At 51.6% G+C, this 57,671-nt stretch carries 51 protein-coding genes and 1 tRNA gene (1 of these 52 running past the window's edge); 28 read left to right on the forward strand and 24 right to left on the reverse strand.

All coding sequences use genetic code 11. The features are described from left to right. Positions 1 to 178: 178 nt before the first annotated feature. Entirely contained in the window at positions 179 to 637 is a 459-nt protein-coding gene (locus tag ACJHX7_RS21335; protein ID WP_094030377.1) for an NfeD family protein, read from the reverse strand. Next, entirely contained in the window at positions 634 to 1,551 is a 918-nt protein-coding gene (locus tag ACJHX7_RS21340; protein ID WP_000904502.1) for an SPFH domain-containing protein, read from the reverse strand. Before ACJHX7_RS21340 ends, ACJHX7_RS21335 begins: the two co-directional genes overlap by 4 nt. A gap of 145 nt (positions 1,552 to 1,696) precedes the next feature. Between ACJHX7_RS21340 and fetA the strand changes: the two genes are divergently transcribed. Together fetA and fetB are read left to right on the forward strand one after the other, a co-directional pair. Next, positions 1,697 to 2,374: an iron efflux ABC transporter ATP-binding subunit FetA gene (fetA, locus tag ACJHX7_RS21345; RefSeq protein ID WP_001298568.1), complete on the forward strand. Its 678-nt coding sequence runs from the start codon at positions 1,697 to 1,699 to the stop codon at positions 2,372 to 2,374. Beyond that, complete coding sequence (fetB, locus tag ACJHX7_RS21350) at positions 2,361 to 3,140, forward strand: iron efflux ABC transporter permease subunit FetB (RefSeq protein WP_032170848.1); 780 nt, start codon at positions 2,361 to 2,363, stop codon at positions 3,138 to 3,140. The genes fetA and fetB overlap by 14 nt, the downstream gene beginning before the upstream one ends. Before the next feature lie 62 nt (positions 3,141 to 3,202). Here the strand turns inward: fetB and cnoX are convergent, their stop codons facing one another. From cnoX to tesA, 3 genes are read right to left on the reverse strand one after another with little or no spacing between them, the layout of a single operon-like run. Next, positions 3,203 to 4,057 carry a chaperedoxin gene (gene cnoX / locus ACJHX7_RS21355; RefSeq protein WP_001295322.1) on the reverse strand — a complete coding sequence of 285 codons (855 nt, stop codon included), beginning with the start codon at positions 4,055 to 4,057 and terminating at the stop codon, positions 3,203 to 3,205. 60 nt (positions 4,058 to 4,117) lie between these two features. Continuing rightward, complete coding sequence (gene ybbO / locus ACJHX7_RS21360) at positions 4,118 to 4,927, reverse strand: NADP(+)-dependent aldehyde reductase (RefSeq protein WP_000148930.1); 810 nt, start codon at positions 4,925 to 4,927, stop codon at positions 4,118 to 4,120. Further along, a complete protein-coding gene (gene tesA / locus ACJHX7_RS21365; protein WP_001295836.1) occupies positions 4,917 to 5,540 on the reverse strand; it encodes a multifunctional acyl-CoA thioesterase I/protease I/lysophospholipase L1 in 624 nt (207 codons plus the stop codon). The genes ybbO and tesA overlap by 11 nt, the downstream gene beginning before the upstream one ends. Here tesA and ybbA point away from each other — a divergent pair. Next, positions 5,511 to 6,197: a putative ABC transporter ATP-binding protein YbbA gene (gene ybbA, locus ACJHX7_RS21370; protein WP_001110573.1), complete on the forward strand. Its 687-nt coding sequence runs from the start codon at positions 5,511 to 5,513 to the stop codon at positions 6,195 to 6,197. The genes tesA and ybbA overlap by 30 nt on opposite strands. After that, positions 6,194 to 8,608 (forward strand): putative ABC transporter permease subunit YbbP, encoded by a 2,415-nt coding sequence (ybbP, locus tag ACJHX7_RS21375; protein WP_094030378.1) that lies wholly within the window; start codon positions 6,194 to 6,196, stop codon positions 8,606 to 8,608. Before ybbA ends, ybbP begins: the two co-directional genes overlap by 4 nt. 234 nt (positions 8,609 to 8,842) lie before the next feature. Here the strand turns inward: ybbP and mnmH are convergent, their stop codons facing one another. Together mnmH and allS are read right to left on the reverse strand one after the other, a co-directional pair. After that, on the reverse strand, positions 8,843 to 9,937 hold the full coding sequence (mnmH, locus tag ACJHX7_RS21380) for a tRNA 2-selenouridine(34) synthase MnmH (protein ID WP_094030379.1): 1,095 nt from the start codon (positions 9,935 to 9,937) through the stop codon (positions 8,843 to 8,845). Between the two features lie 68 nt (positions 9,938 to 10,005). Next, positions 10,006 to 10,932 (reverse strand): HTH-type transcriptional activator AllS, encoded by a 927-nt coding sequence (allS, locus tag ACJHX7_RS21385; RefSeq protein ID WP_094030380.1) that lies wholly within the window; start codon positions 10,930 to 10,932, stop codon positions 10,006 to 10,008. A gap of 229 nt (positions 10,933 to 11,161) precedes the next feature. Between allS and allA the strand changes: the two genes are divergently transcribed. The 9 genes from allA to glxK all read left to right on the forward strand — a co-directional run bounded on the left by allA (position 11,162) and on the right by glxK (position 21,745). Further along, positions 11,162 to 11,644 (forward strand): ureidoglycolate lyase, encoded by a 483-nt coding sequence (gene allA / locus ACJHX7_RS21390; RefSeq protein WP_000776388.1) that lies wholly within the window; start codon positions 11,162 to 11,164, stop codon positions 11,642 to 11,644. Positions 11,645 to 11,721: 77 nt separating this feature from the next. After that, positions 11,722 to 12,537 (forward strand): HTH-type transcriptional repressor AllR, encoded by an 816-nt coding sequence (allR, locus tag ACJHX7_RS21395; RefSeq protein WP_000141275.1) that lies wholly within the window; start codon positions 11,722 to 11,724, stop codon positions 12,535 to 12,537. Positions 12,538 to 12,626: 89 nt separating this feature from the next. After that, complete coding sequence (gene gcl, locus ACJHX7_RS21400) at positions 12,627 to 14,408, forward strand: glyoxylate carboligase (protein WP_001313634.1); 1,782 nt, start codon at positions 12,627 to 12,629, stop codon at positions 14,406 to 14,408. Positions 14,409 to 14,420: 12 nt separating this feature from the next. Beyond that, positions 14,421 to 15,197, forward strand: coding sequence for a hydroxypyruvate isomerase (gene hyi / locus ACJHX7_RS21405; RefSeq protein ID WP_094030381.1), 777 nt, complete (start codon positions 14,421 to 14,423; stop codon positions 15,195 to 15,197). A 99-nt stretch (positions 15,198 to 15,296) separates the two neighbouring features. Beyond that, entirely contained in the window at positions 15,297 to 16,175 is an 879-nt protein-coding gene (glxR, locus tag ACJHX7_RS21410) for a 2-hydroxy-3-oxopropionate reductase (RefSeq protein ID WP_000765839.1), read from the forward strand. A gap of 169 nt (positions 16,176 to 16,344) precedes the next feature. Further along, the gene (locus ACJHX7_RS21415; RefSeq protein ID WP_000401112.1) at positions 16,345 to 17,799 is read left to right on the forward strand and encodes an allantoin transporter; all 1,455 of its coding nucleotides are present in this window, start codon (positions 16,345 to 16,347) and stop codon (positions 17,797 to 17,799) included. Positions 17,800 to 17,859: 60 nt separating this feature from the next. Beyond that, positions 17,860 to 19,218: an allantoinase AllB gene (gene allB / locus ACJHX7_RS21420; RefSeq protein ID WP_000006896.1), complete on the forward strand. Its 1,359-nt coding sequence runs from the start codon at positions 17,860 to 17,862 to the stop codon at positions 19,216 to 19,218. 58 nt (positions 19,219 to 19,276) lie between these two features. After that, positions 19,277 to 20,578, forward strand: coding sequence for a uracil/xanthine transporter (locus tag ACJHX7_RS21425; protein WP_001298336.1), 1,302 nt, complete (start codon positions 19,277 to 19,279; stop codon positions 20,576 to 20,578). A 21-nt stretch (positions 20,579 to 20,599) separates the two neighbouring features. After that, positions 20,600 to 21,745 (forward strand): glycerate 3-kinase, encoded by a 1,146-nt coding sequence (gene glxK / locus ACJHX7_RS21430; protein WP_410231693.1) that lies wholly within the window; start codon positions 20,600 to 20,602, stop codon positions 21,743 to 21,745. Between the two features lie 129 nt (positions 21,746 to 21,874). Here the strand turns inward: glxK and allE are convergent, their stop codons facing one another. From allE to allD, 3 genes are read right to left on the reverse strand one after another with little or no spacing between them, the layout of a single operon-like run. Continuing rightward, positions 21,875 to 22,660: a (S)-ureidoglycine aminohydrolase gene (gene allE / locus ACJHX7_RS21435; protein WP_000540951.1), complete on the reverse strand. Its 786-nt coding sequence runs from the start codon at positions 22,658 to 22,660 to the stop codon at positions 21,875 to 21,877. A 10-nt stretch (positions 22,661 to 22,670) separates the two neighbouring features. Next, the gene (gene allC, locus ACJHX7_RS21440) at positions 22,671 to 23,906 is read right to left on the reverse strand and encodes an allantoate deiminase (RefSeq protein WP_001361252.1); all 1,236 of its coding nucleotides are present in this window, start codon (positions 23,904 to 23,906) and stop codon (positions 22,671 to 22,673) included. Between the two features lie 21 nt (positions 23,907 to 23,927). Continuing rightward, on the reverse strand, positions 23,928 to 24,977 hold the full coding sequence (gene allD, locus ACJHX7_RS21445) for an ureidoglycolate dehydrogenase (protein ID WP_000703874.1): 1,050 nt from the start codon (positions 24,975 to 24,977) through the stop codon (positions 23,928 to 23,930). Positions 24,978 to 25,293: 316 nt separating this feature from the next. On the opposite strand from allD, the gene ACJHX7_RS21450 reads away from it, so the two are divergent. Genes ACJHX7_RS21450 through ACJHX7_RS21465 form a run of 4 tightly spaced genes read left to right on the forward strand, consistent with a single transcriptional unit; the run spans position 25,294 to position 29,946 of the window. Continuing rightward, positions 25,294 to 26,961, forward strand: coding sequence for an acyl-CoA synthetase FdrA (locus ACJHX7_RS21450; RefSeq protein ID WP_000580833.1), 1,668 nt, complete (start codon positions 25,294 to 25,296; stop codon positions 26,959 to 26,961). A 9-nt stretch (positions 26,962 to 26,970) separates the two neighbouring features. Beyond that, positions 26,971 to 28,230, forward strand: coding sequence for a DUF1116 domain-containing protein (locus tag ACJHX7_RS21455; RefSeq protein ID WP_088170208.1), 1,260 nt, complete (start codon positions 26,971 to 26,973; stop codon positions 28,228 to 28,230). Positions 28,231 to 28,240: 10 nt separating this feature from the next. Next, positions 28,241 to 29,056, forward strand: coding sequence for a DUF2877 domain-containing protein (locus ACJHX7_RS21460; protein WP_001361254.1), 816 nt, complete (start codon positions 28,241 to 28,243; stop codon positions 29,054 to 29,056). Further along, positions 29,053 to 29,946, forward strand: a complete 894-nt coding sequence (locus tag ACJHX7_RS21465; protein ID WP_000855373.1) for a carbamate kinase — start codon at positions 29,053 to 29,055, stop codon at positions 29,944 to 29,946. The genes ACJHX7_RS21460 and ACJHX7_RS21465 overlap by 4 nt, the downstream gene beginning before the upstream one ends. Before the next feature lie 119 nt (positions 29,947 to 30,065). Here ACJHX7_RS21465 and purK read toward each other — a convergent pair whose 3' ends face one another. From purK to ppiB, 4 genes are all read right to left on the reverse strand, one after another. Then, the gene (purK, locus tag ACJHX7_RS21470; protein ID WP_000815528.1) at positions 30,066 to 31,133 is read right to left on the reverse strand and encodes a 5-(carboxyamino)imidazole ribonucleotide synthase; all 1,068 of its coding nucleotides are present in this window, start codon (positions 31,131 to 31,133) and stop codon (positions 30,066 to 30,068) included. Beyond that, complete coding sequence (gene purE / locus ACJHX7_RS21475) at positions 31,130 to 31,639, reverse strand: 5-(carboxyamino)imidazole ribonucleotide mutase (protein WP_001295318.1); 510 nt, start codon at positions 31,637 to 31,639, stop codon at positions 31,130 to 31,132. The genes purK and purE overlap by 4 nt, the downstream gene beginning before the upstream one ends. 116 nt (positions 31,640 to 31,755) lie before the next feature. Beyond that, the gene (gene lpxH / locus ACJHX7_RS21480) at positions 31,756 to 32,478 is read right to left on the reverse strand and encodes a UDP-2,3-diacylglucosamine diphosphatase (RefSeq protein ID WP_000212237.1); all 723 of its coding nucleotides are present in this window, start codon (positions 32,476 to 32,478) and stop codon (positions 31,756 to 31,758) included. Positions 32,479 to 32,480: 2 nt separating this feature from the next. Further along, the gene (ppiB, locus tag ACJHX7_RS21485) at positions 32,481 to 32,975 is read right to left on the reverse strand and encodes a peptidylprolyl isomerase B (RefSeq protein WP_000256006.1); all 495 of its coding nucleotides are present in this window, start codon (positions 32,973 to 32,975) and stop codon (positions 32,481 to 32,483) included. A 173-nt stretch (positions 32,976 to 33,148) separates the two neighbouring features. Here ppiB and cysS point away from each other — a divergent pair, with 173 nt between their 5' ends. Continuing rightward, entirely contained in the window at positions 33,149 to 34,534 is a 1,386-nt protein-coding gene (cysS, locus tag ACJHX7_RS21490) for a cysteine--tRNA ligase (protein WP_094030382.1), read from the forward strand. A 35-nt stretch (positions 34,535 to 34,569) separates the two neighbouring features. Here cysS and ACJHX7_RS21495 read toward each other — a convergent pair whose 3' ends face one another. From ACJHX7_RS21495 to folD, 3 genes are all read right to left on the reverse strand, one after another. After that, a complete protein-coding gene (locus tag ACJHX7_RS21495; RefSeq protein WP_094030383.1) occupies positions 34,570 to 35,091 on the reverse strand; it encodes a metal-dependent hydrolase in 522 nt (173 codons plus the stop codon). Between the two features lie 107 nt (positions 35,092 to 35,198). After that, positions 35,199 to 35,411, reverse strand: coding sequence for a ribosome-associated protein YbcJ (gene ybcJ / locus ACJHX7_RS21500; RefSeq protein ID WP_000190288.1), 213 nt, complete (start codon positions 35,409 to 35,411; stop codon positions 35,199 to 35,201). A 1-nt stretch (position 35,412) separates the two neighbouring features. After that, complete coding sequence (gene folD, locus ACJHX7_RS21505; RefSeq protein WP_000729161.1) at positions 35,413 to 36,279, reverse strand: bifunctional methylenetetrahydrofolate dehydrogenase/methenyltetrahydrofolate cyclohydrolase FolD; 867 nt, start codon at positions 36,277 to 36,279, stop codon at positions 35,413 to 35,415. A 471-nt stretch (positions 36,280 to 36,750) separates the two neighbouring features. Here folD and fimA point away from each other — a divergent pair, with 471 nt between their 5' ends. The 5 genes from fimA to sfmF all read left to right on the forward strand — a co-directional run bounded on the left by fimA (position 36,751) and on the right by sfmF (position 42,390). After that, positions 36,751 to 37,293: a type 1 fimbrial major subunit FimA gene (fimA, locus tag ACJHX7_RS21510; protein WP_094030384.1), complete on the forward strand. Its 543-nt coding sequence runs from the start codon at positions 36,751 to 36,753 to the stop codon at positions 37,291 to 37,293. A gap of 218 nt (positions 37,294 to 37,511) precedes the next feature. Further along, a complete protein-coding gene (gene fimC / locus ACJHX7_RS21515; RefSeq protein ID WP_000988384.1) occupies positions 37,512 to 38,204 on the forward strand; it encodes a type 1 fimbria chaperone FimC in 693 nt (230 codons plus the stop codon). A 30-nt stretch (positions 38,205 to 38,234) separates the two neighbouring features. Beyond that, positions 38,235 to 40,844 carry a fimbrial biogenesis usher protein gene (locus tag ACJHX7_RS21520; protein WP_094030385.1) on the forward strand — a complete coding sequence of 870 codons (2,610 nt, stop codon included), beginning with the start codon at positions 38,235 to 38,237 and terminating at the stop codon, positions 40,842 to 40,844. Between the two features lie 12 nt (positions 40,845 to 40,856). Next, positions 40,857 to 41,864, forward strand: coding sequence for a type 1 fimbria D-mannose specific adhesin FimH (gene fimH, locus ACJHX7_RS21525; RefSeq protein WP_000691076.1), 1,008 nt, complete (start codon positions 40,857 to 40,859; stop codon positions 41,862 to 41,864). Positions 41,865 to 41,874: 10 nt separating this feature from the next. Next, a complete protein-coding gene (gene sfmF / locus ACJHX7_RS21530; protein WP_001255235.1) occupies positions 41,875 to 42,390 on the forward strand; it encodes a fimbria assembly protein in 516 nt (171 codons plus the stop codon). Between the two features lie 2 nt (positions 42,391 to 42,392). Here the strand turns inward: sfmF and fimZ are convergent, their stop codons facing one another. Then, complete coding sequence (fimZ, locus tag ACJHX7_RS21535; RefSeq protein ID WP_000805428.1) at positions 42,393 to 43,025, reverse strand: fimbria biosynthesis transcriptional regulator FimZ; 633 nt, start codon at positions 43,023 to 43,025, stop codon at positions 42,393 to 42,395. A 241-nt stretch (positions 43,026 to 43,266) separates the two neighbouring features. Here fimZ and ACJHX7_RS21540 point away from each other — a divergent pair. Then, positions 43,267 to 43,343 (forward strand) — tRNA-Arg (locus ACJHX7_RS21540). Positions 43,344 to 43,387: 44 nt separating this feature from the next. Here ACJHX7_RS21540 and envY read toward each other — a convergent pair. The 6 genes from envY to cusR all read right to left on the reverse strand — a co-directional run bounded on the left by envY (position 43,388) and on the right by cusR (position 52,684). After that, positions 43,388 to 44,149 (reverse strand): DNA-binding transcriptional regulator EnvY, encoded by a 762-nt coding sequence (envY, locus tag ACJHX7_RS21545; RefSeq protein WP_001177457.1) that lies wholly within the window; start codon positions 44,147 to 44,149, stop codon positions 43,388 to 43,390. A 182-nt stretch (positions 44,150 to 44,331) separates the two neighbouring features. Next, entirely contained in the window at positions 44,332 to 45,222 is an 891-nt protein-coding gene (locus tag ACJHX7_RS21550; protein ID WP_094030386.1) for a DUF4434 family protein, read from the reverse strand. Then, positions 45,223 to 48,195 carry a bacteriophage adsorption protein NfrA gene (gene nfrA, locus ACJHX7_RS21555; protein WP_094030387.1) on the reverse strand — a complete coding sequence of 991 codons (2,973 nt, stop codon included), beginning with the start codon at positions 48,193 to 48,195 and terminating at the stop codon, positions 45,223 to 45,225. It abuts the gene before it with no gap. Further along, positions 48,182 to 50,419, reverse strand: coding sequence for a cyclic di-3',5'-guanylate-activated glycosyltransferase NrfB (nrfB, locus tag ACJHX7_RS21560; protein WP_000383926.1), 2,238 nt, complete (start codon positions 50,417 to 50,419; stop codon positions 48,182 to 48,184). The genes nfrA and nrfB overlap by 14 nt, the downstream gene beginning before the upstream one ends. 149 nt (positions 50,420 to 50,568) lie before the next feature. Beyond that, on the reverse strand, positions 50,569 to 52,011 hold the full coding sequence (gene cusS, locus ACJHX7_RS21565) for a Cu(+)/Ag(+) sensor histidine kinase CusS (RefSeq protein ID WP_094030388.1): 1,443 nt from the start codon (positions 52,009 to 52,011) through the stop codon (positions 50,569 to 50,571). Next, on the reverse strand, positions 52,001 to 52,684 hold the full coding sequence (cusR, locus tag ACJHX7_RS21570; protein WP_000770953.1) for a copper response regulator transcription factor CusR: 684 nt from the start codon (positions 52,682 to 52,684) through the stop codon (positions 52,001 to 52,003). The genes cusS and cusR overlap by 11 nt, the downstream gene beginning before the upstream one ends. Before the next feature lie 156 nt (positions 52,685 to 52,840). Between cusR and cusC the strand changes: the two genes are divergently transcribed. The 4 genes in view from cusC to cusA are tightly spaced (at most 23 nt apart) and all read left to right on the forward strand, a layout consistent with a single transcriptional unit that may run on beyond the window. Further along, entirely contained in the window at positions 52,841 to 54,223 is a 1,383-nt protein-coding gene (gene cusC / locus ACJHX7_RS21575; protein WP_094030389.1) for a Cu(+)/Ag(+) efflux RND transporter outer membrane channel CusC, read from the forward strand. A 23-nt stretch (positions 54,224 to 54,246) separates the two neighbouring features. Further along, the gene (gene cusF / locus ACJHX7_RS21580; RefSeq protein WP_000709873.1) at positions 54,247 to 54,579 is read left to right on the forward strand and encodes a Cu(+)/Ag(+) efflux RND transporter periplasmic metallochaperone CusF; all 333 of its coding nucleotides are present in this window, start codon (positions 54,247 to 54,249) and stop codon (positions 54,577 to 54,579) included. A 15-nt stretch (positions 54,580 to 54,594) separates the two neighbouring features. Next, positions 54,595 to 55,818, forward strand: coding sequence for a Cu(+)/Ag(+) efflux RND transporter periplasmic adaptor subunit CusB (cusB, locus tag ACJHX7_RS21585; protein WP_094030390.1), 1,224 nt, complete (start codon positions 54,595 to 54,597; stop codon positions 55,816 to 55,818). An 11-nt stretch (positions 55,819 to 55,829) separates the two neighbouring features. Further along, positions 55,830 to 57,671, forward strand: partial view of a Cu(+)/Ag(+) efflux RND transporter permease subunit CusA gene (cusA, locus tag ACJHX7_RS21590; RefSeq protein ID WP_094030391.1) — the 5' portion only. The gene runs 1,302 nt beyond the window's last position; 1,842 of the gene's 3,144 nt are visible here — the first part of the coding sequence; it begins with the start codon at positions 55,830 to 55,832; its stop codon lies off the right edge, out of view.

Consider the following 57,671-nt stretch of genomic DNA (forward strand, 5'->3'; position numbering starts at 1 on the left):
GCATGACCAGCCAGGTAATGATTTACAGCGGCAAGTTTTACTTCAAATGAATGTTTCATAAACTGCACCTTCAGATGTCAGATTATGTCCAACATTTGGGGTGCAGTTCAGCAAGCGCCTTATCTGGCCTACGATTCGGGCATATTTTGTAGGCATGATAAGACGCGTCAGCGTCGCATCAGGCGATGACCGCACGGATGATCAGCGTTATCCCTTCTATCGCAATGACTTCAACATGCGTACCTGCACCGAGATCCTCGCTGGCGCTGACAGGCCATGAACTGTCGCCGACGCGCATATGACCGCGCCCGTTGACCAGCGGTGATTCCAGTACAAACCGTCTGCCGATCAATTGTTGACCGCGCTGGTTAAGATTGCTGTCACTGTGCTTTTGTCCGCGCACGCCTCGTGCCAGCCATTTCCACCACAGCCAGGCGGCGAGCAGCGTCAGGATGGCAAACATCACCCCTTGCCACTCCCAACCCAGCGGCAGCAACCAGACCACCAGACCGGTAATCACCGCTGCCACGCCGCTCCACAACAGATAACCATTGCCTCCCAACATCTCGGCTGCCAGCAGCAACCCGCCGAGACTGAGCCAGAAAATATGTGGATGAACGACCATTAACTCCATCATGGCTGAGTCCGTTTGTTGGCGCTGTCTTTCACCAGCTCAGCAATCCCGGCAATCGACCCCATCAGGCTGCTGGCCTCTAATGGCATCATCACCACTTTGCTGTTACTGGACGAACCGATCTGCTGTAACGCTTCGGTGTATTTCTGTGCGACGAAGTAGTTCACCGCCTGAATATCACCGGAGGCGATAGCTTCAGACACCATTTTGGTGGCGCGGGCTTCTGCTTCGGCGGAACGTTCACGCGCTTCAGCCTGTAAAAACGCCGACTGACGTTCGCCTTCCGCTTTCAGGATTTGCGACTGTTTTTCACCTTCGGCTTTGAGGATTTCCGCCTGACGGATCCCTTCCGCTTCAAGAATGTAAGCGCGTTTGGTACGTTCCGCTTTCATCTGCGCGTTCATTGAAGAGATAAGCTCTGCCGGTGGGCGCACGTCGCGAATTTCAATACGGGTGACTTTAATCCCCCACGGGTTGGTGGCTTCATCGACAATACGCAGCAGGCGTGAGTTGATGCTGTCGCGCTGAGAGAGCATTTCGTCAAGTTCCATTGAACCCAACACGGTACGGATGTTAGTCATGGTCAGGTTGATGATCGCCAGCTCCAGATTGCTGACTTCATAAGCCGCGCGCGGCGCGTCAATCACCTGAATAAAACAGACTGCGTCGATGGTAACGTTGGCGTTATCTTTCGAGATAACTTCCTGGGAAGGGATATCGAGCACTTGCTCCATCATATTGATCTTGCGACCAATGCGATCCATAAACGGCACCACCAGACTGAGCCCCGGCTGTAACGTTTTGGTATAGCGACCAAAACGTTCTACCGTCCATTGATAGCCCTGCGGCACGATTTTGACGCCCGCGCCGACAATGACCAGCGCGACAAAAATGAGAATCGGGATAAAGATAAGCATCGGAAAAACCTCCTGTTGTACCGTCCATAATCAGCAAAATTGCTGCTTGATTAAACAAATTATACCTGATTACTGAAAGAGAGTTCCCCCTTATTCCTGCGAAGGATAAACTGTTTTTAGTAAAAATCAGAAAAAGGGAACAGTGATGCAGGAAAATAGTCCTTTGCTTCAGCTACAAAACGTAGGATATCTGGCGGGTGATGCGAAGATTCTTAATAACATCAATTTTTCGCTGCGTGCTGGCGAATTTAAGTTAATTACCGGTCCTTCCGGTTGTGGCAAAAGTACGCTGCTAAAAATAGTTGCTTCATTGATCAGCCCAACCAGCGGAACGTTACTGTTTGAAGGTGAGGATGTCAGCACACTAAAGCCAGAAATCTACCGCCAGCAAGTGTCTTACTGCGCCCAGACGCCGACGCTGTTTGGCGATACGGTATACGATAATCTGATCTTTCCCTGGCAGATCCGTAACCAGCAGCCTGACCCAGCCATTTTTCTCGATTTTCTCGAACGCTTCGCTTTGCCGGACACCATTTTGACGAAAAATATCGCCGAGCTATCTGGGGGTGAAAAACAACGCATCTCATTGATTCGTAACCTACAATTTATGCCGAAGGTTTTATTGCTGGATGAAATCACCAGTGCGCTGGATGAAAGTAATAAACATAACGTTAATGAGATGATCCATCGTTATGTGCACGAGCAAAATATTGCCGTGCTGTGGGTGACACACGATAAAGACGAAATTAATCATGCGGATAAAGTGATTACACTGCAACCGCATGCCGGAGAAATGCAGGAAGCACGCTATGAACTCGCATAATATTACTAACGAATCATTGGCAATGGCATTAATGCTGGTGGTGGTGGCAATCTTAATTAGCCATAAAGAAAAACTGGCGCTGGAGAAAGATATTCTCTGGAGCGTCGGGCGCGCGATAATTCAGCTGATTATTGTCGGCTATGTGCTGAAGTATATTTTCAGCGTGGATGATGCCAGCCTGACATTATTGATGGTGTTATTTATCTGCTTTAATGCGGCGTGGAACGCGCAAAAACGCAGTAAATATATTGCTAAAGCTTTTATCTCATCGTTTATTGCCATTACGGTCGGGGCGGGAATTACCCTGGCGGTGCTGATTCTCTCAGGGTCGATTGAATTTATCCCGATGCAGGTGATCCCTATCGCCGGGATGATAGCCGGTAACGCCATGGTAGCGGTGGGGTTGTGTTACAACAATTTAGGGCAACGGGTCATTAGCGAACAGCAACAGATTCAGGAGAAACTGAGTCTTGGCGCGACGCCGAAACAGGCTTCAGCGATATTGATTCGCGACAGTATTCGCGCGGCTTTAATTCCGACGGTCGATTCAGCAAAAACGGTTGGCTTAGTGAGTTTACCAGGAATGATGTCCGGGCTGATATTTGCCGGGATTGATCCGGTGAAGGCGATTAAATATCAGATTATGGTGACCTTTATGCTGCTCTCAACTGCCAGCCTGTCTACCATTATTGCCTGCTATTTAACCTATCGTAAATTTTATAATTCGCGCCACCAGTTGGTGGTGACGCAATTGAAGAAGAAATGATGCAATGCCGGATGCGCAGCATCGCATCCGGCGTTGTGGTTCATGTGCCGATCAACGGAAACTCAATACAACAACGCATACAGCTGGCGGCGATACTTCGACGCCAGTGCATCACCTGTACCCAGCGCAGCGAGGATCTCCTGGAACGTTTTACGCGTCTGACCGTCTGCGGCGGTGAGATCTTTACGCAGATGCCCAAACAGTAACTCCAGCGCCTCTTCATTGCGCCCAACCTGGTGCAGTTGCAGTGCCAGTTGCGTCGCCAGTGCGGCATCTTCTGGATTCTCTGCCACCTGCTGTTGCAGCTGTTGAATTTCCGGCGTATCTGCCGCCTGCTTCAGCAGTTCGATTTGCGCCACCAGCCCCTGGTAGCGGGTGTCCTGATCCTGTAAAGGAATGGTTTTCAGCACGGCTTCAGCATCTTCAGAACGGTTCAGCGCAATCAGCGTTTCTGCCAGCAGCAGGCCGATCTCCCCGTTCTGATTCGACAACTGCCAGGCGTCTTTCAGCAATGGCAAGGCGTCGGTGTAATTGCCTTCCTGCATCAGCTGCATCGCCTGCTGCGCTTTCAGCTCTTCTTCGCGCGGCAGCACTTTATCCAGCAGGGCGCGGATCGCCTCTTCCGGTTGCGGCCCCTGGAAGCCGTCTACCGGTTGCCCGTTCTGGAACAGATACACGGTCGGAATCGCGCGCAGACCAAACTGGGCGGCAATCATCTGCTCCGCGTCGCAGTCCAGCTTCGCCAGAATAAATTGCCCGTTGTACTGCGCCGCGAGGCTTTCCAGAATTGGGGTTAACTGCAAACAGTGCTGGCTACGTTCAGACCAAAAATAGAACAGCACCGGAGTGGTCATCGACTGTTCAAGAACCTGTTGCAGGTTAGATTCGTTAATGTTGACAATATTTTCTACGGACATGGAGTCGCTCTCTGTTGTCGATATTTTCTTTGACATGGGGGCTTAAGCGCGCGCTTCAACTCACCCCTGCAATATTTTGTCCATCACGCGCCCCGGCAGCAGGCGCTTAAGCACCATTACTGCCCAGGTCACCAGCGTTACCGGATAGCGCATCTTCGGCTTCTCGCTAATAAAAGCATGGCGCACTTTGTCGACCACCGCTTCCGGTCCCAACGTAAAGCGGGCAGCGATGCCGGGATTTTCGACTGGTTTATCACTTTGCGTCTGGTTGACGTTGTCGGTGAAGCGAGTACGAATGGGACCAGGTTCGATCAGGCTGACTTTAATTCCGCTGTGGCGCAGCTCCATGCGCAGCGCATCCGACCACGCCTCCAGCGCATATTTACTGGCTGCGTAAGCGCCGCGACCCGGCGTGGAGATTAATCCCATCACCGATGAGGTCATCACAATACGCCCTTCACCGTGCGGTAACATCGCGGGTAACAGGCGCATGGTGAGCTGGTGTGCGCCGAAAAAGTTGGCAGAAAACTGCTGTTCCATCTGCGCACGGCTGATGGTGGAAAGGGGGCCATACATGCCGAATCCGGCATTGTTAAAGATCCCATACAGACAATTATCGGTCAGGGCGATCACTTCGTCGGCTGCGCGATCAACACTTTCTGGCGAATCCAGATCGATCAACACGCCGGTAAATCCCATGCTGTTCATGCGCTCAACATCATCCGCTTTCCGGCAACCTGCCAGCACATGAAAACCCTGGCGTTTTAATTCGAGCGCGCTTTCCAGGCCAATTCCACTGGAACATCCGGTAATTAAGACCGATTTTTGCATAACTTTACCTGTCAGGATCTCCGTTGCTTTATGAGTCATGATTTACTAAAGGCTGCAACTGCTTCGCCATCCAGTCGGCAATAAACGGCTGGGCGTCGCGGTTGGGATGAATACCGTCATCCTGCATCCATTGTGGTTTGAGGTAGACCTCTTCCATAAAAAAGGGCAGCAGCGGAACATCAAACTCTTTGGCGAGTTTGGGGTAAATGGCGCTAAAGGCTTCATTATAACGGCGACCATAGTTTGCAGGCAGACGTATTTGCATTAACAATGGTTCAGCGTTGGCGGCTTTGACATCCTGCAAAATCTGGCGCAGCGTTTGCTCGGTTTGTTGTGGCTGAAAACCACGCAAACCGTCATTGCCGCCCAGTTCAACCAGCACCCAACGCGGCTGATGCTGTTTCAGCAGAGCCGGAAGGCGCGCCAGCCCTTGTTGCGAGGTGTCGCCGCTGATGCTGGCATTGACTACCGACGTTTTACTCTGCCACTTATCATTCAACAAGGCAGGCCAGGCCGCGCTGGCAGACATTCGATACCCGGCGCTCAGGCTATCACCCAGAATCAATAACGTGTCCGCTGCAGCGGCACGGAAGGTTAACAGGACCAGGAACAGGAAGGGCAAATGCCAGCGGAAAACATTGTTGAAGTTCATCATCTTAAGAAGTCCGTCGGTCAGGGGGAGCATGAACTCTCCATCCTCACCGGAGTTGAGCTGGTTGTCAAACGTGGCGAGACCATCGCACTGGTGGGTGAGTCGGGATCGGGTAAGTCAACCTTGCTGGCGATCCTCGCCGGGCTGGATGACGGCAGCAGTGGCGAAGTGAGTCTGGTGGGACAACCGCTACATAATATGGACGAAGAAGCGCGGGCAAAGTTGCGCGCGAAGCACGTAGGCTTTGTTTTTCAGTCATTTATGTTAATTCCTACCCTTAACGCGCTGGAAAACGTCGAGCTTCCGGCGCTGCTGCGTGGTGAGAGTAGCGCGGAAAGTCGTAACGGGGCAAAAGCGTTGCTCGAACAGTTAGGACTGGGTAAACGTCTGGATCATCTTCCGGCACAGCTTTCCGGCGGCGAACAGCAACGAGTGGCGCTGGCGCGAGCTTTTAATGGTCGGCCTGATGTGCTGTTTGCCGACGAACCCACCGGCAATCTTGACCGCCAGACGGGCGATAAAATTGCCGACCTGCTGTTTTCCCTCAACCGTGAACATGGCACCACGTTGATTATGGTGACCCACGACCTGCAACTGGCGGCACGCTGCGACCGCTGCTTACGGCTGGTGAACGGGCAGTTGCAGGAGGAAGCATGATTGCACGTTGGTTCTGGCGCGAATGGCGCTCGCCGTCGCTATTAATTGTCTGGCTGGCGCTAAGCCTGGCGGTGGCCTGCGTGCTGGCGCTGGGCAATATCAGCGATCGCATGGAGAAGGGCTTAAGCCAGCAAAGCCGGGAGTTTATGGCGGGCGATCGGGCGTTGCGCAGTTCGCGCGAAGTGCCGCAAGCGTGGCTGGAGGAAGCGCAAAAGCGCGGCCTGAAAGTCGGCAAGCAGCTGACTTTCGCCACCATGACATTTGCAGGCGACACACCGCAGCTGGCGAACGTCAAAGCGGTGGATGATATCTACCCGATGTATGGCGATCTGCAAACCAATCCCCCAGGCCTGAAACCGCAGGCGGGCAGCGTATTGCTGGCCCCACGCCTGATGGCACTGCTTAACCTGAAAACGGGCGACACCATTGACGTGGGCGATGCCACCTTGCGGATTGCCGGAGAAGTGATTCAGGAACCGGATTCCGGTTTTAACCCCTTCCAGATGGCTCCGCGTCTGATGATGAATCTGGCGGATGTCGATAAAACCGGAGCCGTGCAGCCGGGAAGTCGGGTCACCTGGCGCTATAAATTCGGCGGCAACGAGAACCAGCTCGACGGCTATGAGAAATGGTTGTTACCCCAGCTTAAACCCGAACAACGCTGGTACGGTCTGGAACAGGACGAAGGCGCGCTGGGGCGCTCGATGGAACGCTCGCAACAGTTCCTGCTGCTTTCGGCGCTTCTGACCTTGCTGCTGGCAGTGGCAGCGGTGGCGGTGGCGATGAATCATTACTGTCGCAGTCGCTACGATCTGATGGCGATCCTCAAAACGCTGGGAGCAGGGCGAGCGCAATTGCGTAAGTTAATCGTCGGTCAGTGGTTGATGGTGCTGGCGCTTTCAGCCGTTACCGGTGGTGCGATAGGCCTGTTGTTCGAAAACGTGTTGATGGTGCTGCTCAAGCCCGTTTTGCCTGCTGCACTACCGCCAGCCAGCCTCTGGCCGTGGTTGTGGGCGCTGGGCACCATGACGGTCATCTCGCTGCTGGTGGGGCTACGACCGTACCGCTTGTTGCTGGCAACGCAGCCTTTACGCGTATTACGTAATGATGTGGTTGCGAACGTCTGGCCGCTGAAGTTTTATCTGCCGATTGTCAGTGTGGTGGTTGTGCTGCTGCTCGCCGGATTAATGGGTGGCAGCATGCTGCTTTGGGCGGTGCTGGCGGGCGCGGTAGTACTGGCTTTGCTGTGCGGTGTGCTGGGCTGGATGCTGCTGAATGTACTTCGCCGCATGACGCTGAAATCGCTGCCTCTGCGCCTGGCGGTTAGCCGCCTGTTACGTCAGCCGTGGTCAACGTTAAGCCAGCTTTCGGCATTTTCGCTCTCCTTTATGCTTCTGGCACTGCTGCTGGTGTTGCGTGGCGATCTGCTCGACCGCTGGCAGCAGCAGCTACCTCCAGAAAGCCCGAACTACTTTTTAATTAACATCGCCACAGAACAGGTAGCACCGCTAAAAGCGTTCCTCGCGGAACATCAGATAGTCCCGGAATCGTTTTATCCGGTGGTGCGGGCGAGACTGACGGCGATTAACGGCAAGCCGACAGAAGGCAATGAAGATGAGGCGCTCAATCGCGAACTCAATCTTACCTGGCAAAATACGCGGCCCGATCATAATCCGATTGTCGCCGGTAACTGGCCGCCAAAAGCCGATGAAGTGTCGATGGAAGAGGGGCTGGCGAAACGCTTAAACGTTGCCCTCGGTGATACCGTGACTTTTATGGGCGATACCCAGGAGTTCCGCGCTAAAGTGACCAGCCTGCGCAAAGTGGACTGGGAAAGTCTGCGGCCTAATTTCTATTTTATTTTCCCTGAAGGGGCATTAGACGGGCAACCGCAGAGCTGGCTTACCAGTTTCCGCTGGGAGAATGGCAACGGCATGTTGACGCAACTCAACCGCCAGTTCCCTACTATTAGCCTGTTAGACATTGGCGCGATTTTAAAACAGGTCGGTCAGGTGCTGGAGCAGGTAAGTCGGGCGCTGGAGGTGATGGTGGTGCTGGTCACCGCCTGCGGTATGTTGCTGTTGCTGGCACAGGTGCAGGTGGGAATGCGTCAGCGTCATCAGGAGCTGGTGGTGTGGCGCACACTCGGTGCGGGGAAAAAGCTGCTGCGCACGACATTGTGGTGTGAGTTCGCCATGCTTGGGTTTGTTTCTGGCCTGGTGGCCGCAATTGGTGCGGAAACGGCACTGGCGGTACTGCAATCGAAAGTGTTTGATTTCCCGTGGGAGCCAGACTGGCGATTGTGGATTGTTCTGCCGTGCAGCGGTGCGCTGCTGCTGTCGCTTTGCGGCGGCTGGCTGGGTGCGCGACTGGTTAAGGGTAAGGCGCTGTTCAGGCAGTTTGCGGGGTGATGACAGGCGTTAGATTGCCTGATGCGCTACGCTTATCAGGCCTACGAGGATCGTGCAATATATTGATTTTGCAAGATTGTGTAGGCCGGATAAGGCGTTTACGCCGCATCTGGCATGAACAGTGTGCATTTTGGCAATAAATATGAAACCGACTGTCATGTCGGTTTTTTTATATCTGTATTCTGGTGCAACCATTCTGTTCTCACGACAATCGCCGTTTCAGAATACCGCCCATCACTGCGCCTTAACCCATTCCGCCACTTCCGCCCACTCACCGCGAAAGACAACTTTTTCCGCTTTTTTCTCAAGCTGATAGCGATACATCGGGTCGTAATATTCTTCAAGTAACGGCACCAGCCAGGCCAGATGACCGTCGGTGCTGCCGGTGGTGAGTTGCGTTGTCAGTGCTGCATCCAGCCTTGCAGCCAGTTCGTTATATCGCTGTAGCCCCAGCCGACGCTTAATAGCCGAAAGTCCGTGATGCAGGTATTCGCAATATTCCTGCCAGCCCTGTTCGTCGCCGTACGCGTGGGTAAAATCATGATGCATACGCAAGAAATACTCTTCGTTCAGGCGCTCAAGACGAATCTCAAACGGATCTTCTACCACCGCAATCGCCGCCTGAGTCATTCGCTCGCGCAGGCATTCCGGCAGGTGATTCGAACCGATCATCCGGCTTTCATCTTCCAGCACCCACAGGTGCAAATCCTGACGGGCATCGGTTTTTAGCATTTCGGCAGCCAGCAGGTTTTCAAAACTCGCCTGGCTAAGTTGTGGTTGTAAGGTGCGACCAAACGCCGAACCGCGATGACGCGCCAGCCCTTCCAGATCAACACCGTTTGGCTGTTGCTGCACTAACAGCGTTTTACCGCTGCCGGTACAACCGCCAATCAGCACTATCGGTTTTTGTGCCAGTTCAATGGTCGCCTGAATCGCGGTCTGGCGCAGTGCCTTATAACCGCCGTCTACCAGCGGATAATCAATCCCCGCTGCATGCAACCAGCTTTGCACAATATGTGAGCGCTGACCGCCACGGGCGCAGCAGAGAATACCTTGCGGATTTTGCAGGCACGCTGCCCGCCAGGCGTCCATACGCTGCTGACGAATTTCACCGGCCACCAGTTTATGACCCAGCGCCAGCGCCGCGTCTGACCCTTGCTGTTTATAGCAGGTGCCAACGGCGGCGCGTTCATCGTTATTCATTAACGGCAGGTTGATAGCGGCAGGCATTGCGCCTTGCTCAAACTCGATGGGGGCGCGAACATCAATAATGGGCGTATCAGCAATCAGCAGGGCACGATAGTCCTGTTCCGTGTGTCTCTCTTGCATAGTTAAAAGTGAACCTCAAATCAGCTTGCGCGCTATTTTACGCGCCAACGCGCAAGGAAACTTGATTTTTAACTGCGTGGGTTGCCGAAAATTTCTAAAAATCCGCTGATTTCCGGCCTGCGTTGGGTAAACAAGGTCACAATATCTTCTACCGCTTTGCCGCTGCCAAATTTGCGCCATGCCAGACTCAATGGCGAAGGAGGGCGCATCGTTGGGATTACCCGGCTGACCAGTTGTTGATTATTGATCATTGACTGGCAAAGTGATTTTGGCAAAAAACCAATGCCAACGCCCGCCAGATGGGCGGCGATTTTCGTTTCCATATCGGGAACAATAATCTCTTTTTGCCCCGGCAATCGCCAGGCGACGCGTTTGGTTAATGTACGGGCGCTGTCTTCAATATTGACCGCCGGAAAGCGCCGCAACTGTGCTTCTGTTAGCGGCTCTTCAACGTTCGCCAGCGGATGATCCGCCGCCATGACAAAGCGCCATTGCACCGATCCTAAGGGATCAAGACTAAAGGTATTTGCCAGCGCCTCGGTTCCCGTGACGCCGATAGCCAGTGAAAAACCTTCGTACAATAGCGAGTCCCAGACGCCCATATAGATTTGCCGGGAGATGTGGAACTGGGTAAAGGGGTAACGTTCATTCAGCCACGCCAACAGTTGGGCGACGGCCTGGGGGTTGTAGAGCAGGTTGTTGATGACAATATTTACCTGGCGTTCCACGCCATCATTCACCTGTTGCAGCTCGCTGGGCATACTTTCCAGCCAGCTCAGCCAGTCTCTGGCCTGAGAAAGTAGATGCTCGCCAGCCGCTGTCAACGTCACGCTGCGAGTCGTGCGGAAAAAGAGCGCCACTCCGGTATTCTCTTCCAGAAGTTTAATGCGATAACTAATCGTCGCCGTGGTTTTACATAATCGTTCTGCCGCTTTTGAAAAACTTCCTGTTTCAGCAACCGCAATGAAAGTCCGCAAGGTTTCTGGATCGAACATCTTCAGGTATCCCCTTTTAAATCCGCAAGTTGCGTGATTTTCTTATCCTCTGATTTATCAGTATTTTTACATGATAACCCTGTTCAATTTGTGGACTAAATCTAGTTTTGGAAAAATATTCCAACTTTTGTATTGATGTTGTTCTCTTAAGGTTTTAGATTGCCTGTTATTGAAACCAAGCTGACCGGTCGGCGGTGGTTGAACGGAATTATGTTACAAGGACAAAAAGATGAAACTTCAGGTATTACCGTTAAGTCAGGAAGCCTTTAGTGCTTATGGCGACGTAATCGAAACGCAGCAACGGGATTTTTTCCATATTAACAATGGCCTGGTGGAGCGTTACCACGATTTGGCGCTGGTTGAGATTCTTGAGCAAGACCGTACGCTTATCAGCATTAACCGCGCGCAACCGGCGAATCTGCCGCTGACCATTCACGAACTCGAACGTCATCCGCTGGGCACTCAGGCCTTTATCCCGATGAAAGGGGAAGTGTTTGTGGTGGTCGTGGCGTTAGGTGACGACAAACCAGACCTGTCAACGCTGCGGGCGTTTATTACCAACGGCGAACAGGGGGTGAATTACCATCGTAACGTCTGGCATCATCCACTTTTCGCCTGGCAGCGCGTCACCGATTTCTTGACCATCGATCGCGGCGGCAGTGACAACTGTGATGTTGAAAGTATTCCTGAACAGGAACTCTGTTTTGCGTGACGCCTGCAACCGACTTGCATAAGATAAACGAATTGTTCATTGTTTATGCTCACTTGTAGGTCGGAGTTAACGTAGGTATGACGGAAGTTAGACGGCGCGGCAGGCCAGGACAGGCGGAGCCTGTGGCACAGAAGGGCGCACAGGCGTTAGAGCGGGGAATTGCGATTCTGCAATATCTGGAAAAAAGTGGGGGAAGTTCGTCGGTTAGCGATATTTCTCTCAATCTGGATTTGCCGCTCTCCACGACCTTTCGCTTGCTGAAGGTTTTACAGGCAGCGGATTTTGTCTATCAGGACAGTCAGTTAGGCTGGTGGCATATAGGATTAGGTGTCTTTAACGTCGGTGCGGCGTACATCCATAACCGCGATGTACTCTCCGTCGCCGGGCCGTTTATGCGCCGCCTGATGTTACTTTCCGGCGAAACGGTCAATGTCGCGATCCGTAACGGCAATGAAGCGGTATTAATTGGTCAGTTAGAGTGTAAATCGATGGTCAGGATGTGTGCGCCGCTGGGCAGTCGTCTGCCGCTGCATGCTTCCGGTGCGGGCAAAGCGCTGCTTTATCCACTGGCGGAAGAGGAGTTGATGAGCATCATTCTGCAAACCGGTTTGCAGCAGTTTACGCCAACTACGCTTGTGGATATGCCCACCTTGCTGAAGGACCTGGAACAAGCGCGTGAACTGGGCTATACCGTAGATAAAGAAGAGCATGTTGTAGGCCTGAATTGCATAGCTTCAGCAATTTACGATGATGTAGGTAGTGTTGTTGCCGCTATCTCCATCTCCGGGCCTTCATCAAGACTGACAGAAGATCGTTTTGTCAGTCAGGGTGAGCTGGTCAGAGACACCGCCCGCGATATCAGCACGGCGTTGGGACTGAAAGCACATCCATAGTGTCTGTCGCATCCCGCTCTGCGGAGCGGGTTTTTTTGACAAAATTTGAAAGTTGGAAAATTTTTCCAATTAATAGAGGTAGGAATAAAATGGCAAAAATGAGAGCCGTTGACGCGGCAATGTATGTGCTGGAGAAAGAAGGTATCACCACCGCCTTCGGCGTTCCGGGAGCTGCAATCAATCCGTTCTACTCAGCGATGCGTAAGCACGGCGGTATTCGTCACATTCTGGCGCGTCATGTGGAAGGTGCTTCGCACATGGCGGAAGGTTATACCCGCGCAACGGCAGGGAATATCGGCGTATGTCTGGGGACTTCCGGTCCTGCGGGCACGGACATGATCACCGCGCTCTATTCCGCTTCTGCTGATTCCATTCCTATTCTGTGTATTACCGGCCAGGCTCCGCGCGCCCGTCTGCATAAAGAAGATTTCCAGGCCGTTGATATTGAAGCAATTGCTAAACCGGTCAGCAAAATGGCGGTTACAGTTCGTGAAGCGGCGCTGGTGCCTCGCGTGCTGCAACAGGCATTTCACCTGATGCGTTCTGGTCGCCCGGGTCCGGTACTGGTGGATTTACCGTTCGACGTTCAGGTTGCGGAAATCGAGTTTGATCCTGACATGTACGAACCGCTGCCGGTCTACAAACCTGCTGCCAGCCGTATGCAGATCGAAAAAGCTGTAGAAATGTTAATTCAGGCCGAACGTCCGGTGATTGTTGCCGGGGGCGGGGTAATCAATGCTGACGCTGCTGCACTGTTACAACAGTTTGCTGAACTGACCAGCGTTCCGGTGATCCCAACGCTGATGGGCTGGGGCTGTATCCCGGACGATCATGAACTGATGGCCGGGATGGTGGGTCTGCAAACCGCGCATCGTTACGGTAACGCAACGTTGCTGGCGTCCGACATGGTGTTTGGTATCGGTAACCGTTTTGCTAACCGTCATACCGGTTCGGTAGAGAAATACACCGAAGGGCGCAAAATCGTTCATATCGATATTGAGCCGACGCAAATTGGCCGCGTGCTGTGTCCGGATCTCGGCATTGTCTCTGATGCTAAAGCGGCGCTGACGCTGCTGGTTGAAGTGGCGCAGGAGATGCAAAAAGCGGGTCGTCTGCCGTGTCGTAAAGAATGGGTCGCCGACTGCCAGCAGCGCAAACGCACTTTGCTGCGCAAAACCCACTTCGACAACGTGCCGGTGAAACCGCAGCGCGTGTATGAAGAGATGAACAAAGCCTTTGGTCGCGATGTTTGTTATGTCACCACCATTGGTCTGTCACAAATCGCTGCGGCACAAATGCTGCATGTCTTTAAAGACCGCCACTGGATCAACTGTGGGCAGGCAGGCCCGCTGGGCTGGACGATTCCGGCGGCGCTGGGGGTTTGTGCCGCTGATCCAGAGCGCAATGTGGTGGCGATTTCCGGTGACTTCGACTTCCAGTTCCTGATTGAAGAATTGGCCGTTGGCGCACAGTTCAACATTCCGTACATCCATGTGCTGGTGAATAACGCTTATCTGGGGCTGATTCGCCAGTCGCAGCGCGCCTTTGACATGGACTACTGCGTGCAACTCGCTTTCGAGAATATCAACTCCAGCGAAGTGAACGGTTACGGCGTCGACCACGTAAAAGTAGCGGAAGGTTTAGGTTGTAAAGCAATTCGCGTTTTCAAACCGGAAGATATTGCACCAGCCTTTGAACAGGCGAAAGTCTTAATGGCGCAATATCGGGTACCGGTAGTCGTGGAAGTTATTCTCGAGCGTGTGACCAATATTTCGATGGGCAGTGAACTGGATAACGTCATGGAATTTGAAGATATCGCCGATAACGCAGCGGACGCACCGACTGAAACCTGTTTCATGCACTATGAATAAGGGAGATAAATAATGTTACGTTTCTCTGCTAATTTATCGATGTTATTTGGTGAATATGATTTTCTCGCCCGTTTTGAGAAAGCTGCGCAGTGTGGTTTTCGCGGCGTTGAATTTATGTTCCCTTATGACTACGACATTGAAGAATTAAAACAGGTGCTGGCGAGTAATAAACTCGAACATACGCTGCACAATTTACCGGCAGGTGACTGGGCGGCGGGCGAGCGGGGTATTGCCTGTATTCCTGGCCGTGAAGAAGAGTTTCGGGATGGCGTAGCAGCAGCTATTCGTTATGCTCGTGCGCTGGGTAATAAAAAAATTAACTGTCTGGTCGGTAAAATGCCAGCTGGTTTCAGCAGTGAACAGATTCACGCAACGCTTGTAGAAAACCTGCGTTATGCCGCGAATATGCTGATGAAAGAAGATATTTTATTACTGATTGAACCTATCAACCATTTTGATATTCCTGGTTTCCATCTCACCGGAACCCGGCAGGCACTGAAACTGATTGACGATGTTGGTTGCTGCAATTTGAAAATTCAGTATGACATTTATCACATGCAGCGGATGGAAGGTGAATTAACTAATACCATGACTCAGTGGGCCGATAAAATTGGTCACCTGCAAATCGCTGATAATCCGCATCGCGGCGAACCGGGAACCGGAGAAATTAATTACGAATATCTCTTTACGGTAATTGAAAATTCTGACTACAACGGTTGGGTTGGCTGTGAATATAAACCCCAAACCACCACGGAGGCTGGTTTACGCTGGATGGATCCGTACCGTTAAAACGTAACGCTATTCAGACAATGCTTTTTTAGGTCGCTAAGTCGGCAGGGGATCGTGTTGTCTGAATTCAGGAAAAGCGAAATTTAAAAGAGGTTAATTATGAAACTGGGATTTATTGGCTTAGGCATTATGGGTACACCGATGGCCATTAATCTGGCGCGTGCCGGTCATCAACTACATGTCACAACCATTGGTCCGGTTGCTGATGAATTACTGTCACTGGGTGCCGTCAGTGTTGAAACTGCGCGCCAGGTAACGGAAGCATCGGACATCATTTTTATTATGGTGCCGGATACACCTCAGGTTGAAGAAGTTCTGTTTGGTGAAAATGGTTGTACCAAAGCCTCGCTGAAGGGCAAAACCATTGTTGATATGAGCTCCATTTCCCCGATCGAAACTAAACGTTTCGCTCGTCAGGTGAATGAACTGGGCGGCGATTATCTCGATGCGCCCGTCTCCGGCGGTGAAATCGGCGCGCGTGAAGGGACGTTGTCGATTATGGTTGGCGGTGACGAAGCGGTATTTGAACGTGTTAAACCGCTGTTTGAACTGCTCGGTAAAAATATCACCCTCGTGGGCGGTAACGGCGACGGTCAAACCTGCAAAGTGGCAAATCAGATTATCGTGGCGCTCAATATTGAAGCGGTTTCTGAAGCCCTGCTATTTGCTTCAAAAGCCGGAGCGGATCCGGTACGTGTGCGCCAGGCGCTGATGGGCGGCTTTGCTTCCTCACGTATTCTGGAAGTTCACGGTGAGCGCATGATTAAACGCACCTTTAATCCAGGTTTTAAAATTGCGCTGCACCAGAAAGATCTCAACCTGGCACTGCAAAGTGCGAAAGCACTGGCACTGAATCTGCCAAACACCGCGACCTGCCAGGAATTGTTTAATACCTGTGCGGCAAACGGTGGTAGCCAGTTGGATCACTCTGCGTTAGTGCAGGCGCTGGAATTAATGGCTAACCATAAACTGGCCTGATACCCGCAATAAAAATGGCCGATATCAGAAAATGAATCGGCCAGCAATATTAAAAAAAGAAAGCAGCCAAAGATGTTGCTTCAGTATTAAAAATAATATTTTTATTTTATTTGTTCCTCATAGCTAGATTAAAAAGACGTTATTCGATACGTGAAATTAAGAGGGATTTATGGAACATCAGAGAAAACTATTCCAGCAACGCGGCTATAGCGAAGATCTATTGCCGAAAACGCAAAGCCAGCGGACCTGGAAAACATTTAACTATTTTACCTTATGGATGGGTTCGGTTCATAACGTTCCCAATTATGTGATGGTCGGCGGCTTTTTTATTCTCGGCTTGTCTACCTTTAGTATTATGCTGGCAATTATCCTCAGCGCCTTTTTCATTGCCGCGGTAATGGTATTAAACGGTGCTGCGGGCAGTAAATACGGCGTACCGTTTGCCATGATCCTGCGTGCTTCTTATGGCGTACGTGGCGCACTGTTTCCCGGATTATTAAGAGGCGGGATTGCTGCCATTATGTGGTTTGGCCTGCAATGTTACGCCGGATCGCTGGCCTGCTTGATCCTGATTGGCAAAATCTGGCCGGGATTTTTGACTCTCGGTGGCGATTTCACGCTGTTAGGCCTTTCTCTACCGGGCTTAATTACTTTCTTACTCTTCTGGCTGGTCAACGTTGGTATTGGTTTTGGCGGTGGCAAAGTTTTAAATAAATTCACTGCCATTCTTAACCCGTGCATCTATATCGTTTTCGGCGGTATGGCGATTTGGGCGATTTCGCTGGTCGGGATCGGTCCAATCTTTGACTATATTCCGGGCGGTATTCAGAAAGCAGAAAACAGTGGCTTCCTGTTCCTGGTGGTGATTAACGCGGTAGTTGCGGTATGGGCAGCACCGGCGGTGAGCGCATCCGACTTTACGCAAAACGCCCACTCGTTTCGTGAGCAAGCGCTGGGGCAAACGCTGGGTTTAGTTGTGGCCTATATTCTGTTTGCGGTCGCCGGGGTATGTATTATTGCCGGAGCCAGTATTCACTACGGCGCTGACACCTGGAACGTGCTGGATATTGTTCAGCGTTGGGACAGCCTGTTCGCCTCGTTCTTTGCGGTACTGGTTATTCTGATGACGACTATCTCCACTAACGCGACCGGTAATATTATTCCAGCCGGTTATCAGATTGCCGCTATTGCACCGACAAAACTGACCTATAAAAACGGCGTACTGATTGCCAGTATTATCAGCTTGCTGATCTGCCCGTGGAAATTAATGGAAAATCAGGACAGCATTTATCTGTTCCTCGATATTATCGGCGGAATGCTGGGTCCGGTAATTGGTGTCATGATGGCGCATTATTTTGTGGTGATGCGCGGACAAATTAATCTTGATGAACTTTATACCGCAGCAGGTGATTTCAAATATTACGATAACGGCTTTAACCTTACCGCGTTTTCAGTAACTTTGGTCGCCGTTATTTTATCTCTCGGTGGTAAATTTATTCCATTCATGGAGCCTTTATCACGCGTTTCATGGTTTGTCGGCGTTATTGTCGCCTTTGCGGCCTACGCCTTATTAAAGAAACGTACTGCAGCAGAAAAAACAGGAGAACAAAAAGTCACAGGTTAATTAATCCCGATATTGAACATTGAGTTAAAAAACCAATCTGTATTTTACAAGGAGTTTGTTATGTCTTTTGATTTAATCATTAAAAACGGCACCGTTATTTTAGAAAACGAAGCTCGCGTTGTAGATATCGCCGTTAAAGGCGGAAAAATTGCTGCTATCGGTCAGGATCTGGGCGATGCAAAAGAAGTTATGGATGCGTCTGGTCTGGTGGTTTCGCCAGGCATGGTTGATGCGCACACCCATATTTCTGAGCCGGGTCGTAGCCACTGGGAAGGTTATGAAACCGGTACTCGCGCAGCAGCAAAAGGTGGTATCACCACCATGATCGAAATGCCGCTCAACCAGCTGCCTGCAACGGTTGACCGCGCCTCAATTGAACTGAAGTTTGATGCCGCTAAAGGCAAGCTGACTATCGATGCGGCGCAACTCGGTGGCCTGGTGTCTTACAACATCGACCGTCTGCATGAGCTGGATGAAGTGGGCGTTGTCGGCTTCAAATGCTTCGTTGCGACCTGTGGCGATCGCGGTATCGACAACGACTTCCGTGACGTCAATGACTGGCAGTTCTTCAAAGGTGCGCAGAAGCTGGGCGAACTGGGACAGCCGGTGCTGGTGCACTGCGAAAACGCGCTGATCTGTGACGAACTTGGCGAAGAAGCGAAGCGTGAAGGCCGCGTAACCGCACATGACTATGTGGCTTCGCGTCCGGTATTTACCGAAGTGGAAGCGATTCGCCGCGTGCTGTACCTGGCGAAAGTTGCCGGTTGCCGTCTGCACGTTTGCCATATCAGCAGCCCGGAAGGCGTTGAAGAAGTGACTCGTGCACGTCAGGAAGGTCAGGACGTTACTTGTGAATCCTGCCCGCATTACTTTGTGCTGGATACCGATCAGTTCGAAGAAATCGGTACTCTGGCGAAGTGTTCACCGCCGATCCGCGATCTGGAAAACCAGAAAGGCATGTGGGAAAAACTGTTTAACGGTGAAATAGACTGCCTGGTTTCCGACCACTCTCCATGCCCGCCGGAAATGAAAGCCGGTAACATCATGAAAGCGTGGGGCGGTATCGCTGGTCTGCAAAGCTGCATGGACGTGATGTTCGATGAAGCGGTACAGAAACGCGGAATGTCTCTGCCAATGTTCGGCAAATTAATGGCGACTAACGCAGCAGATATTTTCGGTCTGCAGCAAAAAGGCCGTATCGCCCCAGGAAAAGATGCCGACTTCGTCTTCATTCAGCCGAATAGCAGCTATGTTCTTACCAATGACGATCTGGAATATCGCCACAAAGTCAGCCCGTATGTTGGCCGTACTATTGGCGCGCGTATCACGAAAACCATCTTACGTGGTGATGTGATTTACGACATCGAACAGGGCTTCCCTGTTGCGCCGAAAGGTCAATTTATCCTTAAACATCAGTAGTAATCTGGCCCTGCAATGCCCGTCCTTGTGGCGGGCATTCTCCGGTTAAGGTGTGTTTATGTTCAATTTTGCAGTGGGCCGCGAAAGCCTGTTATCAGGATTTCAGTGGTTTTTCTTTATTTTTTGCAACACGGTTGTGGTTCCTCCTACGCTACTTTCTGCTTTTCAGTTGCCGCAAAGTAGCCTGCTTACGCTCACGCAATATGCTTTTCTTGCTACCGCACTGGCCTGCTTCGCTCAGGCGTTCTGCGGTCATCGTCGCGCTATTATGGAAGGGCCGGGTGGCCTGTGGTGGGGAACCATCCTGACTATCACCCTTGGCGAAGCATCGCGCGGGACACCGATCAACGATATCGCTACCAGCCTGGCGGTGGGAATTGCGCTCTCTGGCGTGCTGACGATGTTGATTGGTTTTAGCGGATTAGGTCATCGTCTGGCGCGGTTATTTACGCCGTCGGTGATGGTCTTGTTTATGTTGATGCTGGGCGCGCAGCTGACCACTATCTTTTTCAAAGGTATGCTCGGGCTGCCGTTTGGCATAGCCGACCCGAATTTTAAAATTCAGTTACCGCCGTTCGCGCTCTCGGTGGCGGTGATGTGCCTGGTACTGGCGATGATTATCTTCCTGCCGCAACGTTTTGCCCGTTATGGCCTGCTGGTCGGTACGATAACCGGCTGGTTGTTGTGGTACTTTTGCTTTCCTTCTTCGCATTCGCTCTCCGGTGAGTTGCACTGGCAGTGGTTCCCGCTCGGCAGTGGCGGTGCTTTGTCGCCGGGGATTATTCTGACGGCGGTGATTACAGGTCTGGTAAATATCAGCAATACCTACGGTGCGATTCGTGGCACGGATGTTTTTTATCCGCAACAGGGCGCGGGGAATACGCGTTATCGTCGCAGCTTTGTGGCGACCGGATTTATGACGCTGATAACCGTGCCGCTGGCGGTAATTCCATTTTCACCGTTTGTTTCATCCATTGGTTTATTAACCCAGACTGGCGATTACACGCGACGATCGTTTATTTATGGCAGCGTTATTTGCCTGCTGGTGGCACTGGTTCCGGCACTCACACGACTGTTTTGCAGTATCCCTTTACCGGTGAGTAGCGCGGTCATGTTGGTTTCTTATCTGCCTTTACTCTTTTCCGCGCTGGTGTTTAGCCAGCAAATAACGTTTACCGCTCGCAATATTTATCGACTCGCATTGCCGTTATTTGTCGGCATATTTTTAATGGCATTACCGCCTGTGTATCTGCAAGACCTTCCATTAACGCTTCGTCCTCTGCTCAGTAACGGCTTACTGGTCGGAATTTTACTGGCTGTTCTTATGGATAATCTTATTCCGTGGGAACGCATCGAATAATTTGTTGAAAAAGGATTGATAATGAAGATTGTCATTGCGCCAGACTCTTTTAAAGAGAGCTTAAGTGCAGAAAAATGTTGTCAGGCAATTAAAGCCGGGTTTTCGACCATATTTCCCGATGCGCACTATATCTGTTTGCCGATAGCGGATGGCGGCGAAGGGACGGTGGAGGCGATGGTCGCCGCGACGGGCGGTAACATCGTGAAGCTTGAAGTCAGCGGGCCGATGGGCGAAAAAGTGAATGCTTTTTATGGACTTACCGGCGACGGGAAAACGGCAGTGATTGAGATGGCGGCAGCAAGTGGTCTGATGCTGGTCGCGCCTGAAAAGCGTAATCCGTTGCTGGCCTCCAGTTTTGGTACGGGGGAGTTAATTCGCCATGCGCTGGATAACGGCATTCGCCATATTATTCTCGGCATTGGTGGTAGCGCGACGGTCGACGGCGGTATGGGCATGGCGCAGGCGCTCGGTGTGCGTTTCCTTGATGCCGACGGTCAGCCGCTGGCGGCTAACGGCGGCAATTTAGCGCGGGTGGCAAGTATTGAGATGAATGAATGCGATCCGCGTCTGGCGAACTGTCATATTGAAGTAGCATGTGACGTTGATAACCCGCTGGTAGGGGCTCGCGGCGCGGCGGCGGTGTTTGGTCCGCAAAAAGGGGCAACGCCGGAAATGGTCGAAGAGCTGGAACAGGGGCTGCAAAATTACGCCCGTGTTTTACAACAGCAAACTGAAATCAACGTCTGTCAGATGGCGGGCGGCGGCGCTGCAGGCGGTATGGGTATTGCGGCGGCGGTATTCCTCAATGCGGATATTAAACCGGGTATTGAGATTGTACTGCGGGCGGTCAACCTGGAGCAGGCGGTGCAGGGTGCAGCGCTGGTGATCACCGGGGAAGGGCGCATCGATTCGCAAACGGCAGGTGGTAAAGCGCCGCTGGGCGTGGCGTCGGTGGCGAAGCAGTTTAATGTCCCGGTGATTGGGATTGCTGGCGTATTGGGTGATGGCGTGGAAGTGGTGCACCAGTACGGCATTGACGCGGTGTTCAGCATTTTGCCACGTCTGGCACCTTTAGCCGAAGTGCTCGCCAGCGGTGAAACCAATCTCTTCAACAGCGCACGAAATATTGCCTGCGCCATTAAAATAGGTCAGGGAATTAAAAACTGACTATTACCTTTAAAGCGGATGCGATTTATATCGCATCCGTTTTTTACCTGAATTTACCGCAAAAAAAGCCACGGAATAAACCGTGGCAAAATCCAACATAGCTAAAAATAATCAGGCGAGTGGTATGACTTAAATCTCTACGTCGCGGTTGCAATCTTTCGAGTAAATATAGCTGAACGCTTCACCACGCCCTACGCCATAACCAGCCTGTAAAGAATAAGCGCCCATAAAGATGTAATCGCCTTTTTTCACCGGGATCCAGTTATTGTCGAGGTTATAAACCCCCTGACCGGAAAGAATATAGGCACCGTGTTCCTGAACGTGGGTTTCGATATAACCGTGGCTGGCACCTGGTGCAAAAGAGAGGATATGCATGTTCATATCAAAACCTAACTCTTTGGGCAGAAAATCCAGCAGAATAACATCGTCCATGCCTTCATAATGAATGCGTTCCAGTTCGCTGGCATTGCCAGAAACCAGCCACGGCGCATGACCTTCTACCGGAATATAGCGACGCTTATATAAAAAGATTTGGCTGTCTTCGGCCTGGACGTTAACAAACGTCATTAAGGAGCCTGGCGGGCAATAAAGATAGCCACCTTCGCTTAAGGCAAATGTTTTCCCTTCGGCTTTGGCAGTGATATTTCCAGAGATCACATACAGGAACGTTTCAATGCCTTCGCCACCGAAGCCCTGTTGGTTGCCGCCGTTTTGATGCAGTGTGACCAGATAATCAACAAAGGAGGCACCCAGTTTTGGCGTGGAGAGGATTGTCGCGTCACAATTTTCAAAGCCCGGAATAATATTTTTTACCAGGCCGTCCGGGGTTAACAGCGCGAAATTACCGTGTTTCACAATCGCACGGTTAGCCAGTAAATCATCGCGGTAACCGGTGACGTTATTTAAATATCCCATTTATAACTCCTTATTTCTGCCAGGCAAGTTGATAAAGCATGAGTGCCAACGTTTTGACCCCTTCGGCAAGGTCGGTAATATTGGTGCGTTCCGCCGGGTTATGACTGATCCCGTTGATGCTGGGAATGAAAATCATGCAGGTCGGCACGCGAGGCGCGAAAATTTGCGCGTCGTGTCCGGCACCACTGTGCATTACCCGGTAGTTCTGTTTTTCACTTTCACACAATTCTGTCAGGGTGGCGACCAGCTCCTTATTCATCGGCACGGGTTCTTCGTCCATCCATAAATCGATATCAATACCAATATCCATTTCATCGCAAATCGCCCGCATGTCGTTTTCTAACTGTTGGGTGAAATTGCGCAGCACGGCGGCGTCGGTATGACGACAATCAATGGTGAACGTGGTTTTACCCGGCACCACATTCACCGTATTCGGGCGCGGCTCCACCTTACCAAAGGTCAGCACCAGCGGGTCGCCCATCTTTTTCGCTTTTTCGATCGACTGATGGCAAATGCGACTGAAAGCGTAAACCGTATCACGACGATAACCCATCGGCGTGGTGCCTGCATGGTTTGATTCGCCATTCAGCGTCACCGTATAGCGACGTTGCCCGACAATTGCATTCACCACGCCAATTGACTGCCCATTACTTTCCAGCACACAGCCCTGTTCGATATGCAGTTCGACAAAGGCTTTAATATCCTGACGCGGAGTTAGTGGGGCGTTCGGCAGAGTAAATCCGCAAGCCTTCATCGCATCGACAAAACTATTTCCTTTGGCATCACAGATATTCCGCACGTCGTCAGGATTCGCCAGCCCAAAGATATTTTTACTGCCCCAGAAGACATACGGGAAGCGGCTGCCTTCTTCTTCTGCCATCGCCACCACTTCGACCGTACGTAACGGCGCGCCGTATTGCGTTTTCAGCCGGTCAATTGCCAGCCACGCCGCCAGCGCACCGAATTGCCCGTCGAGGTTACCGCCGTTAACCACGGTATCAATATGCGAACCGCTCAGAATCACTTCCTGTGGATATTCGGTGCCACTCAGTCGACCGTATAAATTCCCCACTTCATCGAAACGTGTTTCCAGCCCACTTGCTGCCATTCTTTTTTTAAATTGCTGCTGGGTTTCCAACCATTCCGGCGAATAAAGTAAACGGGTCATACCGCCGGTTGGGTCAGCGCCAAAAGAGGAAAGCCAGGGCAGCGTTTCTTCTATAGCTTGACGGAAATGTGTAATCATAAGAAAGTCCTGTCTCAATAATTATTGCGCAAAGGGATTTTTCGTTTCGTATGACGTGTTATAAAGCGCGTCGGAAATCAAATACTGGTAAATATCATCAACAATTTCGATGCCTTCGACGGCGGCTTTGCGTTGTTTAATATCCTGATCCTGTCCGGGATAATAAACCTGATTAAAACCGGGCGCGGGGGTAATGGCATTTAATTCGCGCATGGTCTGGCTAAGATGTTGACGGAATAATTCGCTGGAGGAGAAAAAGCTCGGATTAATAACGATATGTAATTGCCCCAAATTACGCCCGGCGTGTAAATCGTCATACATCGAACTAACCTGTCGCCCGAACGGTAAGCCGAGTAAGACGCCTGAGAGGACGTCAATCATCATCATCAGGCCATACCCTTTCGGCCCAGCTGCGGGGAGCAGAGCATGTACCGCGAACGGATCGGTTGTTGGCGCACCGTTTTTATCGACCGCCCAGGTATCGGGTATAGACATATTGCGCGAGCGGGCGTCGAGCACTTTTCCCCATGCCTGTACGGTCGTCGCCATATCAAAGGTAAGGATCTCGTCGCCTTCTCCCGGCGCGGCAAAGGCCAGTGGGTTAGTACCGTAGTAAATTTCCGCGCCGCCAAACGGCACCACCATTGGATCGGACTGGCACATTGAAATACCAATCAATCCGGCGTGGGCTGCCTGCTGCACAAAATAAGAGATTGCGCCGCTGTGACCCATCCGGTTGATACCGACCACCGCAACGCCATTTTGCTGGGCGGTTTTGATGGCATGTTCCATACCCATTTTCGCCGCGACCTGTCCGGCGGCATTGTCGGCATGTAAAATTGCCGAGCACGGTCCGGTTTCTTCAAGACGAAACTCTGGTTCGCGGTTGGTGCCGCCTTTTGAAATACGTTCGGCGTAGTATTCCACGCGCACCGCGCCATGAGAGTGGATCCCTCTGGCATCGGCGTAAACCAATACTTCAGCCACGGTTGCAGCGTGCTCACGTTTTAACCCAGCCAGGCAGAGTTTATTCTCGATTAGCTGGTGGAGTGTTTCCCGACTGATTTTCATCTGTCTTCCTTTTTAACGACGGTGTGAAGCATGACTGCAATTAACATACAGGGAAAATATCTGGATTATGTGATCCAGACAGGCAAAAAAATATAGTTAGAATTTATTTGATAATCCGCTCGCTTTTAACCTGGTTTTTAAAACAACCACGCTTATTAAAAAATAACGCGTAATAACCTGGCGGTTATTTGAATTCTTTTGTTAATAATCCCTGTGTGATATTCATCACCTTATTTACTCGTTGTCATCGATACCGTAATCGCCACATTAACACTGCTCGTGCAATTGCCATGGGTGCAATTTTTAAGGAGTTGTTATGATCCACGCCTTTATTAAAAAAGGGTGTTTTCAGGATTCGGTCAGTTTAATGATTATTTCACGAAAACTCAGCGAATCAGAAAATGTTGATGATGTTTCCGTAATGATGGGTACGCCCGCCAATAAAGCGTTATTAGATACCACAGGTTTCTGGCATGACGATTTTAATAACGCCACGCCGAACGATATTTGCGTGGCAATTCGTAGCGAAGCGGCGGATGCGGGGATCGCGCAGGCGATTATGCAACAGCTTGAAGAGGCGCTAAAACAACTGGCGCAGGGTTCAGGCAGCAGCCAGGCGTTGACGCAGGTGCGTCGCTGGGACAGTGCCTGTCAGAAATTACCCGATGCCAATCTGGCGCTGATTTCAGTGGCTGGTGAGTATGCGGCGGAGCTGGCGAACCAGGCGCTGGATCGCAACCTCAACGTGATGATGTTCTCCGATAACGTCACGCTGGAAGATGAAATCCAACTTAAAACCCGCGCGCGGGGAAAAGGCTTGCTGGTGATGGGGCCAGACTGCGGTACATCGATGATTGCCGCCACGCCGCTGGCTTTTGCTAACGTGATGCCGGAAGGCAACATTGGCGTCATTGGCGCTTCCGGTACCGGGATTCAGGAGCTGTGCTCACAGATTGCGCTGGCAGGGGAGGGAATTACTCATGCGATTGGCCTTGGCGGGCGTGACCTCAGCCGTGAAGTTGGCGGCATCAGTGCGCTGACGGCGCTGGAAATGCTCAGTGCAGACGAGAAAAGCGAAGTGCTGGCATTTGTTTCAAAACCACCTGCCGAAGCTGTGCGTCTGAAAATTGTTAATGCCATGAAAGCAACTGGCAAACCGACGGTGGCGCTGTTTTTAGGTTATACCCCGGCGGTGGCCCGCGACGAGAATGTCTGGTTTGCCTCCTCGCTGGATGAGGCCGCACGCCTGGCTTGTCTGCTTTCACGCGTCACTGCGCGACGTAACGCGATAGCGCCTGTCAGCAGCGGATTTATTTGCGGTTTGTATACCGGCGGTACGCTGGCTGCTGAAGCGGCGGGATTACTTGCCGGACACCTTGGCGTGGAAGCCGACGATACCCATCAACATGGCATGATGCTGGACGCCGACGGACATCAGATCCTCGACCTGGGCGATGATTTTTACACCGTCGGGCGTCCCCATCCGATGATCGACCCGACCTTACGCAACCTGTTAATTGCCGATCTCGGCGCTAAACCGCAAGTGCGCGTGTTGCTGCTTGATGTCGTGATTGGCTTCGGTGCGACCGCCGATCCTGCCGCCTCGCTGGTGAGCGCCTGGCAAAAAGCCTGTGCCGCGCGTTCAGACAATCAACCACTGTATGCCATTGCCACGGTGACAGGCACTGAACGTGACCCGCAATGCCGCGCGCAGCAAATCGCCACGCTGGAAGATGCGGGGATCGCGGTAGTGAGTTCGCTACCGGAAGCCACCTTGCTGGCGGCGGCGTTAATTCATCCGCTCTCGCCTGCCACACAGCAACACACACCGTCATTACTGGAAAACGTCGCCGTGATTAACATCGGATTACGCAGCTTTGCGCTGGAGCTACAAAGCGCCAGCAAACCGGTTGTGCATTACCAATGGTCGCCAGTCGCCGGCGGCAATAAAAAACTGGCTCGTTTATTAGAACGTTTGCAATAAGGGGTTCCCATGTTTACATCAGTGGCGCAAGCCAATGCTGCGGTTATCGAACAAATTCGTCGCGCTCGTCCACACTGGCTGGATGTGCAACCGGCTTCTTCACTTATCAGCGAACTAAACGAGGGCAAAACACTGCTTCACGCCGGGCCGCCAATGCGCTGGCAGGAGATGACCGGACCCATGAAAGGGGCGTGCGTGGGCGCATGTCTGTTCGAAGGCTGGGCGAAAGATGAAGCGCAGGCGCTGGCGATGCTGGAGCAGGGGGAAGTGAACTTCATTCCTTGTCACCATGTAAATGCCGTCGGGCCAATGGGTGGCATTACTTCTGCCAGTATGCCGATGCTGGTGGTCGAGAACGTGACCGACGGCAACCGGGCCTACTGCAACCTCAACGAAGGTATCGGCAAAGTGATGCGTTTTGGCGCTTACGGCGAAGATGTCCTGACTCGCCATCGCTGGATGCGCGATGTGTTAATGCCAGTATTAAGCGCGGCGCTGGGGCGCATGGAGCGCGGTATCGATCTCACCGCGATGATGGCGCAGGGCATTACCATGGGCGATGAGTTCCATCAGCGCAACATTGCTTCCTCTGCACTGTTAATGCGTGCGCTGGCCCCACAAATTGCTCGCCTCGATCATGATAAACAGCACATCGCGGAAGTGATGGATTTCCTCAGCGTGACCGATCAGTTCTTCCTCAACCTCGCGATGGCTTACTGCAAGGCGGCGATGGATGCAGGCGCGATGATCCGCGCAGGCAGCATCGTCACGGCTATGACCCGCAACGGCAATATGTTCGGGATTCGGGTAAGTGGGCTGGGCGAGCGCTGGTTTACTGCGCCTGTAAACACTCCCCAAGGTCTGTTTTTCACCGGCTTCTCGCAGGAGCAGGCGAACCCGGATATGGGCGATAGCGCGATTACCGAAACCTTTGGTATCGGAGGTGCGGCAATGATCGCAGCGCCTGGCGTAACGCGCTTTGTCGGTGCGGGTGGCATGGAAGCGGCCAGAGCGGTATCTGAAGAGATGGCGGAAATCTTCCTTGAGCGCAATATGCAGTTGCAGATCCCTGGCTGGGATTTCCAGGGCGCGTGTCTGGGGCTGGATATTCGTCGCGTGGTAGAAACCGGCATTACGCCACTCATCAATACGGGTATCGCCCATAAAGAGGCGGGGATCGGGCAGATTGGCGCAGGCACTGTGCGTGCACCGTTGGCCTGCTTTGAACAGGCGCTGGAAGCACTGGCTGAAAGCATGGGGATTGGTTGAGGAACGCGCAATGACGATCATCCATCCTCTGCTTGCCAGTAGTAGCGCACCGAATTATCGCCAGTCCTGGCGGTTAGCGGGAGTGTGGCGGCGGGCGATTAACCTGATGACGGAAAGCGGCGAACTGTTAACGCTGCATCGTCAGGGTAGTGGTTTCGGCCCCGGAGGATGGGTGCTTCGCCGCGCGCAATTCGATGCGTTATGCGGTGGATTATGCGGCAATGAACGACCACAGGTTGTGGCTCAAGGGATTCGCCTCGGGCGTTTCACGGTTAAACAGCCACAGCGTTATTGTTTGCTACGTATTACGCCGCCTGCGCATCCTCAACCGCTTGCGGCTGCATGGATGCAACGCGCGGAGGAAACCGGGCTTTTCGGGCCGCTGGCGTTGGCGGCAAGCGATCCGCTGCCTGCTGAATTACGCCAGTTTCGTCACTGTTTTCAGGCCGCGCTCAATGGCGTTAAGACCGACTGGCGGCACTGGCTGGGTAAAGGCCCCGGATTAACGCCAAGTCATGATGACACGCTGAGCGGAATGCTGCTGGCGGCCTGGTATTATGGCGCTTTAGATGCGCGCTCCGGTCGCCCGTTTTTTGCCTGTTCCGACAATCTTCAACTCGTTACCACAGCGGTGAGCGTCAGTTATTTACGTTATGCCGCGCAAGGATATTTCGCCTCGCCACTCCTGCACTTTGTTCATGCTCTGAGTTGCCCGAAACGTACCGCAGCGGCGATCGATTCGCTGCTGGCGCTGGGGCATACGTCAGGGGCCGATACGCTGCTGGGGTTCTGGCTTGGCCAACAATTATTACAAGGAAAACCATGAAAACACTGGTTGTGGCTCTTGGGGGCAACGCCTTACTCCAGCGCGGTGAGGCGCTGACGGCAGAAAATCAATATCGCAATATTGCCAGTGCTGTACCCGCGCTGGCGCGCCTGGCCCGTTCTTATCGGCTGGCGATTGTTCACGGCAACGGACCGCAGGTGGGACTGCTGGCGTTACAGAATCTGGCGTGGAAAGAGGTAGAACCGTATCCGCTGGATGTGCTGGTGGCGGAAAGCCAGGGGATGATTGGCTATATGCTGGCGCAGAGCTTGAGCGCACAGCCGCAGATGCCGCCTGTCACGACGGTGCTGACGCGCATTGAGGTTTCGCCTGATGATCCGGCGTTTTTACAGCCAGAGAAGTTTATCGGTCCGGTTTATCAGCCAGAAGAACAAGAGGCACTGGAAGCGGCTTACGGCTGGCAGATGAAACGTGATGGTAAATATTTGCGCCGGGTGGTGGCGTCTCCGCAACCGCGTAAAATTCTCGACAGCGAAGCCATCGAGTTGTTGCTCAAAGAGGGGCATGTGGTGATTTGCAGTGGCGGCGGCGGTGTGCCTGTGGCGGAAGACGGGGCAGGGAGTGAAGCGGTGATTGATAAAGATCTCGCCGCTGCGTTGCTCGCCGAGCAGATTAATGCCGATGGACTGGTGATCCTCACCGATGCTGATGCGGTATATGAAAACTGGGGAACGCCGCAGCAACGTGCCATTCGCCATGCCACACCGGATGAGTTAGCGCCATTTGCCAAAGCCGATGGTTCGATGGGGCCGAAGGTAACGGCGGTGAGTGGCTATGTCAGAAGCCGTGGTAAACCCGCGTGGATTGGGGCGTTATCGCGGATTGAAGAGACGCTGGCGGGCGAAGCGGGGACCTGTATTTCGCTGTAGTTGTAGGCATTAGACATTTGTGCCTGATGCGACGCTGATTATCCGACCTGGAAATATCACCACTTCCGCAGGTCGGATAAGGCGTTCACGCCGCATCCGGCAGGAATATGAGTACCAGGTTAACTGAACTTACTCTGCGCCCACATCACGCCGCTGGCATACTCTGGCGGCAGCAGCGGGATTAAGGCTTCCAGCGTCGCGGTCAGACGCGATGTGTCGCTGTCGGTCAAATTCAGATGCCCCACTTTACGCCCCGGACGGACTTCTTTGTCGTACCAGTGCAGATGCACCAGCGGCAGTTTCAGCCAGTCATAATTCACATCGCTACCAATCAGGTTGATCATCACCGACGGACTATTCACTACCGGTTGCGGTAACGGCAGATCGGTAATCGCCCGCAGATGCAGCTCAAACTGGCTGATGCTGGCACCGTTTTGTGTCCAGTGACCGCTGTTATGCACACGCGGAGCCAGTTCGTTGATCAGCAGACCTTGCGGGGTGACAAAACACTCCATCGCCATCACGCCCACATAGCCCAGCTCCTGCATAATCGCCGACAGCATCTCTTCGGCCTGCGCCTGCTGCTGCGCGTTGGCCTGCGGGAAAGCGACGCTGGTGCGCAAAATACCGTCCTGATGCAGGTTATGCGTCAGCGGATAAAACACGGTGCTACCATCAAAGCCGCGCGCGCCAACCAGCGACACTTCACCAGAGAAGTTTATGCCCTGCTCGACAATACATTCGCCGTAGCATTCAGCCGGTAACTGTTCGGTTTCATCGGCGCGTAAACGCCATTGACCGCGTCCGTCATAGCCACCAGTGCGACGCTTAACAATCGCCAGCTCACCTAAACGATCAAACACCGCAGGCCACTCGCTGCGATCGGCAAGTAACTGCCACGGTGCGGTCGGCAGGTGGAGCTTATCGAAAAGCTGCTTCTGAGTCAGACGGTCAGCAATAATCGGGAACACATCGCGGTTCACAAAGGCCGGATGGCGCGCCAGCTCGCGGGTTAATGCGGTTTCCGGCCAGCGTTCGATCTCAGCGGTAATCACACTTTGTTGAAAAGGCACCGCCGCCGGTTCAGCGTCCAGCCCGACTGGCCAGACAGCAATGCCTAACGGTTCGCCTGCCTGACGCAGCATACGGCCTAACTGCCCGTTACCGAGGACGCAAACCTGTTTCATGCCGCACCTCGCGGGTCCGGGTTTTCCAGCACTTCATCAGTTTGTGCTTTGCGCCAGTCATTCAGACGCTGGTGCAGTTCTTTATCATGAGTCGCAAGAATTTGTGCTGCCAGTAACGCCGCGTTTGCCGCGCCAGCTTTACCAATCGCCAGCGTACCCACCGGAATGCCGCGTGGCATTTGCACGATAGAGTAGAGGCTATCGACACCGCTCAGTGCGGCGCTCTGTACTGGCACGCCCAGCACAGGCACCAGCGTTTTGGCGGCAATCATGCCTGGCAGGTGCGCCGCGCCGCCTGCGCCCGCAATAATCACCTGATAACCGTTTTCTTCGGCGCTTTCGGCGAAGCTGAACAGTTTATCGGGGGTGCGGTGAGCAGAAACCACTTCAACGTGGTGCGGGACATTCAGGATTTCGAAGATTTCGGCGGCGAACTGCATGGTAGCCCAGTCGCTTTTGGACCCCATCACGATGGCGACACGCGCCGGATTATTGCGGGAAGACATGCGTCTTAAAACTCCTGTGGTGCACAACTCTCGGCTTTAGAGGGCACAGAGAATAGCACGGAAAGAGAGCAAGGAAAACGGTTGCGTGGCTGTGAAATCAGCAAAGTTGCGGGTATTTAAAACGGAAAATGAATCAGCTCAACGTCATCCGCCGTGACTTTCACCATTGAACCTTCCGTATGCCAGGCACCCAGCACGACGCGAAAAGCAGGTTGCTGATTGGCGATAAGTTCATGTACCGCCGGGCGATGGGTATGTCCGTGGATCAGCCATTGCACCTGATGTTTTTCCATTGCACTGACCACCGCGTTTTGGTTAACGTCCATGATCGCCAGCGATTTACTGCTGTTGGCTTCTTTGCTGTTCGCTCGCATTCGCGCGGCAATGCGTTTGCGCACAAACAACGGCAGGGCGAGGAATAGCGTTTGCAGCCAGGGTTTGTGGACTTTGGCGCGAAAAGCCTGATAACCGGCGTCATCGGTGCACAGCGTGTCGCCATGCATAATCAATACCCGGCGACCATACAGTTCGAGCACCTTTTCTTCCGGCAATAACGTCATGCCGCTTTCACGGGCAAAGCGTTTGCCGAGCAGAAAATCACGGTTGCCATGAATGAAATAACAGGGAACACCGGAATCGGACACCGCTTTGATCGCTGCCGCCATCTGGCGATGGAGTGGGTTGGGATCGTCGTCGCCAATCCACGCTTCAAACAGATCGCCAAGAATATACAGCGCGTCGGCCTTGCGGGCTTCCCCCGCTAAAAAACGCAGAAAACCGGCGGTGATCGCCGGTTCTTCCGCGCAGAGATGAAGATCTGCAATAAAGAGTGTCGCCACGATTACTCGCTAACGGTCACGCTTTCAATGATAACGTCTTCTTTTGGCACGTCCTGGTGCATACCGCTACGACCGGTTGCCACACCTTTGATTTTGTCTACCACGTCCATGCCTTCAACCACTTCAGCAAACACGCAGTAACCCCAACCTTGCAGGCTTTCGCCAGAGAAGTTCAGGAAGTCGTTATCAACCACGTTGATGAAGAACTGTGCAGTTGCAGAGTGCGGTGCCTGAGTACGGGCCATTGCCAGCGTACCACGGGTATTTTTCAGACCGTTATTGGCTTCGTTTTTGATCGGGTCTTTGGTGGTTTTTTGCTTCATGCCAGGTTCAAAACCGCCGCCCTGAATCATAAAGCCGTTGATTACACGGTGGAAAATGGTGTTGTTGTAAAAACCTTCGCGGCAGTAGTCCAGGAAGTTTTTAACTGTTTCAGGTGCTTTATCGTCAAAAGTTTTGATGACAATATCGCCGTGATTGGTGTGGAAAGTAACCATTTTTGCATCCTGTTCCGTTTGATTGGTGCTTCAACCCGGTTCGGGTCATATATAGGGTGGTGTTATAGCATAACCGCACGATCGGATCATCACGCAATGTATGCTGATTCGCGCGGGAAATATGGGTATTATACGCAACTCAATTACCCACACATGTCTAAACGGAATCTTCGATGCTAAAAATCTTCAATACTCTGACACGCCAAAAAGAGGAATTTAAGCCTATTCACGCCGGGGAAGTCGGCATGTACGTGTGTGGAATCACCGTTTACGATCTCTGTCATATCGGTCACGGGCGTACCTTTGTTGCCTTTGACGTGGTCGCGCGCTATCTGCGTTTCCTCGGCTATAAGCTGAAGTATGTGCGCAACATTACTGATATCGACGACAAAATCATCAAACGCGCCAATGAAAATGGCGAAAGCTTTGTGGCGCTGGTGGATCGCATGATCGCCGAAATGCACAAAGATTTTGATGCGTTGAACATTTTGCGCCCGGATATGGAGCCGCGCGCGACGCACCATATCGCAGAAATTATTGAACTCACTGAACAACTGATCGCCAAAGGTCACGCTTATGTGGCGGACAACGGCGACGTGATGTTCGACGTCCCGACCGATCCGACCTATGGCGTGCTGTCGCGTCAGGATCTCGACCAGCTGCAGGCAGGCGCGCGCGTTGACGTGGTCGATGACAAACGCAACCCGATGGACTTCGTTCTGTGGAAGATGTCGAAAGAGGGCGAGCCGAGCTGGCCGTCTCCGTGGGGCGCGGGCCGTCCAGGCTGGCACATTGAATGTTCGGCAATGAACTGCAAGCAGCTGGGTAACCACTTTGATATCCACGGCGGCGGTTCAGACCTGATGTTCCCGCACCACGAGAACGAAATCGCTCAGTCCACCTGTGCGCATGATGGCCAGTATGTGAACTACTGGATGCACTCCGGGATGGTGATGGTTGACCGCGAGAAGATGTCCAAATCGCTGGGTAACTTCTTCACCGTGCGTGACGTGCTGAAATACTACGATGCCGAAACCGTGCGTTACTTCCTGATGTCGGGCCACTATCGCAGCCAGCTGAACTACAGCGAAGAGAACCTGAAGCAGGCGCGTGCGGCGCTGGAGCGTCTCTACACTGCGCTGCGCGGTACGGATAAATCTGTTGCCCCTGCGGGTGGCGAAGCATTTGAAGCGCGCTTTATTGAAGCGATGGACGACGATTTCAACACCCCGGAAGCCTATTCCGTGCTGTTTGATATGGCCCGTGAAGTGAACCGTCTGAAAGCAGAAAATATGGCAGCGGCGAACGCAATGGCATCTCACCTGCGCAAACTCTCTGCCGTACTGGGCCTGCTGGAGCAAGAACCGGAAGCGTTCCTGCAAAGCGGCGCGCAGGCAGACGACAGCGAAGTGGCAGAGATTGAAGCGTTAATTCAACAGCGTCTGGATGCCCGCAAAGCGAAAGACTGGGCGGCGGCAGATGCGGCGCGTGACCGTCTTAACGAGATGGGGATCGTGCTGGAAGATGGCCCGCAAGGGACCACCTGGCGTCGTAAGTAATTGCGCTGTTGCCGGATGCGAGTTTTCGCATCCGGTTATCGTCTGCGCCACCACAACATTTCCATCAGTAGCATCCCCGGCAACCACACCCACATCAATTCAGAAATAATCACCTGATGCCCGTACGCTGTGGTGTAACGAGACAATGCAAACGGCGCGACTTTAATCACCTGCCAGGGAGCGAAAAAGCGTTCATCTGACCACGGCCACAGCCAGCCAACGCCCTTACCGCCAGTGGTTACTGAATCCAGCAAGCTGTGCGATAGCAACGAGACGGTTAAAAACAGCCAGCAGCGAATCAGCCCAGCCCTGAACCATCGACGCCCAATCAGCACACATAACAGCGGGACAACAAACGCAAACACCAGCGAATGGGTAAACCCGCGATGACCAAAAACATTGCCGTAAGCAAAGCCAAATTTAAACGACAATACGTCGGCATCAGGCAGCATCGCCAGGACGATTCCGGCAAATAACAGGCGCGGAAGGATGACTTTCGAACCCAACCCTAAACCAATGCAAAGGGGAACGGCGGCGTGCGTAATAACGGTTGGCATGATGGTCGCTTCGGCAAAATGTCGATGCTATCAGCATGGATGAACGGGGCGTAGAGGGCAACAGTCTGAAAAGAGAACCGGCCTGTTGTTACAGGCCGGGAAAGGGATCAGGCAACAACCTGTACGCTGTGACCTGCAAAACTCACTGTCTGCCCGGCGACGATTTTGCAGCGTTTGCGCGTTTCAACCGCACCGTCGACTTTCACCTGGCCTTCGGCAATCGCGATTTTCGCCTGCGCGCCGCTTTCGCTCCAGCCTTCCAGTTTCAGCAAGTCGCACAGCTCAACGTGCGGATGTTTACCTAAAGAAAATGTCGCCATGTTACTCACCCTGTGGATCATGATATTCAACGCACGCCTGTAGCGTGTTTTCAATCAGCGTGGCAACCGTCATCGGGCCAACGCCGCCCGGAACAGGCGTAATGTATGAGGCGCGTTTAGCCGCGTCTTCAAACACGACGTCGCCCACAACTTTGCCATTTTCCAGACGGTTGATGCCGACATCAATCACAATTGCGCCTTCTTTGATCCAGTCACCAGGAATAAAGCCCGGCTTGCCGACGGCAACGATCAGTAGATCGGCATTTTCTACGTGGTGACGCAGATTTTTAGTGAAGCGGTGAGTCACGGTGGTGGTGCAACCTGCCAGTAGCAGTTCCATGCTCATCGGGCGGCCAACGATATTCGATGCGCCAATCACCACGGCGTTGAGGCCGAAGGTATCAATGTTGTAACGCTCAAGCAGCGTGACAATACCGCGCGGGGTGCAGGGACGCAGACGTGGCGCGCGCTGGCACAGGCGACCGACGTTATAAGGATGGAAACCGTCTACGTCTTTGTCCGGGTGTATACGTTCCAGCACTTTGACGTTATCAATACCCGCCGGTAACGGCAGTTGAACCAGAATGCCATCAATGGTGTTGTCGGCATTCAGCGTATCGATAAGCTCCAGCAGCTCCGCTTCGCTGGTGGTTTCCGGGAGGTCATAAGAGCGGGAGACGAACCCGACTTCTTCACAAGCCTTGCGTTTGCTTGCGACATAAATTTGCGATGCAGGGTTACTACCCACCAGCACAACGGCCAGTCCTGGTGCCCGCAGTCCGGCTGCAATACGCGCCTGAACTTTTTGAGCAACTTCAGAGCGCACCTGCTGCGCAATCGTTTTACCGTCAATAATCTTTGCTGCCATCAGAGAGAGGATTCCATCTGTTACGTAGGTCGAAGGGGATGCGCCTATTTTGTCAGAAGCGGGGCGCGCTGTCAGGTTTCGTTTCAGATTTATCGCGTGAAGCGACCTCTTGCGAAGGTGAGGCGCACCGTCGCTGAGATTGAAAGCTTCATTTTTCGTCCATGATGGCGTTGTAAATCTGGAACTGATTTATTTCCTTGTCTAAGGATTAAGATAATTTAAGAAATACCTGACAATATAAAAAGAATTTTCAGCCTGGTAATTTACCGCTTCAGGTCTATATTTGTGTTGAATATATTTTGCGCGGAAATATTCATCTAACGGGGCTCTCTATTTTTTAGAATAGAGTGCATATTTTCAATTAAGACATTCTTAGAGGATAAAAAGGAATTTTACTACTATCAGTGTCTTAAATAAAGTAATCGGTTATATACGGATGTGGAGTCGATAAATGAGATTGAAGGAATATATATGAAATTAAGATTTATTTCGTCTGCGCTGGCCGCCGCACTATTCGCCGCTACGGGTAGTTATGCTGCCGTTGTAGATGGCGGTACAATTCACTTTGAAGGCGAACTGGTGAATGCTGCCTGTTCAGTGAATACTGACTCGGCAGACCAGGTTGTCACACTCGGTCAATATCGTACCGATATTTTCAATGCTGTTGGTAATACCTCTACATTAATTCCATTCACTATACAGTTGAACGACTGCGATCCTGTCGTTGCCGCTAATGCTGCCGTTGCATTTTCTGGTCAGGCGGATGCAATCAATGATAATTTATTGGCCATTGCATCCAGTACTAATACAACAACAGCAACGGGTGTCGGTATTGAAATACTTGATAATACATCCGCAATTCTCAAACCTGATGGGAATAGCTTCTCAACCAACCAGAACTTGATCCCCGGGACCAACGTTCTTCATTTTTCTGCACGTTATAAAGGCACCGGTACAAGTGCATCAGCAGGGCAAGCAAATGCTGACGCGACTTTTATTATGAGATACGAATAATCAAAACCACGTTGTTTTGAATTATATATCACGTCTTATAACAAAGTAATGTACCGGTTGTCTGAAGCGGTATGGTGGCAATGTAAATCGAAATCACGTTCACTTTGTATCATGCCGCTTTATTAAATGAAAAGGGAATGATGTGTGTAAGAAACCAAAGCAATCATTTCTTTATACTCCTTATTTTTGCCGTCAGGAATACACAAGGCGTATTAACTATGATGACTAAAATAAAGTTATTGATGCTCATTATATTTTATTTAATCATTTCGACCAGCGCCCATGCTGCCGGAGGGATCGCATTAGGTGCCACGCGTATTATTTATCCCGCTGATGCTAAACAGACTGCGGTATGGATTAGAAATAGCCATACCAATGAGCGTTTTCTGGTCAATTCATGGATTGAAAACAGCAGCGGTGTAAAAGAAAAGTCATTCATCATTACACCGCCACTGTTTGTTAGTGAACCCAAAAGCGAAAATACTTTGCGTATTATTTACACTGGTCCACCGCTGGCGGCAGATCGTGAGTCTCTGTTCTGGATGAATGTTAAGACGATCCCTTCGGTAGATAAAAATGCATTGAACGGCAGGAATGTTTTGCAACTGGCGATTTTATCGCGCATGAAATTATTTCTCCGTCCAATTCAATTACAAGAATTACCCGCAGAAGCGCCGGACACACTCAAGTTTTCGCGATCCGGTAACTATATCAATGTTCATAATCCATCACCTTTTTATGTCACCCTGGTTAACTTGCAAGTGGGCAGCCAAAAACTGGGGAATGCTATGGCTGCACCCAGAGTTAATTCACAAATTCCCTTACCCTCAGGAGTGCAGGGAAAGCTGAAATTTCAGACCGTTAATGATTATGGTTCAGTAACCCCGGTCAGAGAAGTGAACTTAAACTAACCGAATCATCTGACAATATCAGAGCTAATTATGAAAATACCCACTACTACGGATATTCCGCAGAGGTATACCTGGTGTCTGGCCGGAATTTGTTATTCATCTCTTGCCATTTTACCCTCCTTTTTAAGCTATGCGGAAAGTTATTTCAACCCGGCATTTTTATTAGAGAATGGCACATCCGTTGCTGATTTATCGTGCTTTGAGAGAGGTAATCATCAACCTGCGGGCGTGTATCGGGTGGATCTCTGGCGTAATGATGAGTTCATTGGTTCACAGGATATCGTATTTGAATCGACGACAGTAAATACAGGTGATAAATCAGGTGGGTTAATGCCTTGTTTTAACCAGGCACTCCTTGAACGAATTGGCCTTAATAGCAGTGCATTCCCCGAGTTAGCCCAGCAGCAAAATAATAAATGCATCAATTTACTGAAAGCTGTACCTGATGCCACAATTAACTTTGATTTTGCAGCGATGCGCCTGAACATCACTATTCCTCAGATAGCGTTGTTGAGTAGCGCTCACGGTTACATTCCGCCTGAAGAGTGGGATGAAGGTATTCCTGCTTTACTCCTGAATTATAATTTCACCGGTAACAGAGGTAATGGTAACGATAGCTATTTTTTTAGTGAACTCAGCGGGATTAATGTTGGCCCGTGGCGTTTACGCAACAATGGTTCCTGGAACTATTTTCGCGGAAATGGATATCATTCAGAACAGTGGAATAATATTGGCACCTGGGTACAGCGCGCCATTATTCCGCTGAAAAGTGAACTGGTAATGGGAGACGGTAATACAGGGAGTGATATTTTCGATGGCGTTGGATTTCGAGGTGTACGGCTTTATTCTTCCGATAATATGTATCCTGATAGCCAGCAGGGGTTTGCTCCAACGGTACGTGGGATTGCCCGTACGGCGGCCCAGCTAACGATTCGGCAAAATGGTTTTATTATCTATCAAATCTATGTTTCCCCCGGCGCTTTTGAAATTACAGATTTGCACCCGACATCTTCAAATGGCGATCTGGACGTCACCATCGACGAGCGTGATGGTAATCAGCAGAATTACACGATTCCGTATTCAACAGTGCCAATTTTACAACGCGAAGGGCGTTTCAAATTTGACCTGACGGCGGGCGATTTTCGTAGCGGTAATAGTCAGCAATCGTCGCCTTTCTTTTTTCAGGGCACGGCACTCGGCGGTTTACCACAGGAATTTACTGCCTACGGTGGGACGCAATTATCTGCAAATTACACCGCCTTTTTGTTAGGGCTGGGGCGCAACCTCGGGAACTGGGGCGCAGTGTCGCTGGATGTAACGCATGCGCGCAGTCAGTTAGCCGACGACAGTCGTCATGAGGGGGATTCCATTCGCTTCCTCTATGCGAAATCAATGAACACTTTCGGCACCAATTTTCAGTTAATGGGTTACCGCTATTCGACACAAGGTTTTTATACCCTTGATGATGTTGCGTATCGTCGAATGGAGGGGTACGAATATGATTACGATTATGACGGTGAGCATCGCGATGAACCGATAATCGTGAATTACCACAATTTACGCTTTAGTCGTAAAGACCGTTTGCAGTTAAATATTTCACAATCACTTAATGACTTTGGCTCGCTTTATATTTCTGGTACCCATCAAAAATACTGGAATACTTCGGATTCAGATACCTGGTATCAGGTGGGGTATACCAGCAGCTGGGTTGGCATCAGTTATTCACTCTCATTTTCGTGGAATGAATCTGTAGGGATCCCCGATAACGAACGTATTGTCGGACTTAATGTTTCAGTGCCTTTCAATGTTCTGACCAAACGTCGCTACACCCGGGAAAATGCGCTCGACCGCGCTTATGCCTCCTTTAACGCCAACCGTAACAGCAACGGGCAAAATAGCTGGCTGGCAGGCGTTGGTGGGACCTTACTGGAAGGCCACAACCTGAGTTATCACGTAAGCCAGGGCGATACCTCGAATAATGGGTATACGGGCAGCGCCACGGCAAACTGGCAGGCCGCTTACGGTACGCTGGGGGTCGGGTATAACTACGACCGCGATCAACATGACGTTAACTGGCAGCTGTCTGGCGGTGTGGTCGGGCATGAAAATGGTATAACGCTGAGCCAGCCTTTAGGGGATACCAATGTTTTGATTAAAGCGCCAGGCGCAGGCGGTGTACGCATTGAAAATCAAACTGGAATTTTAACCGACTGGCGCGGCTATGCGGTGATGCCGTATGCCACGGTTTATCGGTATAACCGTATCGCGCTTGATACCAATACGATGGGGAATTCCATCGATGTTGAAAAAAATATTAGCAGCGTTGTGCCGACGCAAGGCGCGTTGGTTCGTGCCAATTTTGATACCCGCATAGGCGTGCGGGCGCTCATTACCGTTACCCAGGGCGGAAAACCGGTGCCGTTTGGATCACTGGTACGGGAAAACAGTACCGGAATAACCAGTATGGTGGGTGATGACGGGCAAGTTTATTTAAGCGGTGCGCCATTGTCTGGTGAATTACTGGTTCAGTGGGGAGACGGCGCGAACTCACGCTGCATTGCGCACTATGTATTGCCGAAGCAAAGCTTACAGCAAGCCGTCACTGTTATTTCGGCAGTTTGCACACATCCTGGCTCATAAAGGAAATTATCAATGAAGATAATCTGCAGATTATTATTGGCGATGGCATGTTTGTGGTTAACAAACATATCCTGGGCTACTGTTTGTGCAAATAGTACTGGCGTAGCAGAAGATGAACACTATGATCTCTCAAATGTCTTTAATAGCACCAATAACCAGCCAGGGCAGATTGTTGTTTTACCGGAAAAATCCGGCTGGGTAGGTGTATCAGCAATTTGTCCACCCGGCACGCTGGTGAATTATACATACCGTAGTTATGTCACCAACTTTATTGTTCAGGAAACTATCGATAATTATAAATATATGCAATTAAATGATTATCTATTAGGTGCGATGAGTCTGGTTGATAGCGTGATGGATATTCAATTCCCTCCGCAAAATTATATTCGTATGGGAACAGATCCTAACGTTTCGCAAAACCTTCCGTTCGGGGTGATGGATTCTCGTTTGATATTTCGTTTAAAGGTTATTCGTCCCTTTATTAACATGGTGGAGATCCCCAGACAGGTGATGTTTACCGTGTATGTGACATCAACGCCTAACGATCCGTTGGTTACACCTGTTTATACCATTAGTTTTGGTGGACGGGTTGAAGTACCGCAAAACTGCGAATTAAATGCCGGGCAAATTGTTGAATTTGATTTTGGTGATATCGGCGCATCGTTATTTAGTGCGGCAGGGCCGGGGAATCGACCAGCTGGTGTCATGCCGCAAACCAAGAGCATTGCGATCAAATGTACGAATGTTGCTGCGCAGGCTTATTTAACAATGCGTCTGGAAGCCAGTGCCGTTTCTGGTCAGGCGATGGTGTCGGACAATCAGGATTTAGGTTTTATTGTGGCCGATCAGAACGATACGCCGATCACGCCTAACGATCTCAATAGCGTTATTCCTTTCCGTCTGGATGCAGCTGCGGCAGCCAATGTCACACTTCGCGCCTGGCCTATCAGTATTACCGGTCAAAAACCGACCGAAGGGCCGTTTAGCGCGCTGGGGTATTTACGCGTCGATTATCAATGAGGTACGGAGAATGAGAAGAGTACTCTTTAGCTGTTTCTGCGGGCTACTGTGGAGTTCCAGTGGATGGGCAGTTGACCCTTTAGGAACGATTAATATCAATTTGCACGGTAACGTTGTTGATTTCTCCTGTACCGTAAACACAGCGGATAAGGATAAGACGGTAGATTTAGGCAGATGGCCTACGACACAATTACTGAGCGCTGGCGATACCACGGCACTCGTCCCTTTTAGCCTGCGGCTGGAGGGATGTCCTCCGGGTTCAGTTGCGATTTTATTTACGGGAACGCCGGCATCTGATGCCAACCTGCTGGCTCTGGATGATCCCGCAATGGCACAAACCGTCGCCATCGAATTACGTAATAGCGATCGCTCCCGGCTCGCACTGGGGGAGGCGAGCTCGACTGAGGAAGTTGATGCAAATGGCAATGTCACACTAAACTTTTTTGCCAATTATCGAGCGTTAGCCAGCGGTGTTCAGCCTGGTGTGGCGAAAGCGGATGCGATATTTATGATCAATTATAATTAATATTATATTAATTCATATAATTTGGCGTAGTCGATAAGCTCTACAATTGAATGCAAACCTAGCTTGCCATAAATATTAGATTTATGTGCACTAACTGTTTTATTGCTAAGTAATAACTTATCGGCAATTTCTTTATTAGATAATCCGCTAACCAGATAACGTAATATGGTTACTTCACGATTAGATAGCACCGTGACCGTTGAACTATTCGTACTGCATTTATTGCTTTTTATATAGTTGAGCGTTTCGCTGGGAAAAAAAGTGTATCCGGAGAGGATCATCTGAACGGCATGAAAAATATCATTCTGATCATTGCATTTACTGACAAAACCGTTAGCACCAGCTTGTATCGCTCTGCCAGCATAAAAGCATTCTGATTTCGATGATAAAAATAATACTTTCACTGTACTCTGAATTTGTTTGATCCTTTTCAGGAAGGTAAAACCGTCTGTACCGGGCAAGTCTATATCCATAATGATTAAATCAACAGGACGGGTTCGGAGATAATCGATGGTTATGCGGTAATCATCCGTTTTCAGGACAATCTGCAATTCACTGTTTTTTTGCAACAGAACTTCAATAGACATTCTGATGATAGGATGAGTATCCATAATGATCACCGACGTTGGTTTCATAGTTACCAGTCTCATTGGATCGGACAATTTTCCGTTAGGGCGGTAAATTGTACTTGATACATGAAAATACGGGTTTTCTTGATTCAGACGCGCAGCGGTGTGCGTTTGTTTGCCGCTATAACGAAATAAATCAGAAAATCAGACGCGGTCGTTCACTTGTTCAGCAACCAGATCAAAAGCCATTGACTCAGCAAGGGTTGACCGTATAATTCACGCGATTACACCGCATTGCGGTATCAACGCGCCCTTAGCTCAGTTGGATAGAGCAACGACCTTCTAAGTCGTGGGCCGCAGGTTCGAATCCTGCAGGGCGCGCCATTTCTTCTTCATTTAATCCCGTCTTATCCGTTCCGCTTTGCTCTTCACCACATCACTTTTTGTCGCTGTTTGGCGAGATAATTCAACGGTGTCAGGCCGTAAAACGCCTTAAAAACAGAGATAAAGTACGACGTGCTGCTATAGCCACATAATTGCGCCACCTGAGTGATATTTTTGTTATCCATCAATAACATCTGTACGGCGTAACGCATACGACACTCTGTGACAATCTGGCTATAGCTGGTATTTTCGTTTTTTAATTTCTTTTTGAGCAGGCTGGGGCTTAAACATAGCGAACTGGCGACAATTCGCAGATTCCAGTAATGCTGAATATCGCTTTGAATAATGCGGCAGACGCTGTCGCGGACGCTGCTGCGTAAGATATACATCAGTAGGGCAATAAACCGCGATTGCTCAAGAAAGTTAGACAATACGGTAAAAAGCAATGCGCGCGTCAACTCCGCTTCGCAGGGTTTGCTGGGTTGCTGCTTGCTGTGGTTGGCGGCTAGCCGGAACACTTCCGGTGTACGGCTATGACAAGCGATAACCGGAGTTGCCAGCCGCGACCAGGGCTTTATACAGGTTAAGTTCTTATTTAAAAACAACAGATAATCGTTGATGATGTTACGGTTGATGTGGGTGATTAATACGTGATTTAACGTTGAGAGTTCAATGACGTTATTGTTGCACGCGAAGGCGGCCAGGTAGTTTTTCGGAAGGGTAAACGTAGCATGGTTATTGACGCTTACCTCTACCTCTTTTTCGGTCAGGATCACCACGCAAGGTTCACTGCTGCTCAATTGCATTTCGCACTCCTCAGATATCAGAAACTCCGCTCAAAGGATCTATGCTTCCTGCATGAGTGATCGGCCCGTTCGCCGATAACGATCTTCTTTCTTTAGCACGCTTTTTAGCAATTAATCTTGATGGAATTCTGACGAGAGCGAAAGAGGTAAGCCAGGTCGTACCCGACTTACCTGGAGGAGATTTAATACTCGAGAATGCCGTGCGCAACGGGCAAATAGCGCAGAGAGAAATAGAGCGTGTCTTTACCGCAAGAGGAACGTTTCGCTAACAGCGAGGCGATCTCTGCATCCGGTTTCGGTTTCGCTGTAAAGGTTTTGCCTTTACCAGCGACAAACAGTTCATAAACAATGCCGCTTGCTGGGGCGGAACTTTGGCAATCGACGCTGGCCTGTAGATAACGTTCACGCTGTTCAGCGGTCAGTTTATCCACGCCGCTGCCATCCTGCACCCAGACATTAACGCCGGTTGCTTTAACGTGTTCCAGCAGTTGGCGATAGCCATCGAGCGACATGTTTCCGGCGAAAAAACTACTGATATAAACCGGTTTTGCTGAAACATCGCTAATCAACCGCTGCGCGTTGTTTAACCATGTTAGCAAAGGCTGACGGGCGGCTTCGCTGCGCCAGTTCAGGTCGTCAATTTCCGCGCTGATGTACCAGCCATCCGGCGTTACGCCAGGTACAGCGCTCCATAATCTGGCTTGCTGGAGATCGGCAGCCAGCAGGCGGTTAAGATAGCTTTCCAGCGCTGCAGACGACTGTTTCTGGTGCATAAAAAATTCCGGATCGGCATTCAGCCCGACAATCAGCTTCAGGCCAGCCTGTTGCGCAGCTGCGGCACGCTTAAACAATAACGCGCGCTGTTCTGGCTGGGTGAATGCATCGCCGTAACGAGTCCATTGCAAAACCAGGGTATCGAAGCCTTGCAAACGTAACTGACTCATCAGCCCCTGCCACTGGGTATCGGTAACCTGACTATCACGGTTTTGTGGTTGCCAGATAATACCTTTCATCGCAAAGGAAAAAGGGCTGACCAAAAGCAGTGTCAGCAATACGAAAATGAACTTACGCATTTACCAGTGCACTCCAATGGTGAGAAACGCATTGTTGCGCTCTCCGTTACGTTGATTAATCGCCTTAAAGGTATGTTGATACTCGACGCCGAGACTGACTTTGTGCGGCCAGGCGTCGTAGTGCGTCTCGCCGGTCCAGATATTCCAGCGGACCCCGACACCGCCAAGCTGCGCGCCCTGAGTGCCTTTATCACGATAGCCGTTGTCCTGAACGTGAGCGTAAGGCTCAATAGTCTGTCCGTTAGCTACCTTCTGATGCCAGCTGACGCGATAATCTGCCGTCCACGCCTGAATATCCTGGCGGATATATTGCGCTGCATCGAGGTACAGGTTTTGGGCAAACCAGCCTGAACCGTTCGGGTGCCATTCGTCGCTGTATTTGCCGCCATTAAAGAATGAGGCGCTGGCGCGCAGCATGGTATCGGATGCACCATTTTGGCCGTTCAGCGGCAACTGCTGTTCGACGGCGAGGAAAAAGATCTGATCGCGCAGCGGCTTCCAGCGCAGACCGGTGCCGGACATCGGATTTTTCACCGGCATCATCACCCCGTTTTCTCCGGTATCGGCAAATACACGGCTGTAAACCGAGAGCAGGTCGCCTTCCAGCAGCATATTGCGTCCGATGCGATACTCGGCTTCCAGTTGCCCGTAGCTACGATAGCTTTTCCCTGGCGCTGCGCCGCCGACATTATTGTTAGCGGTACTCATTGCGCCGGAACGCAAGCCGATAGAAGAATCGAAACTGAACGTCCAGCGGCGACCGACCTCCTCATGCAGACGGCGGAAATTGAAGCGTTGCTGATTTTGCTCTGGGGTCAGTGGGGTTATCAGCGCCTGATTATCAATGTCATCAATCACCAGCCGGGCGTAGTGCTGCGTCGCAGGCATGTCATCCAGACGCTGGTTCACGTAGGCCAGTTGTCGGATAAGTGCCGGATCGTCCGGTAGCCCTTTATGCGCCTGTTCGAGCATTTCCCGCGACTGTGCGATATCACCGCTATCCCACAAGGCGTAACCGAGCGCTGCCTGGGTGTTGCTATTATTCGGTTCCAGTTCCAGCGCGGCGCGCAAATCACTCACCGCCGCCGGGACATTATGACGTTGGCGATAAATTGTCGCCCGCGCAACGTAAGCGTTGGCAGAAGGCGCAATATTGATTGAGCGCGTGAGATCGTTCAGTGCGAGTTCCGGCTGACCAGGAATGTAACGTTGCGCATGCAGCCACCAGTAGAGGGCATTGTTTCCCAGCCCACGTTGTTCTGCCTGCTGAAGCCAGCGATCGCGAGCCGCACCATTTCCTGCCGCCTGGGCGGTATTGGCAGCAGCAAGCAGATCCTCATTGCTCATGTCGTGAAGACTGATTTTCTGCCAGGCCGCCAGTGCGGTGGCGTAGTCCTCAACCTGATACGCCTGATAGGCTACCGCACGATGTTGCCAGGCGTTCGGTTGTCGTTGTTCGGCCTGAAGCCATGCATACAACGCCACACCGGGTAGCGTGTCCCGATAACACTTTGCCAGACGGTTCCAGGCGGCGGCATCGTAGGAAGGCGACATATCGCCCAGCAAGCGAACTATTGCCGGGCAATTATCTGCAATACCCGGCAACTGACTTTGCCACTGACGTTGCTCCGCCAGCGGTAAGGGTTTCGATAAAATCGCCACCTTCGCCGGCGTTGCCAGGTAAGGATGACTTTCCAGCAGAGACGCCAGTCGCGCCATTAACGTCTGGCTGACACGCGCATCGCCCTGGAAAGGATAGCGTTGCAGCAATAAATCGGCAGCTTCGCGTGACTGCTCGTTCTGCATCAGTTGCCAGGTCAGTTGATCCAGGCGGGTAAGATTTGCCGGTTCTTGCTGATACAGCAATCGTGCCAGACGCAGAGCTTCAGCCTTGTTATGGGTCGCTACGCTAACGGTATAACGCTCCTCAAGCATTTCATTGGCGGGGAGGGTGGCGAGCAGTTTTTGCGCTGCGTCGTACTGACCTTCTTTTAACAGCACCGGTAGCGTCGCGCCAACAACATACTGGCGGTTATCGGCAAACTGTACCGTATAATTCGCCAACGCCTGAACGGGGTTGGCGCTGTATTTAGATATCAGATAGAGCCAACTTTTCTCTTGTGCGTCCGTGGTAAACAGCGGCTTATTTTCAATGAGATAATGCTGGAGGCGTGCTTTTTCGCCACGATAAGCCAGCGCGGTCGCGTAAGTAATATATGACTGAGGATCGGTGAAGATCCCCTGTGATTGCAGCGCCAGGATCCGATCATCCAGCTGTGCGGCAAGAAGCACGTCAAACCACTGACGGCGTTCTGCCGCGCTTAATGTGTTCTGCTGGCGTGCTTCATTATATAGCGTATCTGCCTGGGACCATTGTTTCAGGTAGATTGCGCGTTGCAGCAGATCGGTTCGCAACGTTTTTCCTTCCGGCGATGCAGCAAACGTCGCATCGTTTAGTTGCGCTCTGGCGACAGGTAATTGTGCCAGCCGCAGGGCATTCTGCCCGACTTCACTGCGACAACGCAGGGTCGGCGCAGCATCGCACGCTTTTTGCTGGGCAAGCAGTTCTTCAACAGTCGTAACGCTTTTCACTTCAACTGGAATAGCCGCCAGACTGCGCTCAAGCCGGTCATCTCCAGGGTGACGTTTCAGTTGATCCTCAAGCAACAGCCGCGCCCGGTCATCATGACCAAAATGGCGATAGGCTTCCGCAAGGTATAAAGTCAGCGGAATATTATCCGGCACCTGCTGGTGTATATATTCAAATTCGCGGATGGCGGTTGCTTCGTCGTTATTTTTCTGTGCCTTCAGCGCCTTGTCGAGACGGGGATAAATAACAAAATGGCGATAATCGCTCAGCCCCAGCTCTTCTGCGCTGGTGCCGATATTGTCTGCGAGTGCGCTGGTACTCAATAAAGACGTCAGCAGTAAACCAGACCATCCGATGACGCGATTAAGGTTATTCTCCTTCATTTTCGGACTCCAGTTGCGCAACCTTTTCTGTGTTTAAACCTGCTTTGAGTAATAGTGATTGCATCGAAACTTGTAATTCGCGTTGAATTGTCAGGACGCGATCCAACGTTTCCTGGCTGATAACGCCTTCGGTGACCAAAAACTTGCCGAGCGGCAGAGAACTGCGTTCATGGCGCAATAACAACACGTTAATTGCTGAACGATTAATATGACCGAGCGTGGTCAGTATTTCGGCGAACAGGAACTGATGCGGCACATATTGCCGCCAGATTTCACCGGCCTGCTGTTCCGTGAGCCACTGATGCTGAACTGCATTGTACAACATTGCCCGCGGATCGTGACCGCGTCGGCGTGCATACCAGTGGCGTAATCCGGTGACAATTTGTCCCCGCAGAACAATGACGTAACGCACTTTGCGTCCGACTTTACGCGTCAGGGCCGCCAGCGAAACCGGGTCAATACCATCTTCACTGCCGACAATTAACTCATCATTGTCCAGACGCAGCGGCAGTACCGCATAATGCAGCGCCACGGAGGCCGGCATTTCGGCAATCAGCGAGGAAGGGATCTGCCAGGCATCGATGGATTCCCACGCCACGCCGTTTTGCTCTGCCAGCGCCTGTGCCAGTTGCTCGGCGCTAATCAGCCCCTGCATCAGCATTGAACCGCCCAGGCGTAGACCTTCGACGCGATTACGCAGTGCTGTATCGAGTTGTTCTTCAGTGATGACCTGATTTTCCAGCAGGATTTGACCTAACGGGCGCAACGAGCGGGTATCGCCAGTCACGCTGGGGAAGTCATGCGTTGTTTTATCCCACGCCACTCGACGCGGATCGCCGTGTTGAAGTACCTGTTTTAACGCGCGCCAGTTGGCCATGAAGTTAATCAGGTTACCCCAGAAAAGACGCAGGACAGATAGCAGCCCCTGCGTCAGACCGTAGTAGCCAGTGACAAAAATCACCCGCTGCACGATGCGGTTAACCATCAAACCAAAGTTTAGCCACAGCAGGGTCATTAACCATGCGCTGCCGCTGAAAATAGAAAGGAAATGCCAGGCATCGGGCCACAAACTTTCATACGCCAGTAACAGCAAAAGCTGGATCATCACCAGCATCGCGAGGAAGCTGACAAAGTTACTGATTGCCCCTTTGCGGTCGCGCCAGAGAAAGTAGTTCAGCGTCAGGCTGGAGGTCCATTTGTGGGTTTTAAAGCCCTGGAAAACAATGCCGATGATCCACCGAGATTTTTGTCGAACCGCAGTCGAAAAGGTATCGGGGAAATATTCGCGCACGCAGATCATGTTTGACGTCCGCGCATGCTGTAAAAATTTACGCTGCTCGCGTTCTTTGGCTTCGTCCACCACCGGAAAACGGACAAAAATTTCCGTCATACCTTTCTCTTTCAGGCGGAAGCCAATGTCGTAATCTTCAGTCAGACTCTGCACGTCGAAAGCAATACCGTCACCGTCAGCTAACAGTGCGGTCACGGCGCGACGGCTGAAACAGGTACCGACGCCTGCGCTGGGCACCTGTCCGGCGAGGGCTTCACGCACCGGAACATCTTTGCCATGCAGTTCTGAAAACTCATCAATGTAAGTCATGCTGGTGAAGTGCGTCCATTCGCGTTCGAACGGATACACTGGGATCTGAATCAGATCTTTACGCTCGACCAGATAGTTGAACAGACGCAATTCCATCGGTGAAATCACATCTTCGGCGTCATGCAGAATAAAACCAGCAAAAGCGAAATTGGCGCTACGTTCAAATTGGGTGATGGCGTCCAGCACGTTGTTCAGACAGTCGGCTTTGCTGGTGGGGCCAGGACGCGCGCAGACTACCTTATGCACGTTCGGGAAGCGAGCGCACACTTCGTCAACATCACGCTGAGTATCGGGGTCGTTGGGGTAGGTGCCAACAAAGATATGATAGTTTTCGTAGTCGAGCGTGGTCGCCGCCAGCTCGGCCATATTGCCGATGACGCCCGTTTCATTCCACGCCGGAACCATAATCGCTAACGGTTTTTCATCTGGTTTATACAGTTCGCGGTAACTCATTCGCGGGTAGCGGCGATAAACACTCAACTTGCGTTTAATGCGGCGTACCCAGTAGACGACATCAATAAAAAAATCGTCCAGCCCGCTGATGAACATGATGACCGCTAACGTTATCGCGATTACTTTTAAGCCGTAGAGCCAGGTAGCAAAAACATCAAGAAGCCAGTCCACACAAAAACCTTACATTAACGCTGGTTATGTTTAGGGTGGCGTATATTAAAGTTTTTTATGAATTGTGACAGCTTTTTATCATTAATAGGTAGGATTATTGCGGCACGTTATTTTTACACTGGTTATAAAAGTTGCCGTTTGCTGAAGGATTAAGCGGGTAATATGATAACAAACCTTGTTCCCCGCGCATCTGACGTTACCGCAACCGTGCCTTTATGCGCGACAACAATCGATTTCACTATCGCCAGGCCAATACCGCTACCTTCGCCTTTTCGCTGGCGGGAAGGATCAATGCGGTAGAAACGGTCAAACAATCGCGGTAAGTGCTCAGGCGCAATGGACGTACCAGGGTTTTCGACGGTAACTTGCACCAGGTGATCGACCGTCTGGCAGCGCACGACAATTGTCTCTCCGGTTGGCGTATAACGCAGGGCATTAGAAAGTAGGTTGCTTAACGCCCGACGCAGCATCAGCGGATCACCCGCAACCTGACACTCGTCGCCAACAAACCGCAGCTCCACGCCGCGATCTTCTGCTAACGCCTCGAAAAAATCGAACACTTTGCCGACTTCATCCGCCAGGTTGAGCATTTTCTTTTCGGGGATTAACTGGTTGTTATCGGCCTGAGCGAGAAACAGCATATCGCTGACCATTTTCGCCATTCGCGTCAGCTCTTCGAGATTAGAGTAGAGCACATCTTCCAGCTCCTTCTGGCTGCGCGACTGGCTGAGGGCGATTTCCGTTTGCGTTATGAGATTCGTAATTGGTGTGCGAATTTCGTGGGCGATATCCGCTGAGAAATTGGACTGGCGGGTAAAGACATCCTCAATACGCTCGATCATATGGTTGAACGACAGCACCAGTTGTTCGAGTTCAATGGGCACGGTCTGTGGATCGAGGCGAACGTCGAGATCTTTCGAGGTAATGTTCTGGATTTGACGGCTGACGCTGCGGATCGGCGCGTGACCTTTATGTACCGCCAACAGCACGATAAAGACGATCAGGATGCTGATTACCGATGCGGTCATAATAAGTTTATTCATCAAATCATTTATGTAATGAAGATGAAAATCGATCGACAGCGCGATGTAGAGCGTATAAATCGGTTTGCCGTCAACCAGCGGGCCAACCGGCAAGTTAATCATCCGCCAGTTGCTGTGTTCCATATGCCCGTGACCGTGCCCTGGCATCATCATCGTCGGGCCGGAAAGGAGATACACCTCGCCGCCCCGAGCGTCTTTATCGGGTATGGCATCACGTGCAAACTCGCGGATATCGGGCGCGTCGGGGGAGTGATACACCGTTTTACCCTGGCTATCTGCCAGGGAGATCAACACATTGGAATAACCACTGACAATATCTTCCAGCGTCATTAAGCGTCGGGCTTGCGTTTCGTCAGGGTGATTAAGTACCCGTTCAAGGGTGGCGCTAATCTCTTTTAAATCATTAATATCCTGCTCGGCAAAATGCACTTTTACCGAGTGGATCATGATCCAGGCAAAGGCGAAAAACGCCGCGATGGTCGCCAGGCTGATAAAAAAGGTCAGGCGTGTTGCCAGCGAAAACGGGCGCTGAAATGGCTTACTGACCATCCGGCACCTCAAGCATGTAGCCCACGCCGCGCACGGTTTGAATCAGCTTCGGCTCAAAGTCGTTGTCGATTTTGCCGCGCAGCCGCTTCACCGCCACATCAATGGCGTTGGTATCGCTGTCGAAATTCATGTCCCACACCTGCGAGGCGATAAGCGAGCGGGGCAGCACTTCACCCTGATGGCGGAGGAAAAATTCCAGCAGGGTAAATTCTTTACTGGTCAGAGTGATACGCGTACCGCTGCGGGTGACTTTGCGGCTGACGAGATCGACCATCAGATCGGCAACCTGAAACTGACTTTCGATAATTACCGCCGCTCCGCGCCGCAGTAGAGTGCGCACCCGCGCCAGCAGTTCAGCAAAAGCGAACGGCTTAACCAGATAGTCATCCGCCCCCAACTCCAGCCCCTTGACGCGATGTTCAATGGTGCCAAGCGCGGTAAGCAACAGAATCGGCATCCCCTTATTGGCGGAACGCAACATGCGCACGATATCCCAGCCGTTCACGTCCGGCAGCATAATATCGAGGATTATCAGATCATAATCACCGGTCATCGCCAGATGGTAGCCATTCAGCCCGTTGTCGGCTAAATCGACCACAAAACCGGCTTCGGTTAACCCTTTGGTCAAGTATTCTCCGGTTTTCTTTTCATCTTCGACAATCAACAGTTTCATATTTCCTCCGCATGTTGCCCGGGCAATTCTAGAGTAGCGGGATCAGATGGCAATCGCTTATTGGCAAAATGACAATTTTGTCATTTTCCTGTCACCGGAAAATCAGAGCCTGGCGAGTAAAGTTGGCGGCATAAAATCACCAGAAATTATGAGCCTATGTCTCCTTGTAAACTTCTGCCATTTTGTGTGGCCCTTGCGCTAACCGGTTGTTCACTGGCACCGGATTATCAGCGTCCGGCAATGCCCGTGCCGCAGCAGTTCTCACTCAGCCAGAACGGCCTGGTTAACGCAGCAGATAACTACCAGAACGCGGGCTGGCGCACCTTTTTTGTTGATAATCAGGTGAAGACGCTGATTAGCGAGGCGTTGGTGAATAACCGGGATTTGCGCATGGCGGCGCTGAAAGTGCAGGAAGCGCGGGCGCAATATCGTCTGACCGATGCCGACCGCTACCCACAGCTCAATGGCGAGGGCAGCGGCAGTTGGAGCGGCAATCTTAAAGGCGATTCAGCCACGACGCGGGAGTTCTCGACTGGCCTTAACGCCAGCTTTGATCTCGATTTTTTCGGGCGCTTAAAGAACATGAGCGAAGCCGAGCGTCAAAATTATTTAGCTACTGAGGAAGCTCAGCGCGCGGTGCATATTCTGCTGGTTTCTAATGTCGCGCAAAGCTATTTCAATCAGCAACTGGCGTATGCGCAATTGCAAATAGCCGAAGAAACGCTGCGTAATTATCAGCAGTCATATGCGTTTGTCGAAAAACAACTGTTGACCGGTAGCAGCAATGTTCTGGCGCTGGAACAGGCTCGCGGGGTGATAGAAAGTACCCGCAGCGACATCGCTAAACGTCAGGGGGAACTGGCGCAGGCGAATAATGCATTGCAACTGTTATTGGGAAGCTACGGCAAGCTGCCGCAAGCGCAGACAGTAAACAGCGACAGCCTGCGAAGCGTTAAATTACCGGCGGGCTTGCCGTCGCAAATCTTATTGCAGCGCCCGGATATTATGGAAGCTGAACACGCGTTAATGGCGGCTAATGCCAATATTGGTGCTGCGCGTGCGGCATTTTTCCCGTCTATCAGCCTGACCAGCGGAATATCAACCGCCAGCAGCGATCTGTCGTCATTATTTAACGCCAGCAGCGGGATGTGGAATTTTATTCCTAAAATTGAGATCCCCATTTTTAATGCCGGACGCAACCAGGCCAATCTGGATATCGCCGAAATTCGCCAGCAGCAGTCGGTGGTGAATTATGAACAGAAAATCCAGAACGCCTTTAAAGAAGTGGCAGATGCGCTGGCATTACGTCAAAGCCTGAACGATCAAATCAGCGCCCAGCAGCGTTATCTTGCGTCGCTGCAAATTACTTTGCAACGGGCGCGGGCATTATATCAGCACGGCGCAGTCAGTTATCTGGAAGTGCTGGATGCTGAACGTTCTTTATTTGCAACCCGACAAACTTTACTTGACCTGAATTATGCCCTTCAGGTTAACGAAATTTCTTTATATACCGCCTTAGGGGGCGGTTGGCAGCAATAATTTTTAACTCCAGGAGAGAATAAATGAAAAAAGCACTGCAAGTTGCAATGTTTAGTCTGTTTACTGTTATTGGCTTTAATGCCCAGGCTAACGAACATCATCATGAAACCATGAGCGAAGCACAACCACAGGTTATTAGCGCCACTGGCGTGGTAAAAGGTGTTGATCTGGAAAGCAAAAAAATTACCATCCATCACGATCCGATTGCTGCCGTGAACTGGCCGGAGATGACCATGCGCTTTACCATCACCCCGCAGACGAAAATGAGCGAAATTAAAACCGGCGACAAAGTGGCGTTTAATTTTGTCCAGCAGGGCAACCTTTCTTTATTACAGGATATTAAAGTCAGCCAGTAACCCAGGTTTAATGAGATGAAAAAAATCGCGCTTATTATCGGCAGCATGATTGCGGGCGGTATTATTTCTGCGGCAGGTTTTACCTGGTTTGCAAAGGCTGAACCGCCCGCAGAAAAAACGCCGACCGCAGAACGTAAAATCTTATTCTGGTACGACCCGATGTATCCCAATACGCGGTTCGATAAACCAGGTAAATCGCCGTTTATGGATATGGATCTGGTGCCGAAATATGCCGATGAAGAGAGTTCTGCGTCTGGTGTACGCATTGACCCGACCCAGACGCAGAATCTGGGGGTGAAAACGGCGACCGTCACGCGCGGGCCGCTGACTTTTGCCCAGAGTTTCCCGGCGAATGTCAGTTACAACGAGTATCAGTATGCCATTGTGCAGGCTCGCGCTGCCGGGTTTATCGATAAGGTGTATCCGCTTACCGTGGGCGATAAAGTACAAAAGGGCACACCGCTTCTCGACCTGACCATTCCCGACTGGGTGGAAGCGCAGAGTGAGTATTTACTGCTGCGCGAAACCGGCGGTACGGCGACCCAGACTGAAGGCATTCTTGAGCGGCTGAGACTGGCGGGAATGCCGGAGGCGGATATTCGCCGCCTGATCGCCACGCAAAAAATCCAGACTCGCTTTACGCTCAAAGCGCCCATTGATGGCGTGATCACCGCGTTTGATCTGCGCGCGGGAATGAATATCGCCAAAGATAACGTGGTCGCGAAAATTCAGGGTATGGACCCGGTGTGGGTCACTGCTGCGATCCCGGAGTCCATCGCCTGGCTGGTGAAAGATGCCTCGCAGTTTACCCTCACCGTTCCGGCGCGACCGGATAAAACACTCACCATTCGCAAATGGACCCTGCTACCCGGCGTGGATGCCGCGACCCGCACGCTGCAACTGCGTCTGGAAGTCGACAACGCCGACGAGGCGCTAAAACCGGGCATGAACGCCTGGTTGCAACTCAATACCGCCAGCGAACCGATGCTGCTCATTCCGTCACAGGCGCTGATTGATACCGGCAACGAACAGCGGGTGATTACCGTTGATGCTGACGGGCGCTTTGTACCGAAACGCGTTGCCGTTTTCCAGGCATCGCATGGCGTCACCGCGTTACGCTCTGGTCTGGCGGAAGGTGAAAAGGTGGTTTCCAGCGGCCTGTTCCTGATTGATTCTGAAGCCAATATTTCTGGCGCACTGGAGCGGATGCGCTCTGAAAGTGCTACCCATGCGCATTGAGGGAATAGCCAATGATTGAATGGATTATTCGTCGCTCGGTGGCGAACCGTTTTCTGGTGCTGATGGGCGCGTTGTTTCTGAGTATCTGGGGCACCTGGACCATCATTAACACGCCAGTGGATGCACTGCCGGATCTCTCTGATGTACAGGTGATTATTAAAACCAGCTATCCCGGTCAGGCACCGCAAATCGTTGAAAATCAGGTGACTTATCCGCTAACCACCACCATGTTGTCGGTGCCTGGCGCGAAGACTGTGCGCGGTTTCTCGCAGTTTGGCGACTCTTATGTGTATGTCATTTTCGAAGATGGCACCGATCCGTACTGGGCGCGCTCGCGGGTGCTGGAGTACCTCAACCAGGTACAGGGTAAGCTGCCTGCGGGAGTCAGCGCCGAGCTGGGGCCAGATGCCACGGGTGTTGGCTGGATCTATGAATATGCACTGGTGGATCGCAGCGGTAAGCACGATCTGGCCGATTTACGCTCATTGCAGGACTGGTTTCTCAAATATGAGCTAAAAACCATCCCTGACGTTGCGGAAGTGGCGTCGGTGGGCGGTGTGGTGAAAGAGTATCAGGTGGTTATCGATCCCCAGCGCCTGGCGCAATATGGCATCAGTCTCGCCGAAGTAAAAAGCGCGCTGGATGCTTCAAACCAGGAAGCGGGCGGTTCGTCGATCGAACTGGCGGAAGCGGAATATATGGTGCGCGCTAGCGGATATCTGCAAACGCTCGACGACTTTAATCACATCGTTTTAAAAGCCAGTGAAAATGGCGTGCCCGTTTATCTGCGCGATGTTGCGAAGGTCCAGATTGGCCCGGAGATGCGCCGGGGCATTGCCGAACTAAACGGCGAAGGCGAAGTGGCGGGCGGGGTGGTGATCCTGCGTTCCGGCAAAAACGCCCGTGAAGTGATCGCCGCCGTGAAGGACAAACTGGAAACGCTGAAAAGCAGTCTGCCGGAAGGCGTGGAGATAGTTACAACATACGATCGCAGTCAGCTCATTGACCGCGCCATTGACAACCTCAGCGGCAAGTTGCTGGAAGAGTTTATTGTGGTGGCGGTAGTCTGTGCGCTGTTTCTCTGGCATGTGCGCTCGGCGCTGGTGGCGATTATTTCGTTGCCGCTGGGGTTGTGTATTGCTTTTATTGTCATGCACTTTCAGGGACTGAACGCCAATATTATGTCGTTGGGTGGCATTGCGATTGCCGTCGGGGCGATGGTCGATGCCGCTATCGTCATGATCGAGAATGCGCATAAACGGCTGGAAGAGTGGCAGCACCAGCATCCTGACGCCACGCTGGATAATAAAACGCGCTGGCAGGTGATCACCGAAGCATCTGTTGAAGTGGGTCCGGCGCTGTTTATCAGTCTGCTGATTATCACGCTGTCGTTTATCCCGATCTTCACCCTGGAAGGGCAGGAAGGTCGTCTGTTTGGCCCGCTGGCGTTCACCAAAACCTATGCGATGGCGGGCGCGGCGCTACTGGCGATCGTAGTGATCCCGATCCTGATGGGCTACTGGATCCGTGGCAAAATTCCGCCGGAAAGCAGTAACCCGCTCAATCGCTTTTTGATTCGTGTTTATCATCCGCTGTTGCTGAAAGTACTGCACTGGCCGAAAACCACGCTGTTGGTGGCAGCGCTTTCGGTGCTGACGGTTCTCTGGCCGCTCAATAAAGTTGGCGGGGAATTTTTACCGCAGATCAATGAAGGCGACTTGTTGTATATGCCATCGACGCTGCCGGGGATTTCCGCAGCAGAGGCGGCGAGTATGCTGCAAAAAACCGACAAGCTGATTATGAGCGTACCGGAAGTGGCGCGGGTATTTGGCAAAACCGGGAAAGCGGAAACC

It is taken from the genome of Escherichia sp. WS1451, assembly GCF_046487365.1.
GTDB classification, from domain to species: Bacteria; Pseudomonadota; Gammaproteobacteria; order Enterobacterales; family Enterobacteriaceae; genus Escherichia; species Escherichia coli.

What these genes read in the sequence shown, in the direction of transcription:
- ACJHX7_RS21335 (WP_094030377.1), bottom strand. Translation starts at nt 637, where the DNA reads ATGATGGAGTTAATGGTCGTTCATCCACATATTTTCTGGCTCAGTCTC.
- ACJHX7_RS21340 (WP_000904502.1), bottom strand. Translation starts at nt 1,551, where the DNA reads ATGCTTATCTTTATCCCGATTCTCATTTTTGTCGCGCTGGTCATTGTC.
- fetA (WP_001298568.1), top strand. Translation starts at nt 1,697, where the DNA reads ATGCAGGAAAATAGTCCTTTGCTTCAGCTACAAAACGTAGGATATCTG.
- fetB (WP_032170848.1), top strand. Translation starts at nt 2,361, where the DNA reads ATGAACTCGCATAATATTACTAACGAATCATTGGCAATGGCATTAATG.
- cnoX (WP_001295322.1), bottom strand. Translation starts at nt 4,057, where the DNA reads ATGTCCGTAGAAAATATTGTCAACATTAACGAATCTAACCTGCAACAG.
- ybbO (WP_000148930.1), bottom strand. Translation starts at nt 4,927, where the DNA reads ATGACTCATAAAGCAACGGAGATCCTGACAGGTAAAGTTATGCAAAAA.
- ybbA (WP_001110573.1), top strand. Translation starts at nt 5,511, where the DNA reads ATGCCAGCGGAAAACATTGTTGAAGTTCATCATCTTAAGAAGTCCGTC.
- tesA (WP_001295836.1), bottom strand. Translation starts at nt 5,540, where the DNA reads ATGAACTTCAACAATGTTTTCCGCTGGCATTTGCCCTTCCTGTTCCTG.
- ybbP (WP_094030378.1), top strand. Translation starts at nt 6,194, where the DNA reads ATGATTGCACGTTGGTTCTGGCGCGAATGGCGCTCGCCGTCGCTATTA.
- mnmH (WP_094030379.1), bottom strand. Translation starts at nt 9,937, where the DNA reads ATGCAAGAGAGACACACGGAACAGGACTATCGTGCCCTGCTGATTGCT.
- allS (WP_094030380.1), bottom strand. Translation starts at nt 10,932, where the DNA reads ATGTTCGATCCAGAAACCTTGCGGACTTTCATTGCGGTTGCTGAAACA.
- allA (WP_000776388.1), top strand. Translation starts at nt 11,162, where the DNA reads ATGAAACTTCAGGTATTACCGTTAAGTCAGGAAGCCTTTAGTGCTTAT.
- allR (WP_000141275.1), top strand. Translation starts at nt 11,722, where the DNA reads ATGACGGAAGTTAGACGGCGCGGCAGGCCAGGACAGGCGGAGCCTGTG.
- gcl (WP_001313634.1), top strand. Translation starts at nt 12,627, where the DNA reads ATGGCAAAAATGAGAGCCGTTGACGCGGCAATGTATGTGCTGGAGAAA.
- hyi (WP_094030381.1), top strand. Translation starts at nt 14,421, where the DNA reads ATGTTACGTTTCTCTGCTAATTTATCGATGTTATTTGGTGAATATGAT.
- glxR (WP_000765839.1), top strand. Translation starts at nt 15,297, where the DNA reads ATGAAACTGGGATTTATTGGCTTAGGCATTATGGGTACACCGATGGCC.
- ACJHX7_RS21415 (WP_000401112.1), top strand. Translation starts at nt 16,345, where the DNA reads ATGGAACATCAGAGAAAACTATTCCAGCAACGCGGCTATAGCGAAGAT.
- allB (WP_000006896.1), top strand. Translation starts at nt 17,860, where the DNA reads ATGTCTTTTGATTTAATCATTAAAAACGGCACCGTTATTTTAGAAAAC.
- ACJHX7_RS21425 (WP_001298336.1), top strand. Translation starts at nt 19,277, where the DNA reads ATGTTCAATTTTGCAGTGGGCCGCGAAAGCCTGTTATCAGGATTTCAG.
- glxK (WP_410231693.1), top strand. Translation starts at nt 20,600, where the DNA reads ATGAAGATTGTCATTGCGCCAGACTCTTTTAAAGAGAGCTTAAGTGCA.
- allE (WP_000540951.1), bottom strand. Translation starts at nt 22,660, where the DNA reads ATGGGATATTTAAATAACGTCACCGGTTACCGCGATGATTTACTGGCT.
- allC (WP_001361252.1), bottom strand. Translation starts at nt 23,906, where the DNA reads ATGATTACACATTTCCGTCAAGCTATAGAAGAAACGCTGCCCTGGCTT.
- allD (WP_000703874.1), bottom strand. Translation starts at nt 24,977, where the DNA reads ATGAAAATCAGTCGGGAAACACTCCACCAGCTAATCGAGAATAAACTC.
- ACJHX7_RS21450 (WP_000580833.1), top strand. Translation starts at nt 25,294, where the DNA reads ATGATCCACGCCTTTATTAAAAAAGGGTGTTTTCAGGATTCGGTCAGT.
- ACJHX7_RS21455 (WP_088170208.1), top strand. Translation starts at nt 26,971, where the DNA reads ATGTTTACATCAGTGGCGCAAGCCAATGCTGCGGTTATCGAACAAATT.
- ACJHX7_RS21460 (WP_001361254.1), top strand. Translation starts at nt 28,241, where the DNA reads ATGACGATCATCCATCCTCTGCTTGCCAGTAGTAGCGCACCGAATTAT.
- ACJHX7_RS21465 (WP_000855373.1), top strand. Translation starts at nt 29,053, where the DNA reads ATGAAAACACTGGTTGTGGCTCTTGGGGGCAACGCCTTACTCCAGCGC.
- purK (WP_000815528.1), bottom strand. Translation starts at nt 31,133, where the DNA reads ATGAAACAGGTTTGCGTCCTCGGTAACGGGCAGTTAGGCCGTATGCTG.
- purE (WP_001295318.1), bottom strand. Translation starts at nt 31,639, where the DNA reads ATGTCTTCCCGCAATAATCCGGCGCGTGTCGCCATCGTGATGGGGTCC.
- ppiB (WP_000256006.1), bottom strand. Translation starts at nt 32,975, where the DNA reads ATGGTTACTTTCCACACCAATCACGGCGATATTGTCATCAAAACTTTT.
- cysS (WP_094030382.1), top strand. Translation starts at nt 33,149, where the DNA reads ATGCTAAAAATCTTCAATACTCTGACACGCCAAAAAGAGGAATTTAAG.
- ACJHX7_RS21495 (WP_094030383.1), bottom strand. Translation starts at nt 35,091, where the DNA reads ATGCCAACCGTTATTACGCACGCCGCCGTTCCCCTTTGCATTGGTTTA.
- ybcJ (WP_000190288.1), bottom strand. Translation starts at nt 35,411, where the DNA reads ATGGCGACATTTTCTTTAGGTAAACATCCGCACGTTGAGCTGTGCGAC.
- folD (WP_000729161.1), bottom strand. Translation starts at nt 36,279, where the DNA reads ATGGCAGCAAAGATTATTGACGGTAAAACGATTGCGCAGCAGGTGCGC.
- fimA (WP_094030384.1), top strand. Translation starts at nt 36,751, where the DNA reads ATGAAATTAAGATTTATTTCGTCTGCGCTGGCCGCCGCACTATTCGCC.
- fimC (WP_000988384.1), top strand. Translation starts at nt 37,512, where the DNA reads ATGATGACTAAAATAAAGTTATTGATGCTCATTATATTTTATTTAATC.
- ACJHX7_RS21520 (WP_094030385.1), top strand. Translation starts at nt 38,235, where the DNA reads ATGAAAATACCCACTACTACGGATATTCCGCAGAGGTATACCTGGTGT.
- fimH (WP_000691076.1), top strand. Translation starts at nt 40,857, where the DNA reads ATGAAGATAATCTGCAGATTATTATTGGCGATGGCATGTTTGTGGTTA.
- sfmF (WP_001255235.1), top strand. Translation starts at nt 41,875, where the DNA reads ATGAGAAGAGTACTCTTTAGCTGTTTCTGCGGGCTACTGTGGAGTTCC.
- fimZ (WP_000805428.1), bottom strand. Translation starts at nt 43,025, where the DNA reads ATGAAACCAACGTCGGTGATCATTATGGATACTCATCCTATCATCAGA.
- envY (WP_001177457.1), bottom strand. Translation starts at nt 44,149, where the DNA reads ATGCAATTGAGCAGCAGTGAACCTTGCGTGGTGATCCTGACCGAAAAA.
- ACJHX7_RS21550 (WP_094030386.1), bottom strand. Translation starts at nt 45,222, where the DNA reads ATGCGTAAGTTCATTTTCGTATTGCTGACACTGCTTTTGGTCAGCCCT.
- nfrA (WP_094030387.1), bottom strand. Translation starts at nt 48,195, where the DNA reads ATGAAGGAGAATAACCTTAATCGCGTCATCGGATGGTCTGGTTTACTG.
- cusS (WP_094030388.1), bottom strand. Translation starts at nt 52,011, where the DNA reads ATGGTCAGTAAGCCATTTCAGCGCCCGTTTTCGCTGGCAACACGCCTG.
- cusR (WP_000770953.1), bottom strand. Translation starts at nt 52,684, where the DNA reads ATGAAACTGTTGATTGTCGAAGATGAAAAGAAAACCGGAGAATACTTG.
- cusC (WP_094030389.1), top strand. Translation starts at nt 52,841, where the DNA reads ATGTCTCCTTGTAAACTTCTGCCATTTTGTGTGGCCCTTGCGCTAACC.
- cusF (WP_000709873.1), top strand. Translation starts at nt 54,247, where the DNA reads ATGAAAAAAGCACTGCAAGTTGCAATGTTTAGTCTGTTTACTGTTATT.
- cusB (WP_094030390.1), top strand. Translation starts at nt 54,595, where the DNA reads ATGAAAAAAATCGCGCTTATTATCGGCAGCATGATTGCGGGCGGTATT.